Source organism: Prosthecobacter sp., assembly GCF_044227185.1.
Taxonomy (GTDB): Bacteria; Verrucomicrobiota; Verrucomicrobiia; order Verrucomicrobiales; family Verrucomicrobiaceae; genus Prosthecobacter.
The window spans coordinates 1-57,671 of record NZ_JBGAFO010000009.1 but is presented as its reverse complement, the minus strand read 5'-3'; the positions used below and the strand labels follow the sequence as shown (position 1 = coordinate 57,671).

The 57,671-nt window shown below is 62.1% G+C and carries 42 protein-coding genes (1 of these 42 running past the window's edge); 22 read left to right on the top strand and 20 right to left on the bottom strand.

The window, feature by feature from the left end; all coding sequences use genetic code 11:
- The 5 genes from ACILSQ_RS20570 to ACILSQ_RS20550 all read right to left on the bottom strand — a co-directional run.
- Positions 1 to 1,235 carry the 5' portion of a cytochrome c biogenesis protein ResB gene (locus tag ACILSQ_RS20570; RefSeq protein WP_395745535.1) on the bottom strand. 67 nt of this gene lie to the left of the window's left edge, so only the first 1,235 of its 1,302 coding nucleotides appear in the window; its start codon is at positions 1,233 to 1,235; its stop codon lies off the left edge, out of view.
- Between the two features lie 23 nt (positions 1,236 to 1,258).
- Positions 1,259 to 1,498, bottom strand: coding sequence for a hypothetical protein (locus tag ACILSQ_RS20565; RefSeq protein ID WP_395745534.1), 240 nt, complete (start codon positions 1,496 to 1,498; stop codon positions 1,259 to 1,261).
- A 14-nt stretch (positions 1,499 to 1,512) separates the two neighbouring features.
- Positions 1,513 to 2,127, bottom strand: coding sequence for a hypothetical protein (locus ACILSQ_RS20560; protein ID WP_395745533.1), 615 nt, complete (start codon positions 2,125 to 2,127; stop codon positions 1,513 to 1,515).
- Positions 2,128 to 2,285: 158 nt separating this feature from the next.
- Positions 2,286 to 4,352, bottom strand: a complete 2,067-nt coding sequence (locus tag ACILSQ_RS20555) for a leucine-rich repeat domain-containing protein (RefSeq protein WP_395745532.1) — start codon at positions 4,350 to 4,352, stop codon at positions 2,286 to 2,288.
- A 62-nt stretch (positions 4,353 to 4,414) separates the two neighbouring features.
- Positions 4,415 to 5,557, bottom strand: a complete 1,143-nt coding sequence (locus tag ACILSQ_RS20550; RefSeq protein ID WP_395745531.1) for a c-type cytochrome domain-containing protein — start codon at positions 5,555 to 5,557, stop codon at positions 4,415 to 4,417.
- Between the two features lie 161 nt (positions 5,558 to 5,718).
- Between ACILSQ_RS20550 and ACILSQ_RS20545 the strand changes: the two genes are divergently transcribed.
- The 8 genes from ACILSQ_RS20545 (at position 5,719) to ACILSQ_RS20510 (ending at position 15,820) form a co-directional block, all read left to right on the top strand.
- A complete protein-coding gene (locus ACILSQ_RS20545) occupies positions 5,719 to 7,128 on the top strand; it encodes a cryptochrome/photolyase family protein (RefSeq protein WP_395745530.1) in 1,410 nt (469 codons plus the stop codon).
- A gap of 151 nt (positions 7,129 to 7,279) precedes the next feature.
- The gene (locus tag ACILSQ_RS20540; RefSeq protein ID WP_395745529.1) at positions 7,280 to 8,470 is read left to right on the top strand and encodes a patatin-like phospholipase family protein; all 1,191 of its coding nucleotides are present in this window, start codon (positions 7,280 to 7,282) and stop codon (positions 8,468 to 8,470) included.
- Between the two features lie 116 nt (positions 8,471 to 8,586).
- Complete coding sequence (locus ACILSQ_RS20535; protein ID WP_395745528.1) at positions 8,587 to 9,036, top strand: hypothetical protein; 450 nt, start codon at positions 8,587 to 8,589, stop codon at positions 9,034 to 9,036.
- A 114-nt stretch (positions 9,037 to 9,150) separates the two neighbouring features.
- Entirely contained in the window at positions 9,151 to 10,404 is a 1,254-nt protein-coding gene (locus tag ACILSQ_RS20530; protein ID WP_395745527.1) for a TolC family protein, read from the top strand.
- A 20-nt stretch (positions 10,405 to 10,424) separates the two neighbouring features.
- Positions 10,425 to 11,618 (top strand): efflux RND transporter periplasmic adaptor subunit, encoded by a 1,194-nt coding sequence (locus ACILSQ_RS20525; RefSeq protein ID WP_395745526.1) that lies wholly within the window; start codon positions 10,425 to 10,427, stop codon positions 11,616 to 11,618.
- A 15-nt stretch (positions 11,619 to 11,633) separates the two neighbouring features.
- Positions 11,634 to 14,813 (top strand): efflux RND transporter permease subunit, encoded by a 3,180-nt coding sequence (locus ACILSQ_RS20520; RefSeq protein WP_395745525.1) that lies wholly within the window; start codon positions 11,634 to 11,636, stop codon positions 14,811 to 14,813.
- A 59-nt stretch (positions 14,814 to 14,872) separates the two neighbouring features.
- On the top strand, positions 14,873 to 15,346 hold the full coding sequence (locus tag ACILSQ_RS20515) for a hypothetical protein (protein ID WP_395745524.1): 474 nt from the start codon (positions 14,873 to 14,875) through the stop codon (positions 15,344 to 15,346).
- 120 nt (positions 15,347 to 15,466) lie between these two features.
- The gene (locus tag ACILSQ_RS20510; RefSeq protein WP_395745523.1) at positions 15,467 to 15,820 is read left to right on the top strand and encodes a hypothetical protein; all 354 of its coding nucleotides are present in this window, start codon (positions 15,467 to 15,469) and stop codon (positions 15,818 to 15,820) included.
- Positions 15,821 to 16,051: 231 nt separating this feature from the next.
- On the opposite strand, the gene ACILSQ_RS20505 is transcribed toward ACILSQ_RS20510, so the two are convergent.
- Positions 16,052 to 16,354 carry a hypothetical protein gene (locus tag ACILSQ_RS20505; protein ID WP_395745522.1) on the bottom strand — a complete coding sequence of 101 codons (303 nt, stop codon included), beginning with the start codon at positions 16,352 to 16,354 and terminating at the stop codon, positions 16,052 to 16,054.
- 150 nt (positions 16,355 to 16,504) lie between these two features.
- On the opposite strand from ACILSQ_RS20505, the gene ACILSQ_RS20500 reads away from it, so the two are divergent.
- Entirely contained in the window at positions 16,505 to 18,517 is a 2,013-nt protein-coding gene (locus ACILSQ_RS20500; RefSeq protein ID WP_395745521.1) for a heavy metal translocating P-type ATPase, read from the top strand.
- Between the two features lie 29 nt (positions 18,518 to 18,546).
- Here the strand turns inward: ACILSQ_RS20500 and ACILSQ_RS20495 are convergent, their stop codons facing one another.
- From ACILSQ_RS20495 to purQ, 3 genes are all read right to left on the bottom strand, one after another.
- Positions 18,547 to 19,872 (bottom strand): ABC transporter permease, encoded by a 1,326-nt coding sequence (locus ACILSQ_RS20495; protein WP_395745520.1) that lies wholly within the window; start codon positions 19,870 to 19,872, stop codon positions 18,547 to 18,549.
- A 66-nt stretch (positions 19,873 to 19,938) separates the two neighbouring features.
- Positions 19,939 to 23,244 (bottom strand): fused MFS/spermidine synthase, encoded by a 3,306-nt coding sequence (locus ACILSQ_RS20490; RefSeq protein ID WP_395745519.1) that lies wholly within the window; start codon positions 23,242 to 23,244, stop codon positions 19,939 to 19,941.
- A gap of 148 nt (positions 23,245 to 23,392) precedes the next feature.
- Complete coding sequence (purQ, locus tag ACILSQ_RS20485) at positions 23,393 to 24,103, bottom strand: phosphoribosylformylglycinamidine synthase I (protein ID WP_395745518.1); 711 nt, start codon at positions 24,101 to 24,103, stop codon at positions 23,393 to 23,395.
- A 184-nt stretch (positions 24,104 to 24,287) separates the two neighbouring features.
- On the opposite strand from purQ, the gene ACILSQ_RS20480 reads away from it, so the two are divergent.
- The 3 genes from ACILSQ_RS20480 to ACILSQ_RS20470 are packed head-to-tail and all read left to right on the top strand — an operon-like array spanning position 24,288 to position 26,471.
- Complete coding sequence (locus ACILSQ_RS20480; protein WP_395745517.1) at positions 24,288 to 24,800, top strand: hypothetical protein; 513 nt, start codon at positions 24,288 to 24,290, stop codon at positions 24,798 to 24,800.
- Between the two features lie 13 nt (positions 24,801 to 24,813).
- Entirely contained in the window at positions 24,814 to 25,914 is a 1,101-nt protein-coding gene (gene dprA, locus ACILSQ_RS20475) for a DNA-processing protein DprA (protein WP_395745516.1), read from the top strand.
- A gap of 2 nt (positions 25,915 to 25,916) precedes the next feature.
- The gene (locus tag ACILSQ_RS20470) at positions 25,917 to 26,471 is read left to right on the top strand and encodes a hypothetical protein (protein WP_395745515.1); all 555 of its coding nucleotides are present in this window, start codon (positions 25,917 to 25,919) and stop codon (positions 26,469 to 26,471) included.
- A gap of 329 nt (positions 26,472 to 26,800) precedes the next feature.
- On the opposite strand, the gene ACILSQ_RS20465 is transcribed toward ACILSQ_RS20470, so the two are convergent.
- Positions 26,801 to 27,691, bottom strand: a complete 891-nt coding sequence (locus ACILSQ_RS20465) for a class I SAM-dependent methyltransferase (protein ID WP_395745514.1) — start codon at positions 27,689 to 27,691, stop codon at positions 26,801 to 26,803.
- Between the two features lie 108 nt (positions 27,692 to 27,799).
- Between ACILSQ_RS20465 and ACILSQ_RS20460 the strand changes: the two genes are divergently transcribed.
- The 5 genes from ACILSQ_RS20460 (at position 27,800) to ACILSQ_RS20440 (ending at position 34,142) form a co-directional block, all read left to right on the top strand.
- Positions 27,800 to 30,253, top strand: coding sequence for a spermidine synthase (locus ACILSQ_RS20460; protein WP_395745513.1), 2,454 nt, complete (start codon positions 27,800 to 27,802; stop codon positions 30,251 to 30,253).
- A 43-nt stretch (positions 30,254 to 30,296) separates the two neighbouring features.
- Positions 30,297 to 30,794, top strand: a complete 498-nt coding sequence (locus ACILSQ_RS20455; RefSeq protein WP_395745512.1) for a hypothetical protein — start codon at positions 30,297 to 30,299, stop codon at positions 30,792 to 30,794.
- A gap of 106 nt (positions 30,795 to 30,900) precedes the next feature.
- Entirely contained in the window at positions 30,901 to 32,502 is a 1,602-nt protein-coding gene (locus tag ACILSQ_RS20450; protein ID WP_395745511.1) for a flippase activity-associated protein Agl23, read from the top strand.
- Entirely contained in the window at positions 32,499 to 33,365 is an 867-nt protein-coding gene (locus tag ACILSQ_RS20445; RefSeq protein ID WP_395745510.1) for an FAD:protein FMN transferase, read from the top strand. The genes ACILSQ_RS20450 and ACILSQ_RS20445 overlap by 4 nt, the downstream gene beginning before the upstream one ends.
- Positions 33,366 to 33,404: 39 nt before the next feature.
- On the top strand, positions 33,405 to 34,142 hold the full coding sequence (locus ACILSQ_RS20440; RefSeq protein WP_395745509.1) for a hypothetical protein: 738 nt from the start codon (positions 33,405 to 33,407) through the stop codon (positions 34,140 to 34,142).
- 24 nt (positions 34,143 to 34,166) lie between these two features.
- On the opposite strand, the gene ACILSQ_RS20435 is transcribed toward ACILSQ_RS20440, so the two are convergent.
- The 9 genes from ACILSQ_RS20435 to ACILSQ_RS20395 form a co-directional block, all read right to left on the bottom strand.
- The gene (locus tag ACILSQ_RS20435; protein ID WP_395745508.1) at positions 34,167 to 36,704 is read right to left on the bottom strand and encodes a peptidase MA family metallohydrolase; all 2,538 of its coding nucleotides are present in this window, start codon (positions 36,702 to 36,704) and stop codon (positions 34,167 to 34,169) included.
- Positions 36,705 to 36,728: 24 nt separating this feature from the next.
- Positions 36,729 to 40,973: a HEAT repeat domain-containing protein gene (locus ACILSQ_RS20430; protein WP_395745507.1), complete on the bottom strand. Its 4,245-nt coding sequence runs from the start codon at positions 40,971 to 40,973 to the stop codon at positions 36,729 to 36,731.
- The gene (locus ACILSQ_RS20425; RefSeq protein ID WP_395745506.1) at positions 40,957 to 41,550 is read right to left on the bottom strand and encodes a DUF4159 domain-containing protein; all 594 of its coding nucleotides are present in this window, start codon (positions 41,548 to 41,550) and stop codon (positions 40,957 to 40,959) included. Before ACILSQ_RS20425 ends, ACILSQ_RS20430 begins: the two co-directional genes overlap by 17 nt.
- A 110-nt stretch (positions 41,551 to 41,660) precedes the next feature.
- Positions 41,661 to 44,390: a hypothetical protein gene (locus ACILSQ_RS20420; RefSeq protein ID WP_395745505.1), complete on the bottom strand. Its 2,730-nt coding sequence runs from the start codon at positions 44,388 to 44,390 to the stop codon at positions 41,661 to 41,663.
- 17 nt (positions 44,391 to 44,407) lie between these two features.
- Positions 44,408 to 46,606: a hypothetical protein gene (locus tag ACILSQ_RS20415; protein ID WP_395745504.1), complete on the bottom strand. Its 2,199-nt coding sequence runs from the start codon at positions 46,604 to 46,606 to the stop codon at positions 44,408 to 44,410.
- The gene (locus ACILSQ_RS20410; RefSeq protein WP_395745503.1) at positions 46,603 to 48,606 is read right to left on the bottom strand and encodes a BatA domain-containing protein; all 2,004 of its coding nucleotides are present in this window, start codon (positions 48,604 to 48,606) and stop codon (positions 46,603 to 46,605) included. The genes ACILSQ_RS20415 and ACILSQ_RS20410 overlap by 4 nt, the downstream gene beginning before the upstream one ends.
- Positions 48,603 to 49,490: a DUF58 domain-containing protein gene (locus tag ACILSQ_RS20405; RefSeq protein WP_395745502.1), complete on the bottom strand. Its 888-nt coding sequence runs from the start codon at positions 49,488 to 49,490 to the stop codon at positions 48,603 to 48,605. The genes ACILSQ_RS20410 and ACILSQ_RS20405 overlap by 4 nt, the downstream gene beginning before the upstream one ends.
- Positions 49,491 to 49,500: 10 nt before the next feature.
- Positions 49,501 to 50,484 carry an AAA family ATPase gene (locus ACILSQ_RS20400; protein WP_395745501.1) on the bottom strand — a complete coding sequence of 328 codons (984 nt, stop codon included), beginning with the start codon at positions 50,482 to 50,484 and terminating at the stop codon, positions 49,501 to 49,503.
- A gap of 12 nt (positions 50,485 to 50,496) precedes the next feature.
- Positions 50,497 to 53,439: a hypothetical protein gene (locus ACILSQ_RS20395; protein ID WP_395745500.1), complete on the bottom strand. Its 2,943-nt coding sequence runs from the start codon at positions 53,437 to 53,439 to the stop codon at positions 50,497 to 50,499.
- Between the two features lie 14 nt (positions 53,440 to 53,453).
- On the opposite strand from ACILSQ_RS20395, the gene ACILSQ_RS20390 reads away from it, so the two are divergent.
- From ACILSQ_RS20390 to ACILSQ_RS20375, 4 genes are all read left to right on the top strand, one after another.
- Positions 53,454 to 53,627 (top strand): hypothetical protein, encoded by a 174-nt coding sequence (locus ACILSQ_RS20390; protein WP_395745499.1) that lies wholly within the window; start codon positions 53,454 to 53,456, stop codon positions 53,625 to 53,627.
- A gap of 436 nt (positions 53,628 to 54,063) precedes the next feature.
- Positions 54,064 to 54,744 carry a hypothetical protein gene (locus tag ACILSQ_RS20385; protein ID WP_395745498.1) on the top strand — a complete coding sequence of 227 codons (681 nt, stop codon included), beginning with the start codon at positions 54,064 to 54,066 and terminating at the stop codon, positions 54,742 to 54,744.
- Positions 54,745 to 54,936: 192 nt separating this feature from the next.
- A complete protein-coding gene (locus ACILSQ_RS20380; RefSeq protein ID WP_395745497.1) occupies positions 54,937 to 55,428 on the top strand; it encodes an SMI1/KNR4 family protein in 492 nt (163 codons plus the stop codon).
- Positions 55,429 to 55,507: 79 nt separating this feature from the next.
- Positions 55,508 to 56,134 (top strand): hypothetical protein, encoded by a 627-nt coding sequence (locus ACILSQ_RS20375; protein ID WP_395745496.1) that lies wholly within the window; start codon positions 55,508 to 55,510, stop codon positions 56,132 to 56,134.
- Here the strand turns inward: ACILSQ_RS20375 and ACILSQ_RS20370 are convergent.
- Positions 56,115 to 56,408 (bottom strand): hypothetical protein, encoded by a 294-nt coding sequence (locus ACILSQ_RS20370; RefSeq protein ID WP_395745495.1) that lies wholly within the window; start codon positions 56,406 to 56,408, stop codon positions 56,115 to 56,117. The two genes, ACILSQ_RS20375 and ACILSQ_RS20370, sit on opposite strands and share 20 nt — an antisense overlap.
- A 47-nt stretch (positions 56,409 to 56,455) precedes the next feature.
- Here ACILSQ_RS20370 and ACILSQ_RS20365 point away from each other — a divergent pair, with 47 nt between their 5' ends.
- Positions 56,456 to 57,466, top strand: coding sequence for a transposase (locus ACILSQ_RS20365; RefSeq protein ID WP_395745494.1), 1,011 nt, complete (start codon positions 56,456 to 56,458; stop codon positions 57,464 to 57,466).
- Positions 57,467 to 57,671 lie beyond the last annotated feature (205 nt).

Genomic DNA, 57,671 nt, shown 5'->3' with positions numbered 1-57,671 from the left:
CGCCAGGGCTCCGTCTTGATGAAGCGCGCCAGCATCATGAGGAAATGCAGCAGCAGCCCTTCCGCCACCACCACGCAGGAGATGAGCGGCCAGTGGTCGGCGGGATTTTCCACGATCTGGAAACCGCTGCTCTTCACGCCGGTGCCGTCCTCCATGCCGTCGCCAAAGGTGCTCTGAAACACGGCGTAGCCTCCGCCGCGCACGGGCTCGTTCATGGTAACCATGCGTTTTTCCTCGTGGCCGTTGGTGATTTTTGTGACCCAGCTCGTGAAGCGCCGGGCACGCTCCGTGCCGGGATGTTTCTCGGCCTCCGTCTTGTCCAGCCGCACGGCAAAGGGCAGGCGGTAGGTGCGGTGCTTCAGATTGATGAGGTATTTCTGCCCCTCCACCGTCACGGTCCACGGTGCCGCCGCAATCTCCCACAGAATGCCCTTCTGCTCGGAGCCATCCTTGGCCTTCACCGTGGCCAGGCAGGCGCTGAAGAGCTTTTCATCCTCGATCGCCTGGCCGGTTTTGGGATCGATCAGGGGCCGTTCCTGCACGAAATAACCGTCCACCGCATCGCCACGATCATCGGTGACGCGGCGTGGCTCGGCGTGGCGCTTCCACTGGCTGATGGTGAGCTCAAACGGGAGGCTCGCGTGCGTGAAGGTGCGCCTGGCGGCGGCCCCGCCCAGGTCTGTGAAAGAGGCCTCGTCGATCACCAGCGCCTCACGCTTTGCGTCCGCGCTCGCGGGCACTTTTTCGATTTCGATCACACGCTCGTGGAAGCTCTGGAACTCATCGCTCACCTGCCCTTCGGACAGGCTGAGAATGCCCTCCTTCGCAAAGTGATAGGTGACCGCGCCGGAGGCGATCATGAACAAAATGGCAAAGTGGGAGATGATGACACCGATGGTCTTGGGGGACTTGCGGACACGAACGATGCCGCCCAGCAGAAGATTGACAAACAGCACCGCCATCAGGGTATAACCACCGGGGAGGATGAAGAGAGGCAGCTCGAACTTCCCAATATCCTTCACGGCCAGCGCGCGCAGGCAGGCGGCCACGTCAATGCGGTCCACAAAGAAGGACTCAAAGTACCGTGCCTGACTGACCACCAGGCCGTGCTCCGCCTGCTCCAGCGTGCCCAGAAAAGTGATGAGCAGCAGCAGCGACAGCACCGTTGTGGCCAGGCCAAAGCTGCAGAGAAAGGCGAAGATTTTCGCGGGAAGAGATGGAGATGGTGAAGTCACGGATGGAAGAAAAAGGATAAGCGTCAGTCGAATCTGACGGTGCGGCTGGCATGCATGGAACGTCTTCCCGAGGTGTAGGAGCCCTTCTCCGCCAGACGGGCCGCCCGCCTGCAGCCCAGGTAAAAGAAGACGCCGCCGCTCAGAAGCAAAACGGCGGCGAGCATCTGCCAGCCCTGCCAGCCTTCGATGCCCGGCAGAAACTGCAGCAGCATGCCGGCGACCATGCACATGCCGCCTGTGCAGATACGAATTCCAGGACGCATGACGGGTGGCTGGCTCACGGTTGTTTCATCATGGCGGCGTTCGGCTTGATCGACTGGCAGAAAGCGTCGAACGCGGCGGCGTTTTGCTCCACCAGCGCCTTGGGGCCGGTGAGCTTCACGAAGATGGTGGCCTGGTCGGCGGAATGAATGAGGCCGAGCATGCGGTAGCCGGTTCTGGCCTCCGTGGCACCAAAGCCCTTGAAGTCGCCATCAAAGGCCACGAATGAGGCCTCGCGGTTGAAGAAGGGCTTCTTCGGCAGGCTGGCGATTTCCTCCGCCGTATAGGGCGGCTGGCCCATCTGCGTGCGCCAGCGGTTCACGTTCGCCTCCAGCCCCCCTCCAGATCCTGGCATCAGCGAGATGTAGCACTCCCCTTCCTGATTCGGTCCAAACCGGAGGTCCAGCAGGCGCATGCCCATCGGGTCGGGTGTCGTTGACTCCGTCCACCCTTCAGGAATGGTCCAGGTGAGCAGATCGCGAAAGCTGGGCCGCTGCGCGGGTTCCTCCCTTGCGTCATCATAAAACCGGGTGGCGCTGGAGATGTCCGCATGCGGCTTGGGTGCGTATTTGGAGATCTCCCGTGACTCGGTGATGGCTTCACGCTCCTGCGCAGGCTTGCAGGAGACCATGAGAAAACTGCACGCCAGAAGCGCGCAGGATGGTTGGAGAAATGTCATCGACAGGGAACGCATGAGGGGACGGAATGATTAGCAGCATCCTGGACGAATGCCACGACGATGCGCGGACGCACGAAGAAGAACGAGCAGGACGAAGGCAGGGACGCGGTTCACGCGCCCTTGTGGTCCGTATGGCAGGCTTTGCAGTTCACCGCAGCCTTGTAGGCGGCCACACCGGCAGGATCCTTTGCCTGCACCTTTTTGACAGCACCGATGAGGGCCTGACATTTCGTGACCCATGCGGCCTTGTCACCCTTCGGCGGGGTGGCGGCGCACATATCCTGGTAGGCTTTGAGCAGCGCGGCCAGATCCGCATCCGTGGCGGTGGCGCCCACTTTTTTGCACAGGGCGTCATCGCCTTTGTGGTACTGCTTCATGACGGTCTTGATCACGTCACTGCCCGCAGCGGGTGCAGCGGCTGGTTTTGCATCGGTCTTTTTCGGTTCTTCCTTCTTGGCGGGCGCAGGAGGGGCTGGCGGCGCAGGAGGGGCTGGCGGCGCAGGAGGCGGAGCGGTGAGCTTGGCGATTTCTTCTGCGCTGAGGCCCACGTTCACCTTGAGCCCGGGCACCTTGCCTTCGAGCGCCTTGGCTCCGGCCTGGGTCACTCCGGTTTCCCAAACAAAGAGCTTCTTCAGATCCTTGGCGCTGGCGAGCTTGGCAATGCCGGCATCCGTGACCTTGGTGCCGTAGAGGTTGAGGTACTCGAGATTGGGCAGTGCGCCGAGTTTGGCGACGCCCGCGTCAGTGACCTTGGTGTTCTCCAGATGCAGGCGCTCCAGATTGGTCATCTTGGCTAGCGTGTCAGCGGCGGCATCGGTGACCTGGCTGCGGGAGAGATCCACCCAGAGAATCTGCGTGGCGATGGGCGCCAGCAGCGCGAGTTCCTTGTCGCCAAATTTGTCGGCGGCATTGATCACGCCGAGACGGAGCTGCTCGGTGTCCTGCGCCAGCGGCATGAGGGAGGCATTCAGCGCCTGCATCTTGGCGGAGATTTCAGCCACCTGCTTCTTCTCGGCATCGGTGAGGGGCTTGGGCTTCGGCTTGGCCACCTTGGCGGGAGCATCGGCTTTCGGCAGGCCTTTGGCCAGCAGCACGGCCAGCGCGCTTTCGACATTGGCCGGAGCTTTGGCAGAGGCCACCGTGGCGGTCTCGGAGGCGCCGGTTTCGATCCACCAGGTGAGGATGGCAAGCTCCTCCTTGGTGAGCTGCGGCTCGTCGCTCGGCGGCATGTGGTCGTCGTCGTCCTTGGGCAGATTGGCACGGACGAGCAGCAGGCTGTCCTTCGTGTTTTTCGGAATGACCGTGGTGGCGCCGTCGCTGCCGCCTTTGAGCATGGAGGCGTAATCATGAAGCTGCAGCTTGCCCTTCTTCTTTTCCACGCCGTGGCAGGAGGTGCACTTGGCGCTCATGATCGAAGCCACGACGTCCCGGTAAATGACCGCCTTTGCGGCGATGGCTGGGTCCAGCTTTCCACCGGCGGCGGGGGCTGCCGCAGGAGCAGCGGCGGGGGCTGCCGGCTTGGCTGCCGCAGGGGCCGGTGTAGCGGCGGGTTTGGCGGGTGCAGCGGCTGGAGCGGTCGCCGGTGGGGCTGCAGCCACTACGGCGGTGGGCTTGGCATCGTCCTCGGCGGTCCAGCCGGTGTTGATGTGCGCATTCGGCAGCTTGGCCTTCAGCGCGGCCACGCCGGCCTTCGTCACGCCGCTCTGCCAGAGGTAGATGGCCTTGAGCTTGCCCAGGCCGGCCAGCTTGGCGAGGCCCGCGTCGGTCACCTTGGTGTTGTAGAGATTGATGTACTCGAGCTCGGTGAGGCCTTTGAGATGGTCCAGCCCCGCATCACCGATGGCCGTGCCTTCGAGATGAAGTTCCTTGAGGTTCTTCATGCCGGCAACAGCCTTCAGTCCACCGTCCGTCACCTTGCTGCGGGCGATGTCGAGCGAGGCGATCTTGTCGGCGATGGGCGCCAGCGGTTCGAGTCCGGCGTCCCCAAATTCCTTGGCCACATTCAGCGCGGTGAAACGGTAGGCCTTGGCATCGGCGGCCACGGGCATCAGCGAAGCGCCGCTGGCGTTCACTTTCTGCATCGCGGCGGCGACGGCGGGATCAGCGGCGGCTTTGTCATCGGCGGCATGCGCGGTGAGGGCGAGTGCCAGGGCGAAGAGGAGGGAGGTTGGTTTCATGAAGGGGCAGATTTTCAGCGGGAAAGGAGAATGGAACAAGGCAACAAAAGGCGCGAATTGGACTAGCCTTTCAGAATTCCATCAACCGTGGCCTGGAGTTCGGCAGGGAATTTTGCGTCCTTGACCTTCTGCGTGCCGCTGGCCCCCTGCTCCACCCACCACTTCAAGAGGGCAATCTCCTCCGGCGTGAGCTGGTCCTTCCCGTCCGGCGGCATGTGTTCGTCATCGCTGTCTGGCAGCATGATGCGCGAGATGCTGAGGCTGTCCTTTAGGTTGCCGGCCACGAAGTTGCTGCCGTTCTCGCCGCCCTTCATCGCCATCTCGTAGGTGTCCATGCGCAGGTCGCCCTTCGACTTCTCTTCACTGTGGCACTTGTTGCACTTGGCGGTCAGGATCGGCAGAATGACATCCTGGAAAACGAGTTTTTCTCCCCCGGCTGGCGCAGGTGCAGGCGCGGGCGGGGTCACAGGCGGCGGGGTGCCTCCTTTGTCCATCGGCGGCTCGGTCTTCACCTCGGGTTTCACCTCAGGCTTGACGTCGGCGGACGGGGGCGTCTTTTCGGGCTTGGGTTTTTCCACAAAGCCCAGCATCCACTTTTCCATGGCCACCATCGGGGCTTTGAGCCACTCAGGCGCGTGCTGGGTGAGGAATTTGTTTCCATGGCTCATGTTCCCCCCGAAGTGCGCCCCCAGCCCCATGATGCCAAAGCTGATGAAATAGACCGCACGGTAGGCGTTCAGCAGCTCCCAGCTCCCCCGGCCCATGGCGGCAAGACGAATCACCAGCGCGATCAAAACCCCGGCGGTGCCAAGCAGCGCCATGGTCTGATGCAACGTGAAATTGCCGCCCGCATACCCGCCCTCGCGTGAGAGCATGATGCCGGCAAACACCGCCAGCTCCGCGCCCGCAGCGCCGAGGAGCAGCATCAGCAGGGAGGCCTCCCCAAACTTCTGCTCGCCACGCCGCGTGGAGCAGATGAGCTCAAACAGGCACAGCAGGGCCAGGATGCCCACCGGCAGATGCAGAAGGATGGGATGAAAGCGGCCGATGAACAACACAAAGCTGGACACCTCGCCTGAAGGGTCTTCATACAGCGGCGGAAAGATCAGCAGGCCGATGATATAGATCACGATGAGCAGGACCGTGGCGATCCAGGCGGCGGTGAAGGATTTCGGTTCGTCGGTTTCAGGCGAATACGAAGACATGGGAGCGGGTTCAGGGGTTGGGGGGAAGATGATATGGCGCTTCTAGTAACGCCAGCCCAGCAAAATATTCATCATTAACCTGATGGCCGATGCTGCAAACATTGTCCCTCTCTTTTGTTCGATTCTGACCGTATCCTGCGCCTTATCCTATCCCCACCCGCATGCCCCGCACCGTCCTCCACTGGTTTCGCCGCGATCTCCGTCTCACCGACAACCCCGCGCTGCATCAGGCCAGCCAGGCTGCTGAACAGGTGGTGCCGGTGTATGTCCTGAGCGACTGGAAACAACACCACGGCTGGACGGGCCCGAACCGGCAGCAGTTTCTTTGCGGCTGCCTGGAATCGCTGGCGAAGAACCTCGAAGTCCTGGGCAGCCGGCTTATCCTGCGCTGCGGCAGCGCCGAGAAGGAGCTGGAAAAACTCGCCCGCGAGACCCAGACGGAGGCGATTTACTTCAATCGAGACTACGATCCCTACGGACGCGCCATGGAAGCCCGGGTTCAGGAAATGTGCCGCCGCCTGGGCATTGAGTGCCATTCGCACCAGGATCGCGTGCTGCACGAGCCAGACGCCGTGCTCACCGGCAGCGGGCAGCCCTACCGCGTGTTCACCCCCTACTCCAAAAACTGGATCAACCTGCCCAAGGCCGCTGCGCAGGGACGCATCACGAGCCTGGGGCCTCCTGCTGACGAGAAAATCCAGAGCCATGCGCTGCCCACGCTGGCGCACTGGAAACTGCCAGCCTGCACCGCGGAGATCCCCCCTTCCGGAGAGCGCGCCGCGCGCGCGCGCCTCACTCATTTCATCAACTCGGGCATCCTGAAGGCCTACGGCCAGGAGCGGGACATCCCCGCCGGGCAGACCACCTCCCACCTCAGCCAGGATCTGCGCTTTGGACTGCTGAGCATCCGTGAAATCTACCAGCGCTGCATGGAGGCCGGGCAGGGAGCCGCCAAAGGCTCCGTCCAGACCTATGTGAAGGAGCTTGCGTGGCGGGAGTTTTATCTGGCCATCCTCTGGCACTATCCTCAGGTCTTTGAGCAGGAGTTTGCCCCCGACTGGATCGGGCTCCCCTGGCCCGGCACCGAGGATGATTTCCAGCGCTGGGCCACCGGCACCACCGGATTCCCCATCGTGGACGCCGGCATGCGCCAGCTTTTAGGCACCGGCGTCATGCACAACCGCCTCCGCATGATCACGGCCATGTTTCTCACCAAAGATCTGCACTGCGACTGGCGCATGGGGGAGTCTTTTTTCATGCAGCACCTCGTGGACGGCGAAAACGCCAGCAACAACGGCGGCTGGCAGTGGTCCGCCGGCACCGGCGCAGACGCGGCCCCCTACTTCCGCATCCAGAACCCCTGGCTGCAAAGCCGCCGTTTTGACCCCGACGGCACCTACATCAAACAGTGGGTGCCCGAACTCAAAGCCGTCCCCGCCGCCCTGCTGCACGAACCCCCGAAGCCGGGCCTGCCTCTGGCGAAAGGTTATCCATTGCCGATGGTCGATCACCACACCGAACGCGACCGCTGCCTGGCCATCTTTGCGAAGCACAAGGGGGAGAGAAGATAACGGGTTTCCGTCGTCACCTAAGGCTTAAAATTTTTCACGCGATCCGAAGTTGCTCCGCCTCAACATCATACGCTTTAAATATTAGGATTTTTTGTTATTTATTAAACCATGATGATTGACTTCCAACGAGATTTAATTTTAAAATCGTTTCATGGCCACCACGACTCCACCTCCCTCTCCTCCTATTGCCGCCGGCACTGGTTCGGATCCTTTTGAAAAAGAGACTGGAATACGCGAAGAAATCGCACTGTGTTTGTCTGGCGGCGGGTATCGCGCGATGATTTTCCACCTGGGCGCCCTCATCCGGCTCAATGAAACAGGCACCCTCAAAAAACTAGGCCGTGTCTCCTCCGTGTCAGGAGGCTCCATCACCGCAGCGATGCTGGGCCTCAAATGGAACAAGCTTGCCTTCAATGCCAATGGCGTGGCAATCAATCTGGAGACGGAAGTCATCGCGCCGATTGTCGCTTTGGGCGGTGAAACCATTGATGCCGGATCGGTCATCGCTGGCATCCTCAATCCTTTTGATTCCATCAGCGATCACATCACCAAAGCCTACCGCAAGCATCTTTTCGGCGATGCGACCCTTCAGGATCTTCCTCTCGACAGCGAAGGGCCCCGATTCGTCATCAATGCCACAAACGTCATGACAGGCGCGCTGTGGCGTTTTTCCCGCCCTTTCATGGGTGACTGGAAGGTGGGCATCACACCGAAGCCCACCACTTCGCTGGCCCAGGCTGTCACCGCCTCCTCCGCCTTCCCTCCGATTCTCTCGCCCATGGAGCTGGACCTGAGCGGCTGCGAATTTCCACCTTTGCAAAAACCCGCGCCTCTGCAAAGAAAGCCATTCACACAGAAAGCCGTGCTCAGTGATGGCGGAGTCTATGACAACATGGGCCTGGAAACCGCATGGAAGCATTCGCGCACACTGCTGGTGAGCGATGCTGGCGCCGCCTTCAAGCCCGAAGAAAAGCCCCACTCAGACTGGACCCGTCACTCGATTCGCGTGCTCGACCTCATCGACAATCAGGTGCGCAGCTTGCGCAAAATCGCTCTCATCAATGCCTTGGATGAGAAAGATCCGGCAAGGAAAGAACATGATGGCGCCTACTGGAGCATCAACAGCGATCTGACCCGCTATCCCACCACCGGGGAGCTGCCTTGCGCGCCGGACCGCGCCCATGAACTGGCAGCGACGCCGACCCGCCTCGCAGAGCTGGACGCGGGCTACATGAACCGTCTCATCAACTGGGGCTACGCCATCAGCACCGCTGCATTGCTCAGCCATTATCCCACATCTGGTGCTCCTGCCGCAAAATTCCCCCGCCCGGGCGGGGTCTGATTTTATTCATCCATCCGTGCACCGATGGAATCCCGCGAGCCGGCTCCTCCATGTTGCAGCCCTGGCTCACATAAAAAATTTGAATAAGTCCGCGGCTCCGCCATCTTACCCCCGTCATGCCGTCCGTCCTCAAACGCACACTCTGCACGCTGGCGATTCTGCTGGTCGCGTGTGCGCAGGTCTTCGGCATGGGCAGAGGTTTCATCTGCGACTGCGGCGGCTTTGAAAAGATCACGCCTGCGGATCACTGCCACGGCCCCCATTCCACCGCGTGCCATGAGCACGAAACGGCGGAGCCCTGCTACGAATCCGGGGACGAGCACCACGATGGCGACACCCACGAGCATCAGGCGCTCATTGAGAGCCTGCTCGCCAGCATCTCCCCCGCCCTTTCGTATTCCGCTCCGGCTCCCATCATCATGGATCTCGCGCTGGAAGAATGGACGGCCCCCATCTTGCTGCCTGAAGCAGTCTCTGCTGCCGCAGCCCTTTCAGAGCATTCGCCGCCCGCCGCGCAGCGACCGTGGCCTCATGTACTGGCGCACGCATTGGTCTTGAGAATTTGAGAAACTCCGCAGCCTGCCATCCCAAGACGGATGGCTGACCGGCTGTGATGCAGTCCATCTCACCCTTTGGGCATGGAAACTCCGTGCCTGCGTTCTTAAAACCATTCCGCCTCCATGAAAGCATTTTTCCTTTTCGTTCTCCTGGGCTCGTTTGCCGGCGCCGCCTCGGCTCTCACCTTGTCCCTCCCGGAAGTCGCCCAGCGCGTGCGCTCGCATCATCCTTCGCTCAAAGCCGCCCGCCTGGCCATCGCGGAGGCGCAGGGCCGCCAGCTTGGCGCGGGCAGGCTCAGCAATCCCACCGTCAACTACGACTTCCAAAATCAGAGCCGCGTCAGCCCGCAGACCGGCATCGTCTCCTTTGACCAGTCCTTCCCGCTCACGCGGCGTCTGAGCCTGGAGAAAACACTGACCTCGCAGCTCGTAAAGGCCGCCGAACTGGAAGTCCGCGATGTGGAGCGCAAGCTCATCGCCGAAGCCCAGCAGCAGGTGGTGCGGCTGCTCACGCTCACCCGGCAAAAGGACCTGCGCCAGCAGCAGACCGAGCTGGCGCAAAAACTCGCCGACTTCGCCGAAGGCCGCGCCAGGGCCGGCGAAGTCTCGCCGCTGGATGCCAAGCAGGTGCGCCTCGACTCCCAGCGTCTGCGCGTGGAGTTCCGCCTGCTGGAGGCGCAGGGCGTCAGCCTCCTCGGCCAGCTCAAGCCCATGCTCGGACTGAGAGCCGAGGACCCGCTGACCATCTCCGGAGATCTGCCGCCCATGGTGCTTCCCACCGTCACCACCTGGACGCTGCGACCGGACTACCAGCTCGCGCAGACGAAGATCATGGCGGCGGAAACGGACAAAAATCTGGCGCGGGCCAACCGCCTCCAAGATGTGAAGATGGGCCTTTTTGCCTCCAATGAAATGCAGGACGTCCCCGGCACCGGACGCGTGCGCACGGGCTACTTCGGCTTCCGCTTTTCACTGCCCCTGCCCTTTTGGAACCGCAACCAGGGAGCCATCGCCGAAAAAACCGCCACGGCGGACCGCGCCCGCCTGGAGCGCGATGCCCTTGCCATCCAGATCAACAGCGAGTCCGGCACCGCCCGCAAAGAGATGGAGACCAACGCCGCCATCGTCCGTGAAACCCGCGAAAATCTCCTGCCTCTGGCCGCTGAGCAAATGGACGCGATGCAGAAAGCTTATGAGTCCGGCCAGGCCGACCTGCAGTCCGTGCTGCGCTCCCGTGATCAGCGTCTCCAGCTTGAATCCTCCACGCTGGATGCGCTGCGCGACTTCCACCTGGCCCGCATCCGCTATGAGGCCGCCGTGGGCAAGCACGCCCCCGCAGCCCCTGTCACACCCGAGGCCGGCAAGCCCCTGCCTTAATTCTTCCCAGCTTTGACGCCATGACACATTCTCTTTCCATAGTGCTGCTTTTCATCAGTGCTCTCACGGCCGCAGGCGAAGACAGCAAGCGCGCCGCCAACACCATCGTGCTGGATGAAACCGGCGTGAAGAATCTTCGCATCGAGACCGTCGAGATCGAGGAAGCCGATTTCGAGACCACGCTCTTCTCACTCGGCCGCATCCAGGCCATCCCGGGAAAAATTGCCGATCTCAGCAGCCGCATCGCCGGGCGCATCGTGGATCTGCGCGTGGCGCCCGGCGACACCGTGAAAGAGGGAGACGAGGTGGTGAAAGTGGAGAGCCGCCAGCCCGGCGATCCGCCGCCCACCATCGTCCTGAAAGCGCCCATCAGCGGACTCGTCACGCAGGTGAACCAGCATCCCGGCGCTCCCATTGAACCGAGCAACGCCGTGCTGGAAATCACCGATCTCACTGAAGTCTATGCCGTGGCCCGCGTGCCCGAGCATCAGGCCGGACAGATGAAGCCCGGCACCAAAGCGCACATCAAAGTGGCCGCCCTCCCCACGGAAAAGTTCGAGGGCGAGCTCCTGCGCTTTGGCACCAGCGCAGACCCCCAGAGCGGCACCATCGACGCCATCTTCCGCCTGCCAAACACGGGCGGCCAGCTCCGCGCCGAGATGCGCGCGGAGTTCAGCATTGTCATGAGCAAGCGCGACAACGTGGTGGCCGTGCCGCGCTCCGCCTTGCAGGGAGAAGGCGGCAACCGCTTTGTCTATGTGAAGGACTTCGACCTGAAAAACGCCTTCATCAAAACGCCCGTCACCGTGGGTGAAATTAATGACCGCTATGTCGAGATCACCAACGGCCTTCTTCCCGCGGATGAGGTCGTCACCCGCGGCGCCTACTCACTTTCCTTTGCTGGAGCCAGCACCGTCTCGCTCAAAGAAGCGCTGGATGCCGCGCACGGTCACGAGCACGCCGAAGACGGCAGCGAGCTCACACCGGAAAAGCGTGCCGAGATGGCTGCGAAAAAAAACGGCGGTGCTCATCATCATGATGAAGGTGACCACGACCATGATCACGAACACGCCGCCGCAGCCAGCCCCTTCTGGAAGTACACGAGCGGCATTCTCGCCCTCCTACTCATCGTCTCCCTCCTCACACGCCGGAGCCCTCGTGACGAGGAGCACGACCACCCCGAGGACAAACCCACCCCCAAGGAGGCCGCATAGTCCATGCTCAATCAAATGATTCATTGGGCGCTGCACAACCGCGCCTTCATCATCGGTGCCGCCATCATTCTCATGGTCATGGGCCTGCGCACCGCCACGCAGCTTCCCGTGGAGGTGCTGCCAGACCTCACCAAGCCCACCGTCATCATCCTCACCGAGTCCCCCGGCCTCGCGCCGGAGGAGGTGGAGATGCGCGTCACACAACCCATTGAAAGCGCTCTGCTCGGCGTGGCCGGACTCACCCGCCTGCGCTCAAACTCCGACGTCTCACTTTCCCTCGTCTATGCGGAGTTTGGCTGGGACACGGACATCTACCGCGCCCGCATGCTGGTGCAGGAGCGCCTGCAAGGCGCGCGTGGAAATCTGCCCGAAGGCGTGCAGCCCTTTATGACGCCCGTCGCCTCGCTCATGGGGGAGATTCTCCTCGTCGGCGTACGCAGCACCATCAAGGAGGGCGAGCCCGGCTACATCCCGCCACGCGAGGTGCGCTCCCTCGCCGACTGGACGATCAAGCGCCGCCTGCAAAGCGTTTCCGGCATCGCTGAAATCCTCAACATGGGTGGCGGCGTGAAACGCATCGAGGTTCAGCCTGATCCCTGGAAGATGCAGGCAAACAACATCACCTTCGCTGAGCTTGAAGAAGCCATCACCGAAGCCGCCAACACGACCACCGGCGGCTTCATCAACACCGGCCCCACCGAGATCATGGTGCGCAATCTCGCCATGAGCGTGGATCTCGGAGACATCGCCAAGACAATGATCAAAAAGGTGAATGACCGCCCCGTGGCTATTGGTGATGTGGCCGCCGTGTCCTGGGGCATCGAGCCCATGCGCGGAGACGCCACTGTCAGCCAGTCCCCGGAAAAATCGCCCACCTATGGCGTCATCATGTCCATCACCAAGGCTCCCGGCTTTGACACCCGCAAGCTCACCGAGCAGATCAAGGCCGCGCTGGATGAGCTGAAGCCGACCTTTCCTCCAGGCGTGGAAACCACCCTGCTCTTCCAGCAGAAGGATTTTATTGATAACGCCATCGGCAATCTTAAAAGCGCCATCGCTGAAGGCGCGGTGATGGTCACCATCGTGCTGTTTTTCTTTCTGCTGAATCTGCGCACCACCTTCATCACGCTGATGGCCATGCCGCTCTCATTCGGCATCACCATGCTCATCTTCCAGGTGCTGGGCATCAGCGTGAACAGCATGACTCTAGGCGGCCTGGCCGTCGCCATCGGCATGGTGGTGGATGACGCCATTGTAGATGTGGAAAACGTCTTCCGCCGCCTGCAGGAAAATGCAGCCACGACCGAGCCCCGGCCACGCCTGCTGGTCATCGCCGCAGCCTCCGGCGAAGTGCGAAATTCCATCCTCTACGCCACCGTGCTCATCATTCTGGTGTTCCTGCCGCTGCTCGGCCTCACCGGCGTGGAGGGAAAGCTCTTCGCACCCATCGCCATCGCCACCATCATCTCCATGGTCGCGTCGTTCATCGTCTCCCTCACGGCCATCCCCGTGCTCTGCTCCATCTTCCTCCGGCCGAAGGATGGGCATGAGCACAAGGACGGCCCGCTGACACGTGCGATGAAGGGCCTCCTGCGGCGCACGCTGCTGCGCTTTGCCCTGCACCAGCCCGCGCTCGTGCTCACCATCGCCCTCGTCCTGCTGGTGGCTGCGTTCTCGCTCTACCCGCAGATGAACAAGGACTTCCTGCCCAAGTTCCAGGAGGAGACCGCGCTGGTGGCCGCCACCGCCGCGCCCGGCACTTCGCTGGAGGAAATGAACAAGATCTCAGATGTCATTGAGCAGCAGATCCTCAGCGTGCCGGAGGTGCGCAAGGTGGGCCGCCGCCTCGGCCGCGCTGAGCGTGGCGACCACGTCGTCCCCGTCAGCACTGCCGAGTTTGATGTCGATTTCCGCAATCCGGAAGCCGAAAAAAAATCCGGTCACGGAGGTGCCGCTGCGGGCGAGCGCAGCCGCAAGGAAGTCCTTGCCGACATCACGAAGAAGATCAAAAGCGTGCCGGGCGTCTTCGCCGTCGTCGGCGGCCCCTTGGCGGACCGCATCGGCCACATGATGAGCGGCGTTTCCGCCCCCGTCGCCATCAAGATCTTCGGCCCCGATCTCGAGCAGCTTCGCTCCATCGGCATCGAGATTCAGAAAATAGCCAGGACCATCCCTGGTTTTGAAGACTGCAAGCTCGACCAGACCGCCACCATTCCGCAGCTCCGCATCGAGGCAGACCGCGACCGCTCCAAAGCCTACGGCATCGCCCCCGGCCGCCTCAATCTCATGCTCTCCTCCCTCATCGGCGGCCAGGAGCTGGCCGAGCTCCGCGAAGGCCAGCGCAAGGTCAGCCTCGTCATGCGCCTCCCCATCGAATGGCGCGACTCGCCAGACAAGATCGCCTCCCTCCCCATCGAAACCGAGGAAGGCCAGCACATCCCGCTCGATCTCGTGGCCGACGTCCGCGAAGCCAAAGGCCCCAACGTCATCTTCCGCGAGGCCAGCCAGCGCCGCTTTGCCCTCGCCATCAAGCCCACCGTGCAGGACGTGACAAACCTCGTGGAGCGCCTGCGCAAGGACGTGAATGAAAAGGTCAAAATGCCTGAAGGCTACTTCATCACCTTTGAGGGCGAGTTTCAGGCTCAGGAGGAGGCCACGCAACGCATCGCGCTTTACTCCGCCGTGGTTTTCCTCGCTGTGTTTCTCATGCTCTACGGCTATTTCCGCAGTGCCTCGCTGGCGTTGCAGGTCCTGGTGAACATCCCCCTTGCCCTCATGGGTGGCCTCGCCTTCACCTATTTCAAGCTCAACAACATCAGCATCGCCACCCTCGTTGGCTTCATCGCCGTGGGTGGTGTGGCCGCGCGCAATGGCATCATGATGATCAGCCACTACCTGCACCTCATGCGGCATGAGGGGGAGAAATTCACCCGCAGCATGATCGAGCGCGGCACCCTGGAGCGCCTCGTGCCGGTACTGATGACCGCGCTGAGTGCCGGCATCGGCCTCATTCCGCTTGTCCTCGCCGCCGACCAGCCGGGCAAAGAAATCCTCCACCCCGTGGCCGTCGTCATCGTCGGCGGCCTCGTTTCCTCCACCTTCCTCGATATGGCCATCACCCCCGCCATGTTCTGGCTCCTTGGCCGCAAAGCCGCCCTCCAGGCCATCGCTGAGGATGCGCCAGCTTCCCACTAAGCCATTTCCGTTAGAAACACGCACCAGCAGAACATCAGAACAAACACAAACGCATCACCATGAAAACCAAACTCATCACCACCCTTCTCACCCTCGCCCTCGCCTGCACGATCAATGCCGCAGACGACAAGCACGACCACGAAAAAATCAAAGCCGGCCCCACCGGAGGCCGCCTCATCACCGAAGTCGAGCCGTATGCCGAGTTCTTTGTGAACAAGGAAAACAAGGTCGAGATCCGCTTCATCAATGACGACAACAAAGTCGTCGCTCCCGGAAGCCAGGTCGTCAGTGTCACTCTCGGCGACCGCTCGGCACCCACCAAGCTCTCCTTCACCAAAGAAGGCGACAAGCTCATCAGCGACAAAGCCATCCCCGCCGGCAACGACCACCCCACCGTGGTGCAAATCCGCGCCAAGGAAGGCGCCAAGGCGGTCAACGAAAAATTCAACCTCAACCTGGAGCAGTGCCCCACCTGCAAGAACAAGGAGTACGCCTGCACCTGCGCGCATGGGGATGAAGAGAAAAAGAAATAACCTTCGTCCATCAGCCGCCTCAGCGCCGCTCACCATGGCGGCGCTGCGGCCGGCGACCACGTTCATGAAACACTCCGGTTCTTCTCAAATCTTGGCGGCCCGGGCGCCTCATGCCCATCTGTGAAAACGAAAACGAGACGCCGCCGCCTCTTCAGTCTTGCCGTCACTCTGGCCCTCGGCTTCGTGGCCACCGCCAGGGCAAAACAGCCGAGGGGCACCACGATGACCGGCATCGTGAAGGCCGTCGATCACAAGACACGCTGGATCACTTTTGCTCAGGACCGCGGCCCCCTGCGTCAGTTCGTTTATTCGTCACGGACGCAGTTTTGGCACCACGGGGCGGAAGAACTGCCCGCCCGTTTGCTGCCGGGGATGCGGATTCAAATCCAGTTGCACCATCCCCTCATCGGACCGGATTTCGTGCGTCACATCATGCTGCTCACGCAGCCAGCGACGCCAGCATCTCCGCACTGAACTTCATGAGCGCTCCGACGGATCGCAGACCACTTTCCCAAACCTGACCTGCCCCCGGCGTGCGCTGCCATGGCTCGGGCGTTCGCGCCTCCTTCGAGGGAAAGCTCGTCGGTGAAGCTTACAGCTCGGCCGACATTCAAAAACGAATGAATGAATGAACCTCGGCCAAAATAAAATCCCGCCGGGCCTTCAGCACCGGCGGGAAATTCCTTCTCCTCGTGGAGAGCGCTCTCAATGCCTGCCATGACCACCCCAGTTCATTTGAAAGCCGGGAGAGCCGAAGTGACGGCCGTGGCTGTGATGAGCCGGACGGCAGCTATGGGACACGGTGCGCCAGCCATACACGGGATGGCCATGGCGGTCATGCCCCACGATCACCTGCTGGCGATACACCGAGGTGCCGCACGCGCTGCAGCGGTGCGAGAAGCTGGGGGCAAAGCCGCCGTGGTCGTGGTGATCGCGAGCTTCGGAGGCGGTGGGAGCCATCACGGCAAAGCCGGTCGTGATGGCCAGGAGAGTGATGATTTTTTTCATGATGGAGGGATGTCTTTGTTGGGGTTTTCGCCGCCATTTTTGCGGCATGCTCATGAGACGCGGCCTCCTCGCTGCTATTCACGCACACTGAAAAATTTTGGGTCCGGGCGCCGAGTTCCGGCCTGCATCTGAAAACAACAAGACGATCCCATGAGCACTTACGACGACGATCATAAAGGTCACCATCACGATCCTAAAGATCACGCCAGGGCGCCCGCCTCCGCCGCTCCCGGTGCAGAAGAATCCTGCGGCAGGTCCGCTTGCGAGCACGGTCATGACAACAGCCCCCTGCCACGCAACGCCCTCGTCGCCGCCTCCGGCCTTCTCCTTGGCCTCGGCATGGTTTTCAGCAGTCCTCTCATCAAAAACATCTGCTTCGCGCTCTCCACTCTCGCGGGCGCGCTCCTCGTCGTTCCCGCCGCGTGGCAGTCCCTCAGAAAAGGCCGGCTGGACATGAACCTGCTCATGACCGTGGCCGTCACCGGCGCCTGGATCATCGGCGAAGGGAATGAAGCCGCGGCCGTGGTGTTTCTCTTTGCGCTTTCAGAGCTGCTGGAATCCTGGAGCGTGGGGCGCGCACGGCGTGCCATCGCCTCCCTGCTCAAGCTCACGCCCGAAACAGCGCTGATGCGTGGCGAGGGAGGCACCACCACCGAAACGCCCGTTGCCCAAGTCATTGTCGGAGCTCACATCAGCGTCCGTAGCGGCGAGCGCATCCCGCTTGACGGCCGGGTGCTCGAAGGCAGCTCCAGCGTGAACCAGGCTCCCATCACCGGGGAATCCGTGCCGGTGGAAAAGACCAAGAACGATCCCGTCTATGCGGGCACTATCAATGGTGAAGGCTCCCTCATCGTTGAAGTCACCAAGGCGGCATCAGACTCCAAGCTCGCGCGCATCATCAAGCTCGTCGAAGAAGCGGAGGAGCAGAAGGCCCCCACGCAGCGCTTTGTGGACACCTTTGCCCGCATCTACACACCCGCCGTGTTTGTGGCCGCCATCCTCGTCACTCTTCTGCCTCCTCTGCTGTTCGGCACGCCGTGGGCGCATTGGGCCTATCGGGCGCTCGTCCTGCTCGTCATCGCCTGCCCCTGCGCCCTCGTCATCGCCACGCCGGTCTCCATTGTCTCCGGCCTCACGGCGCTGGCGCGGCGCGGCGTGCTGATCAAAGGCGGCGCCGCTCTGGAGGAAGTCGGCAGGCTCCGCGTCCTCGCCGTGGACAAGACCGGCACCATCACCCAGGGGCGTCCGCGGGTCACGGGCATCATCCCGCTGGGCGATGCATCCGAAGACGAAATCCTGCGTAAAGCCGCCGCCATCGACTCCCATAGCACCCACCCGCTCGCCGCTGCGGTCACTGCGTTTGCCAAAGAGCGCGGCATCCGCTTCGCCACTGCGGATGATTATCGCTCGCTCCACGGCCGCGGTGCCAGCGCCGTCATCGAGGGGCATCCTCATTTCATCGGCAATCACAAGCTCACTCACAGCCTGGGCGTCTGCTCACCAGAGATCGAGTCAAAACTCACCGAGATCGAGGCCAAGGGCGAGTCCCTCGCCATCCTCGGCCACACACCCCACGAAGGCTGCGCCGGCGCCGCTCTCGGCATCATCAGCATCGGCGACACCCTCCGGCCAGAAGCCGGCCATGCCCTCAAGCTCCTGCATGAGGCCGGCCTGGAAAAAGTCGTCATGCTCAGCGGTGACAACCAGCGCACCGTCGATGCCATCGCCAGGACCGCAGGCATCGACGAAGCCTACGGCGACCTCATGCCCGAGGAGAAAATCGAGCACGTGCGCCGCCTCCTCGATCAGTACCGTCACGTCGGCATGATCGGCGACGGCGTCAATGACGCGCCCGCTCTCGCGCTCGCCAGCGTCGGCATCGCCATGGGCGCCATTGGCAGCGACACCGCCATCGAGACCGCCGACATGGCCCTCATGCAGGACGATCTCACCCGCGTTGCCGAAGCCATCGTCCTCGGCCGCCGCACCCTCGCCATCATCCGCTTCAACATCGCCTTCGCCCTCGTCATCAAGGCCGTCTTTCTCATCCTCGCCTTCACCGGCCACGCCAGCCTCTGGCTCGCCATCCTCGCCGACACCGGGGCCACGCTGCTCGTCATTTTGAACGCTTTGCGGTTGCTTCGGAGTGGATCAAAAACATGACTGCTCTGCAGCGCGGCTTCCCATGCTTTTTACGTATGCCGCAGCGCCTCCACCGGATTCATCTGCGCCGCACGTCGCGCGGGATAAATCCCAAACGCGATGCCGGTGATCACGGAGATGGAGAAGGCCAGGATCGGTGACCACATCTTGATCACGGTCGTCACTCCGGCAAACTTTGTCACCGCCATGGGGATGCTCAGGCCAAGCACCACGCCGAGAACGCCGCCGACACCGGCGAGGAGCACGGTCTCGATGAGGAACTGCACCACGATGTCGTTCTGCCGCGCGCCGAGGGCACGGCGGATGCCGATCTCCCGCGTGCGCTCCGTCACGCTGGCCAGCATGATGTTCATGATGCCGATGCCGCCCACGAGCAGCGAGATGGCGGCAATGCTGCCCAGCACGATGCTGAAAATCTGCTTGGTGCGCTCCGCCTGCTTCAGCAGCTCGACGGGAACGATGATGCGCCAGTCCTCCTTCTTGTGATTGCTGGTCATGATGTGGCGGATGGCCTCGGCGCGGCTTTCCACCATGTTCACGTCATCCACACGGACCACGGCCTCGTGAAACTGCACCTTTTCCGCCTCAAAGCCCCCCGTGCGGAAGCGGAAGAACACCTCGCCGTACTGGTCCATCAGCGTGGTGAACGGGATCATGATCTGCGCCTGCGCATCTGCCGAGGGGTTTCCCCCTGCGGCGTCGGTTCCGACGCTCTGCCCCTCATCCTCGATGATGCCGATGACCTTGTAATAAAAGCCCTTCACCCGAACCGACTTGCCCACCGGCGTGGAGAGCTGAAATAGCCGCGCGGCCACGGTCTGGTTGATGACACAGACCGGAAGAAAATCCTTCATCTCCATGTCATTGAAAAAGCGGCCCTGTAGAATGCGACGGTTGCGCATTTCAGGATAGATGGGCAGCACGCCCATGACGTGGCCGTCCACGCTGCGGTCCAGATTCCAGATGTTTTCCGAAATGTAGCGACTGGGCACCACCACGCGGATGCCCGGCACCGTCTGGCGGATCTGGTCGATGTCACGCAGGGTGATCCCATACTCGCTGATCATGCTGCGGGATTCACCACTGGAACCCTGCCCGTCCGGCGGCTTGGCGCTGTGCAAAATGATGTTCTGGCTGCCCAGCTTGCGGATCTGCTCCTGCGCCTCATAGCTGGCTCCTTCACCAATGGCCAGCATGGCGACCACGGAGGCCACGCCAAAGACCACGCCGAGCGCGGTCAGAAAGGAGCGCAGCTTGTGCAGCCAGATGGTTTTGATGCCCAGGGACAGGGTGCGCCACAGGTGCTGGGGCGAGGCGATGAGACGGAGTACAGGGTGCGAGGCGAGGAACGACATTCAGGGGGTCTGAATCATACGCCCGTCAGCGCATGAAATTGCCACGATCTCGCAGCCCCCGGGGAATCACTCTCCGGCCTGGGCCTGCGAGCCCACCACCATCTCCTGCGCCGGCGCTGTGGCGGGCACGGAAGGTTTCACCTGGACCACAAACGGGGGCGCCTCGCCACCGATGGAGCCGCCTTGATCCAGAAAGCGGTTCATTTCCGCCATGGCCGCATCGAGACGTGGATCATTGGCCTGCAGGAAGGCGCTGACGCGCAGGGCCAGCGCCTGGCCCTGCCAGGGATAGGGCAGCCCCAGGCTCTCCACCGCCGCGAGCTGCTGCGGAAGCTTCAGGTGCATGGCCATTTCACAGCGCATGCCCAGCAGGATGTTGCGGGCGATGTGCACCGGATACTCACGTCCCAGCTTGTCAAAAACCACCAGGAAACGCGGATCCTGCACCGCCTCCTTGGACCGGGCCAGCTTGCCCAGCATCTGCACTGCTTCGCTGACCAGTGAGGTGTTGCACCAGGGGGCGGCCATCAGGCTGTCCAGCCCATGCTCGATGTGAAGCAGTGCGGCTGCCGGATTCTGCTGCGTCTGACTGGCGATGGCGCGCAGAAAATGCGCATCGGCCGGAAACCGTGCAGCGATGGCATCAATGGCGGCAAAGGCGTCCGGTGCTCCAGTGCGCGCCTTGGCAAAGGCCTGGAGCACTCGAGCCGCCAGCACAGGCTCGGCGGGCACGGGAGCGGCGAGATAGGCGGCGTAGTCTTGCTTCCAGTAGGGCCGCAGCGTGTCCACCCGTGCACGAAACTCGGCCGGCGCATCCGCTGGCAGCACCTCGGCCGAGGCTGAGTCCCACAGCCGGCCCGGCATGTGCACACGCTCGGCGTAGTAGCGCTGCATGTCGAGGGGGGCATCAATCTTCGGCAGATGGCAGCCCGCGCGGGTGGCGGCGCGCACGAGATCATAGGAGCAGTTGGTCTGTTTCGCCACGCTGCGCGCAAAGCTGAACTCCAGGCGGTTCATGTCGTCGGTGTTCACTGTCTTGCAGGAGGCGGCCAGCGCCGTGCAGTAGTCGCTGTTGGCCAGGCAGCCGGTCAGAAATCCTTCGGCGCTGTCAGTCTTCCAGAAGCGCTGCACCGCCTCGGCCATGGGCTCCAGTTTGACGCGTCGGCGCAGCGATTCGAGCTGCCAGGGCGTCTCATCATTCGAGCAGATCAGCAGCATGTCCACGCTCTGCGTGCCCCACACCTCGACTTTCGGAAACACCTGGCGCAGCGTGCTGATCACGGTGGTGATGGTGCCGGGCTCCACTTCATACCCCTGCAGCCACTGGCAGAAAATGCCGTTCTTCGTCAGGCGCTGGCTGGCATTGCGGTAAAACTCCCGCGTGTAGAGATTCGCCACCCCGGCACGGCAGGGATTCGAGGGCTCGGAGACGATGAGATCGTAGTTCTCGCCCTTCGTGAGCAGGAATTCGCGCGCGTCTCCCGTGATGTTGTTGACGCGCGGATGCTGCATCGCGTTCCGGCTCACGGGATCGAAAAACTTCGCCACCTTGCGGATCTCCTCTTCCAGCTCGAGCACATCCACACGCTGCATGCCTGGCACATCCGCCAGCCAGCCCGCCGTGGTGCCGGTGCCCAGACCGACGACACAGGCGTTCTGCGGATTAGGATGCAAAATCGCTCCCGTGATGCCCAGCATCACCTGCGTGCCAGCGTCGCTCACCGCGGAGCCGTCGCTCTTGCCATTGGTCAAAAACGCATACTGCATGCCGCCCACGACCGCGACGCTTGTCTCACGGCCATCATAGGCCTGCACCAGCGAACGCTGCGCGCCACGCTGCCAGCTTTCCAGCCCGAGCGCCGTGCGATAGTCCTGCGACACCCGGCCGTAGCCGATGGGCGTGTGCATCCACACCGCCGTCGGCCCCGTGGTGCCCAGCGCGAAAAACCCGCACACCACCAGCGCCGCGAGAGCGATGCGGCCGTTCCCGTTGAAGCGCACAGCCAGGGACTCCGCAGCCCCTTCCCCCTGCCCGCGAAGCTGCAGCCACAGCGAGGCGGCGGACATCGCCGCCACCAGCAGTGCCGCGAGCAGCCAGCAGCCCTTCAGCCCCAGCAGCGGCACCAGCAGGAATCCGCCGAGCAACGATCCGGTGATCGAGCCAAAGGTGTTCCAAAGATAAGCACGCCCGAGCTGCCGGCCCACGCCCGCATTGCCACGGCCCAGCAGGGACACGAGCAGCGGAAACTGAATGCCGCTGAGCAGCGAAGGCAGAAAAGCCAGCGCACCCATCACCACTCCCCAGCCCATGGCCATCTCCCCCAGGCCCACGCCACGCAGGCTGTCATTGAAAATAAGCGCCAGATGCGCGATGCGGTCTCCCAGCGCATAGGGCAGCAGAATGGCCAGCGCCTGCAGCGCCGAGACGAGCGTGAAGCCCGCGGCGCTGGGCTCCGCCTTTTTCAAGATGAGCGCATACAGCAGCCCACCGATGCCCATGCCCGAGAGCACCACGCACAGCACCAGACCAAAACCATAGACCGAGCCGCCCAGCAGCGGCGTGGAAACGCGATACCACACCAGCTCCGCCACAAAGAAGGTGAAGCCGCTCATGAAGGCCGCCGCCAGCACAAAGGCCGCCGGAGCCTTGGCCCCCGCCTTTTCCTCCGCTGCTTCTTCCGCCGCCGCGGCCGGCTGGCGCGTCTCCTTTTCCTGCACCAGCGAGATCGCTCCCGCCGCCAGAGCGATGCCCAGATTTGCCAGCACCGCGATGGTGAGCGCGCCTTTGTTTCCCAGCATCGGCAGCAGCCAGAACGTGCTCAAAACAGCCCCCGTCACCGCCCCGGCGATGTTGATGCCATAAAAGAACGCGGTGGTCGAGCGGCGCGGATCATCATCGCGCTGCGCAAATTTCATCGCCGCAGGCAAAGTGCCTCCCATCAGGAAACAGGGCACGCCCAGCACCAGAACAGTCATCAGCAGTTGCAGGCAGGTCGCCAGCCCCAGGCCCATGCCCGCCGTCCCCCCTGTCTTCAAATAGAGCGAACGCGCCAGCCCGAGCAGCATCGGAGAAGCCACGGCCGCGATGGCAATGCCGACCTCCAGCCGGGCATAAAACCGAAATGGGCGTCCTACGCGCTCCACCCACGAGCCAAACAGCTTGCCCCCAAAACCAAGCCCCCCCATGAACACCGCCATCACCGCTGCTGCCGCCGGGGCCGCCCCGCCAAAAACCAGCCGGAACTCCCGCAGCCACACAGTCTGGTACACCAGCGAGCAGAAACCCGAGAGCATGAGAATGCCGGCCAAGGCCACCTGAGTCATGCGAGCACTGGAATGAAAGGTGGAGGTCGGGACGGTGGCTGCTTTCATGATCTAAGTAATTAACAAGTATTTTATATAAATACCATATTATTACAAACGAATTCGTTCGAGTGAGAACGAATTAACTATAAATACTGGGCTAAATCAGCCCAGCATACCCCCACCCCATAGGTCCTTCCTCTCGGAATCCCCTGCCTCAGTTCAAGGCCTCACGGGCCGACTGGAACAGGTAGTGCCCCCAGCCAAACTGGCTGTCGCCGTTCCAATCCGGATCATAATGCTGGCTCTTGAAAATGAAGCGCTCCGGGTGCGGCATCAGGCCAAAGACACGGCCCGTGTCATCCTGCAGTCCTGCGATGGCATTGGTGGAGCCGTTCACATTCGTGGCATACAGCAGCGCGGCGTGCCCGGACTTCACATAGCCGGCGGCGGCATCCCCCTCCGTCACCAGACGACCTTCCGCATGGGCCACGGGCAGTTCGAAATTCTCCGGCAGCTTGCTGAGGTAGGGGCTGGCCTTGCCCTTCGTCTTCTTCAGGCCCACCCAGCGGCAGATGAAGCGGCCGCTGGTGTTGTGAATCAGGCTGCCCTTGGGCAGGAGGTCGAGCTGGGTCAGGATTTGGAAGCCATTGCAGATGCCCAGGGCGTAACCGCCCTTGTCCACGAAGGTTTTGAGCTGGTCGCCCAGCTTGGATTTGGTGATGAGCTGAGCGATGCGGCCGGACATCACGTAGTCCCCATAGCTGAAGCCGCCAGAAAACACGATCATCTGCGCCTTGTCCAGCGCTGCGGGCTCCAGCAGAGCCACCGGCAGCACCTCCGCGGTGAAGCCCGCCGCCTCCAGAGCGCGGGCGGTTTCGGCGTCGCAATTGGTTCCAGGAAACTTGAGAAGAAGGGCGTGGGGCATGGGTTATGGCTCCCTGCATCTAGGCGATGCCGCCGCGGGATGCAACCACACATCCTGGCTCATGTTTCGGGAGCGATGGTTTGACTCCGGTCTTGGGTCCACCCTGGCTGCCCACACAGAGGAATGAATCCAAAACTTTTGCCCGGTTGCGCACCCCATGGCATGCGATTAACCTTGCCAAGCCATGTTCAAAGAACTCCTCGCCCCCCAGAACACCTTCATTTACGGCATCCTGCTCTGCGGCATTTTCCTCGTCCAGTCCCTGTGGGGCCACTGGAAGACCAAGCGCGAACTCAAGCGCTACAAGGGCATGCTCAGCGACAAGCTGGACCTCGACTCCAAGCAAAGCCAGGACCTCAGCAAAGAGCGCGCCTCCCTGAAGCAGGAAAACGAAAACCTGCGCATGCAGATCGCCCGCCTGAACGAGCGCCCGGACAACAAAATGCAGCGCGAGCTGGAAATCCTGGCCCGTGCGGAGAAGCAGATGATCATCAGCGCCCCCGGTTTTGCCCCCGCCTGGGAGATGGCCAAATCTGCCGCCCTCGGCCAGCTCGAAAATGAGGAGAAGGGCCAGTCCTTCCCGCAGAAAATCTTCCGCAAACTCATCGGCTCCGGCTCCTCGCAGACCAATGTCGCCCTGCCGGAATCCGCCGCTGCTGCCGCAAAAAACGGCGAAGCCACCGCTTCCGTCGCCTGAGCTATAGAGTGCAATGACCCGCACCGAAGCCTGGCTTGTGCTGAATCTGCTCCCGCAGGTCGGGCCCGTGCGTGTGCGCAAGCTCCTGCAGCACTTCGGCAGCCCGGAGCGCATCCTCAGCGCAAAGAGCAGCGACATTCTCCACGTCGAAGGCTTCGGCCTCGCACAGGCGGAAAGCATCGCCGGATGGGAATCGCAGGTCGATCTGGCTGGCGAACTCAAAAAGATCCAGGAACGTGACCTCACCCTGCTCACGCAGGAGGACGAACTCTACCCACCGCTCCTGCGGGAAATCTACAATCCCCCGCTCGTCCTCACCGTCTGGGGAGAGCTCACCAAGCGCGACCATAATGCCCTCGGCGTGGTAGGCAGCCGCCATGCCACCAACTACGGCCTCAGCACCACCAAGAAGCTCAGCTTTCAGATCGCCTACGCTGGCTACACTGTGGTCAGCGGTCTCGCCCGTGGCATCGACACGGCCGCTCATGAAGCCGCGCTCGCGGCGAAAGGTCGCACCGTGGCCGTCATCGGCTCCGGCATGGGCAAACTTTACCCGCCGGAAAACATGGCGCTGGCAGAGCGCATCGCGCAAAACGGGGCGGTGATCAGCGAGTATCCGGTGGACCGCATCGCGGACAAACAAACCTTTCCCTACCGCAACCGCATCGTCGCCGGATGGGGCTGCGGCTTGATCGTGGTGGAGGCCCCGCTGCGCAGCGGCTCCCTCATCACCGCGCAGCAGGCCACCGAGCAGGGGCGCACCGTCTATGCCGTGCCCGGCCCCATCGACAAACCCACCTCCGCCGGCTGCAACCGCCTCATCCAGCAGGGTGCCAAGCTCATCATGGACGGCGCCGATGTACTCGACGACTTGATGACGCTCTTCCCCACCGCCCCCAAGCCCCCGCAGGTCGAAGAGTCGCGCCCCGCCGCCACGCTCACCCTGGAGGAGGAAATCCTCTACAAGGCCATCAGCACGGACGAAGCCCACATCAACGACATCACCACCACCTCCGGCCTCACGCCCGCCACGGTGTCCTCCACCCTCATGCGTCTGGAGATGAAGCGGCTGATCCGCGCGCTGCCAGGGCGGAGGTATGTGAGGCTGGTGTGACTATGAAATCCGCGCCCGCCACGATGAATTATTTCGGATGCCGCGATGACTTCGCTATTGAGGTCGGCAGTGAGCTGGACTTCGGAGGTCAATGCCGGCTCGGCTTTTACGCCTTCGGCATTCATCTCAACCGGGCTGACACCTGGGGTAACTTGGGAATTGCTTTTTATGGCTGGCCTACGGGGCTTTTTTCGACCGATCACTGGAGTGCGACAGACATCTACTGGGAGATGCCATTCTCCAGCAGTGCTGAACAACTGCTGGAGAGAGTGCTGGCAGATCATGAGATGCATCACAGGCACCTGACGTTTCAACTGGGGCCGGTGACAGACTCCTTTTCCATGCTGGTCTTCGGACGCCCCACGGATTTCGTGCTGCTGCTGATCCGAAACGACCATTTTCAGGACGATGATGACGACCTGCCGCAATGGAACCACATGGTGCATGACGGCACGGAATCCATTCACTGGCTTTCTTTGACGATGCCGCGGGGGGAATTCAAGGACATCTGCACCCGGGCGCATGCCTGTGTGGGCACCTTGATGCCTGCGGCCTGACGCATCACGATCCGTTGAAAACTGGTATGCATATCGACCGGAGAAGGCTCTCAGATGAGAGGATGTGTGAGCCCTCATTCTGACAGGACAGGGATCATCCTGATCCCTCACGCTCACGTCGTGCCCTAAGCGCAGCGTCCCGGAGTGCTCCAGCCCTCTGGAGTTTGCGCGAACCCTGGGCATGCAAACACGCCGGAGGTCCGGCGCATTCCAAAACGCTCCGCGCCCGCGTGAGCTCTACCGCTGGCGATCATCATTCAAACATCCATCCCGACATACCCGTTTTTAATGGATCGTGGTATTATCTGAGCGTCTTGCAGGCAAAGACTTCACCGCTTCTCCCACAGCAGCGCCAGAAACAGCGGGAACTCCTTCCGCGCCCGGTTCTCCGCACGTGCCCTCGGCCCGGGCTGGCTCTCTTTGTGAGAGTACCATTCCTCGATACCAGCCAATACCATTCCCGCGGAGAAGCCGGTGGCGGTGAGGGTTTGCAGGCTGCGGTGGAAGGAGGTGGTGCTTTCACTGTCAGCCTTGCCGGGATGCATCACAATCGGGATGCTGAGCGTGCTGCTGTAGGCATCGGTGCGGCGATACTGAATCTTGCGCTCTTCATCATGCCCCCAGGCGGACTGGCGGGGAATGCGGAAGGCGGGATGATTGACGACCCAGAGCATGCGGCCGCCGGGCCTGAGCACCTTGGCGGCGGCGGCGGCAACGACATCGAGATGCTCCATGTTTTGCACGCAGAGAATAGCAGAGGCGAGGTCAAACTCTCCCAAGTCCTCGATCTGCGCGGCATCACGGGCGAGGTAGCGCACCGGGGGCTTCACGGGGTAGGTGCGCGCTTTTTGAATCAAGGTGGGGGCGGCATCCACGCCAGTGACCTGGCAGCCGGCCTGCGCCAGCGCGCGGGAGAAAACGCCCTGGCCGCAGCCGAGATCCAGCACGCGCTCGCCACGCTTTGGCGCCAGCAGTTTGAGCGCGCCGGGAATGACAACGGCCTGGTAGAGCTCTGAGCCCCGCTCGCCAATGATGCGGTCGTACCAGTCGGCGGATTTTTCCCAGGAGGTGCCGTGTTCGCGGCTGGCCTGCGGGCGATTTCCCTGCGGGCGGCTGCCAAATTCGCGGCGGCCCTGGGGGCGCTCCTCCTGCCCACGAGCACCCGGCTCCGTGCTGGGCGAGGGGCGGGGGCGGAAGGGACGGCGTGGGGGCTGCGGCATGCGGCATGATGTCGCAGCAGATGGGGAATGCCAGCAGGTCCCGCACAATGTCCTTACTTTTATCTTCCCTCAAATGGGCTCCTATGCCAGCCTCACCCACTTTCTGCCATGTCCGCCACCCCTTCCCGTGCCGTTCCCGGTCTCATCCTCGCGGCACTGAGCCTGCTGAGCGCCTTTCTGCTGTTTCAGGTGCAGCCGATCATCAGCAAGTTCATCCTGCCATGGTTCGGCGGCAGCCCCGGCGTGTGGACCACCTGCATGCTGTTTTTCCAGGTGGTGCTGTTTGCCGGGTATGCCTATGCGCACGCCCTGACGCTTCTCCCACGCCGCTGGCAGGGCATCATCCATGGCCTGCTGCTGGGCGCAGCCATCGCCATGCTGCCCATCGCCCCGAGTGAGATGTGGAAGCCGACGGGGTCTGAGGATCCGGCGCTGCGCATTCTGCTGCTGCTCTTTGTCAGCGTGGGCATGCCCTACTTCGTGCTCTCCAGCACCAGCCCCTTGGTGCAGGTCTGGTTTACCCGTACCACCGGCGGCGCCAGTCCCTGGCGCCTCTATGCGTTGTCCAACATCGGTTCCCTCGCGGCGCTGCTGAGCTACCCTCTCTTCTTCGAGGTCCACTGGGATGTGCTGGAGCAGACCACCCTGTGGGCGGTGGGCTTTGGCGCGTTTGTGGTGCTCTCCCTCGCTGGCGTGTGGCTGGACCGCCACCACGCCCTGGAGGAGGAGGCCAGGCCCGTCGAGGCCCAGAAACCCGAGCCGGCCAGTGATCATCCCGGCTGGCTGCGCCGCATCGCCTGGGTGCTGCTGCCAGCCCTGGCAAGCTGCGTGCTGCTCGCGGCCACGAACCACGTCTGCCAGGACGTGGCCGTGATACCCTTCCTCTGGGTGGTGCCGCTGAGCCTTTACCTGCTCACCTTCATCATCTGCTTTGAGCATGAGCGCTGGTATGCGCGCATCTGCGTCCTCTGGGCGCTGCTGGCGCTGCCGCTGCTGTTCATCACCTGCACGCAGAACCTCATGCAGAAGCAGGATTTCTGGTCGAAGTTCGAAACGTGGGCACACAATGAAGCAGAGCCGTTGCTGAACAAGATGACCAAGTTCACCGGCCACACTTTCAACCTGGCCACCATCAAGCTCGCGCCCAACTTCATCTGGGAGCTTGGCTGGGCCTTTGGCGCCATGTTCGTCGCCTGCATGCTCTGCCATGGCGAGCTCACCCGGCTCAAGCCGGCCCCGCGGCGGCTCACCGAGTTCTATCTGCTCATGTCCTTTGGCGGAGCGCTGGGCGGACTGTTTGTGAGCCTGGGTGCGCCTCACCTTTTCACCACCTTCGCCGAATGGCCGATCAGCCTTATTCTGGTGGCGGCGCTGGCCTGCTATGTTCTGCTGCGCTCGGTGCTGAAGGTGAAGCGTGTTTGGGAGTGGCTTCTCGTGGTCCTCATCACCGCCTCCCTGGGCTGGCTGGCCTGGAAGCTCCATGCGGCAGGCATCCTCACCTGGGAGGCCTTTAAGCGGCGAATGGAGAATAAAAACGCGCCGCCGGAAGCAGCCATTTATGGCGCCCTCGGCACCACCGCTCTCTGCCTGGTGGTCATTCTCTTCCGCATCATCCGCCGTGGCTTCATGCGCCCCGCGCTGGTTTCCATCACCATGCTCGGACTGGTGTTCACCTTCGTTCTGCTTTTGATGGCGGATTTCGGTTTCAGGCATGAAGAGAAGCTTGAACGGGTGCGCAACTTCTACGGCATGCTCTCCGTGACCGAGGACTACGACGACAGCGGCATGAAGTCCCTGGAACTGACCAACGGCGGCATCATCCATGGCATGCAGAATCTCACCCCGGGCCTGCGTGAAGAGCCCACCAGCTACTATGGCCACGCCACGGGCATCGGCCGGGCGCTGGACAGCCTCGACGGCCGCCCCGGCGCACGCATCGGTGTGGTCGGCATGGGTGCGGGCACCGTCTCCTGCTACGCAAAAAGCGGCCAGACCATCCGCTTTTACGACATCAATCCTGACGTGGTGCGCATTGCAAAGAAGCACTTCTACTATCTCAGCGACGCAGAAAGGCGTGGCGCCAAGGTGGAGATCGTCATTTCCGATGCCCGCCTGGCGCTGGAACGCGAGCCGTCCCAGCAGTTTGACGTGCTCCTGCTCGACGCCTTCAGCGGCGACTCGGTCCCGGTGCACCTCCTTACCCGTGAAGCCTTTGCCATCTACGACCGCCACATGAAGCCGGACGGCATCATCGCCGTCCACATCACCAACAGCTATCTCATCCTGGCGCCGGTGATCGAAAAGATCGCCGCTGAGGCTGGTTTCAAAACCACCCGCATTGCCACCGATGCAGACGGTGACGATGATTCCACCGACTACATCCTCGTCACCCGCAATGAGGCCTTTCTCAAGGCCAACCCACCGGACCTCCTCGGAAACGAGACGGAGCTGAAGCATGACGTGCGCCTCTGGACCGACCGTTATCACAACCTCCTGCGCATCCTGAACATCCCGCAGAACATCAAGGAGGAGGAAGAATCCAAGGCGGGGGCCCAACAGTAGATTTGCGAACGGCCGCGAACGCGCCAAACTTGGCGCCGCCGCCATGCTTTCCCCCGACCCAGTCCCCACGCCGCAGCAGCTCTTCCGCTGGCTGGACAGCGGCCGCATCTCGCGGGAGGAATTCCGCACCGCAATGGCCGTGCACACCGGCGAACTGATCCAGGAGATGGAGCAGGCGCACGCCAATCCGCTGGTGGCCAAGTTCAATGAGCTCATGAACCGCCGCGAAGCCTGGAAATGGTCCCGCCGTCATGGCGAAATGGTCATGCGTGAAATCCTCTGCGCGCTGATGGATGAGGAGCGCTTCACCCCGGCGCGCTGGCTGTGGAACGCCGCGCATCCTCACGTGCCCCTGCACTGCTTCTTCCGCACCCGCGGCACCCCGCTGCTGCGCTTCCTGGAATTGACTGTGCATTCGCAACAGGTCACTGTGCTCATCGAGCATGGTGGCACTGAAACCCTGTCCCCCACCCGCGAGCGCTTTCATCTGCGCCGCAACCGCCAGCAAAGCCTGCAGGTAGAGCGCCGCGAACTCCTCTAATCATTCCTATCATCTCTCTCTCGCACGCCCCTCCCTCGTCCTCGATCCCAGCGCCCCCGCCGTATTCGTCATTCGTCATTCGTCATTCGTCATTCGTCATTCCTAGATGCCCCCACCCCCGAAAAAATCTCTCAGTCTGCTCGGTCTGGCCATTTTTACCCTCGTCTCTCTCATCCTGGGCGCCTACTACCGCTTTCCTTCGCTGGGGGAGCGCCCCATGCACACGGATGAGGCCATCCTGGCCATGAAGTCCGCCGAGTTTCAGACCACCGGCCATTTCCAGTACGATCCCAAGGACTTTCACGGCCCCGGCCTGCACTATCTCACACGCATCTGGTCCAAACTCGCGGGCTGGGGCGGTCCAGCCACCTGGACGGAAGCGCAGCTTCGCACCGTGCCGGTGGTCTGTGGTCTGCTGCTGCTCCTTTCCACCCTGCTGCTGCGGGATGCCCTCGGGCGTCTCAGTACCGGCTTGGCCATGCTGCTGATTTCCATCTCGCCGATGATGGTCTATTACTCGCGCTACTTCATCATGGAGGTGCCGCTGGTGCTGCTCATCACGCTGTGCATCGCCGCGCTGTGGCAGTATTCACAGGGCGGCGGGCGCTGGTGGCTGGTGCTGGCAGGCTTTTGCCTGGGCATGCAGCATGCCACCAAGGAAACCTTTGCTATCAATGTCGTCGCCGCGCTGGCTGGCTATGCCGTCACCAAGGTCATCGTAGGCGGCTTTGCGCCGCGGCGCAGCGGCTATGACACGGGTGCAGGCGCCAAGGGCCGCGCCACCCATCCCGCGCTGTGGGTCATCCTCACCGCCCTCGTGACCAGCGTCGCCATTTACTCGGGTGGTTTCAAAGACTGGCAGGCAGTGAAGGACAGCGCCCTCACCTACCTGCACTACTTTGAGCGCTCCGGCGGCAGCGGCCATGAAAAGCCCTGGTACTACTACATCACCCTCATCTTCTGGCGAAAAGACGGCCTCGTATGGAGCGAGGCCATGATCGGCGGCCTCGGCATCATCGGCATGCTGCATGCCTTTTTGGGCAACCACATGAAGCAGCCCTCACGGCAGGCCTTCCTGGTCTTCCTTTCAGTTTACACCCTGGTCCTCTTCTCCATCTACTCCTTCCTCGCCTACAAGACGCCATGGTCCATCCTCAGCGCCCAGCATGCGCTGACACTGCTGGCCGGAGTGGGGGCGGCGGCAATTTTCAGTTCGTTGAAGGGAAGCTTTCTGCGCCTTGCCTTCTACATCGCCTTCGGCCTCGGCCTGTACTATCTCATCTCGCGGACCAATCTGGCCATTCACCTGTATGCCGCCGATTCGCGCAATCCCTACGTTTACTCGCACACTTCCACCAATCTGATGCGGCTCCTGCCCCAGGTGCGCGAACTGCAGAAGACCGCGCCAGATGACGCCTTCAACGTCCTCGTGATCAATCGTGATTCCGGCTGGCCCCTGCCCTGGTACTGGCGCGACATCAAAAGCGTGCATTACACCAACACCGTGCCCGACACCATTGACGCACGGATCATCATTGCGGAACCGGAGATGCAGACCGCCCTGGAGTCCAAGTTTGCCGGCAAAAACTACACCACTCACGATCTCTTCGGTCTCCGGCCTGGAGTCATGCTCAAGATGTGGATCGAACAATCCCTCTGGGACCGGCACTCCCTGCGCACGGAGCAAAAAAAGGCCGCCTCACCATGAGCGAGGCCGTCCCACAGCACCATCGCTTCACCCGCCACGCGATGGCCACCACCTTCGACGTGATCATCAATCATGCCGATGCCGATGAGACCTACGCGGCGCAGGCCGCGCATGCCGCGTTTCAGGAAATCGCCCGCCTGGAGGATGAACTGAGCCGCTTCCGCTCGGCCAGCGACATCCACCTCCTCGGGCAGCTCAAGGCGGGCGAATCCATCCGCGTGGGCATGGCGGCCTGGGACTGCCTCTCTCTGGCCAAGGCCATGCATCAGGAAACCAGCGGCGCCTTTGACATCACCATCGGGCCGCTGATGAATCTGTTCGTCACCGCCGATGGCGAGCCCCGCCAGGTGAGCAAAGAAGTGCTGGAGCAGGCGCGCCAGATCATCGGCAGCCAGCGCTTTGACCTCGATGAGGAAAACATGACCGTCACCGTGCACGCCACCGGCATGATCTTTGACCTCGGCGCCATGGGCAAGGGCTACGCGCTGGATCAGGCCGCCGATGTGCTGCAGGACTGGAAGGTGAACAACTTCGTGCTCAATGCCGGAGACAGCACCATCCTCGGCATCGGTGCACCGAGCGGCAAGGACGCGTGGTCCATCACGCTGGGCGGCGGCGAAAAAAGAACCGCGCTGCTCAACCGCGCCGTGAGCGGCTCCGGCTTTGCAGTGAAGGGCGCGCACATTATGAACCCGCGCATCTTCCAGCCCGTCCCCATCAAGAACCGCCGCACCTACGCCCTTGCGCCCACCGCGGCCCTTTCGGATGCCTTGTCCACCGCCTTCATGGTGATGGAAAAGGATGAAATCGATTCTCTTTGTCAGAAATATGCCGGAGTGGAGGCGCTGGAGATGGACACCTGATCCGCCGAACCCTCATGCCCAACTGACCGTGCTCTTACCATGAAACCGCTCCTTGTCATTTTCTTCGTCTTCCTCATCACTCCATTCAGTTTTTCGCAGGCGTCACACGAAGACTGGCTCACCTACTATTACAAATCCCCTTCACCGGACGCCTTCGTAAAACAAGTGAAGGCGATGGCGGAAAAAGGCCTGCTGAAGAAGGAAGAGGCGCAGCCGCCCATCATTGGCTTCCTGAGCCGCGTCATGGCCGCAAATCCCAAACGCATCGCCGGATGGATTGAAGAGCTTGGCAGCAAGGAGGACGAGGTGCGCACCGTCCTGCTCGCAGCCGCGTGGTATTCCGACACCGATGAAGCACGGGAGGTGTTCAAGAACCAGAAGCTCGACGTCTATCTGAAGAAGCGGGCTCCAAACATTTTGGAGATCGCGCCCGACAATGCCGGCGTGCTGGACATGCTGTGGGGCTATTTCATGGCCACTGGGGAGGCCGCCCCCATCCGCCGCATTGTATCAGCCCTGAGCCTCTCCAAATACACCGGTGCTCTCGAACGCTACAAGGCCGATCCCAGCCCCGCGAACCAGCGGGAGGCCCACCTGGAAGTCACCTTCGAGGCCGCCATGTGGTCCCTGGAAAACAACTGCAAAGGACACCCTCTGGTCCTGCAGCATTGCGAAGAAATCTTCGCCGACAAAACCCTCCCACCGGACCAGCACCACTGGCTTGGGGTCGTTCTTTCAAAAGTAAAACCCGAAAAATACGGCCAGCCCCCCAGGTGAAACCTTGAACCATCAAGCGTTTCTTCACTTCCACTCCCGCAGCAGTTCCAGCCCTTCGCGATTGCGCGGTGCCAGCGCCAGGGAGTCCAGCAAGTGACGTTTGGCCTTGGTGGCATCAGACGTTTTCAACAGCTCGGCCAGCTTGAAATGCGTCTGCGCCCCGCCACCGGGATCCAGCACCAAAACTCGCTCATACGCCGCAATCGCCCCAGGATTCTCTTTGAGCGCCACGCAGGCATCCGCCAGCGCCTTCTGCGGCGTCACCAGAAACGGATTCAACGCCATCGAACGCAGCGCGTTCGCCTTCACCTCCGGCCAGCGCTTCGCCGGCACATCCAGCTCAATCAGCCGCAGAAACGCGCTCTGCGCGCTGGAGGATTTCGCCGCGATTTTCCGCAGCACTGCCGCCTCATCATCCGTGCGCTTCATCTGCCGCAGCGCCTGTGCTTTCAAGGCGTAGCCACTGTCACCCTCGTAGTTTTCCGGCAGCAGCTCAATCAGCTTATCAGCCAACGGCAGCACTTCCGCCCACTTCTTGGTTTCCATCAGAGCATCCGCCTCTTTCTGCAAAGCCCACAGGTTGTTCGGATGCTTCTTCAAAAACTCGGTGAATGAGCCCGCATCAAAGGGATTCAGCTCCTCCGGCTTTGGCTCCTCCCAGTCCGCCTTCGCCCCAAATCCCTTCGCTTTCGCTGTGATGTAACTCGCAAACTGCTTCTCCACCTCCTCAATGCCGCCCACGTTCGCACCGATCGCATCGTTGATCCGCTTCCCCTCGGCCAGATCGTGCAGGATGCCCTGGAACTTCTCCTTGCCGAACTTCTCCAGCAAAAATTCCACCGCCTGGCTCGACTCATAATACGCAAACATCAGATGATCCTGCGTCTTCGGCCCCATGAAGGCGCCGCTCAGCCGTGACATGGGCGTCAGCGTTTCCTCATCCAGCACCATCTCCCGAAACTTCTCGCCCATCCACATCCCCCAGGCCGGATCACGCTGCCTCTCCTCATGCACGCTGATGCCCTCGCTCAGCCAGCGCGGCATGCGGTTCTTCGTCACCGTCAGTGTGATTACATGGCAGAACTCATGCCAAAGCGTGCTCTCCCAGTTGTTGCGGCCGTGCGCCAGGCTGCCTGGGCTGTTCATCGTCACCACCGTGCCAAAGCATACACCCAGCATCCCCTGCCCTCCCAGCGCGCCAAAGGTGCGGATGGCAAAGTCCTGCTGCGCGCCAAAAAACTCCACCAGCACCGGCCGCTTCAAATCCAGCCCGTATTTCGCCCCCAGCACCGTCTTCGCATCCCGCAGCAGGTCGAGCGCCCGCGCCCCATAGACCGGCCAGTCACGCTTCGGCATTTTCAAAATGAAGTCGTCAAAGCTCTGCGTCACATACTTCCCCATCTCCTTCTCCAGCTTCTCCAGATTGTGCGCCTGAATGTTGTAGCCGTCCTCCTTGCGGATCACCTCCGCGAGCTTCCACGCCTCCTCCTCTTCACCCAGCCGCAGCAGATCATGGCAGAGCTGCATCTTCGCCGGCAGATATTTCGGATCAAACTCCAGCGCCTGCCGCTGCAGTCCCGCGCTCTCCGCAAACCGATACGCCCGCGACAGACAGCGGCCAATCGTGTGATCCACCTCCGGATTCCGCGCCCAGCGCTCGAGCGCGTGCCCTCGTGCATCCTCCATCTTTCCAGCATCCGCCTGGAACAAATAAGCCACCACAGCCCGCAGCGACCACGCCACGGGATTCTGCGCGTCCTGATCAAGCACCAGTTGAATCGCCGCCTCCGCCTCGATGAATTTTTCGCCGCCGATGAGCTGCTCCGCGCGCAGCAGATGCGCCGCGGCAAGATGCGGATTTAATTCGAGGGCCTTCTGCAGATTCTCCATCGCCTTCTCCCGGTCGCTGGACTGAAACGCCCTCGCCAGTCCCAGCCGCAGCTCCGCCGTTTCACCATGCGCTTTCAGGCCCGCACGAAACACATCCGCCGCATGCTGCGCATCATCCTTGTCCAGCGCCAGGTTTCCTTCGGCCAGATAGGCGGCCTCCAGCTTCGCATCTTTGCCCTGAGCGATTTTAAAATATTGCGCGATCACCTTCTGCGCGTCCGCCTTGAGCACCAGCGCCGCCCGTCCCAGCACCACCACCTCCATCGCAGTTCGGTCCTTGGAGGGTTTCGCCTTCGCAGCCTCATTGATGCCCTTCAGCGACTCCGCCGCTACGTCCGCCCTGCCCAGCATCTGCGCAAGATCATGGCGCAGCATCAGCATTTCAAAGTTCCCCGGATACAGCGCCAGCGCCTTGCCGCACTCGTCCATCGCCTGCTGCACGTGCCCCATCTCCCGCAGCGCCTTAAATCTCAAAATACGCCAGTCAGGCGACTTCAGCCCCTTCTCCGCCGCCGCCTCACCAATGCGCGCCACCAGCTCATAGTCGCCCCGTGCCAGCAGCTCCCCCACCGGCCCCAGATTCTTCTCCTCGAAGATTTTTTCGAGGTCGATCTGCTGCGCCTGCAAAGAGACGGCAAACAACAACACGGCTGAGGCAATCGTTCGGATCATGATGACAAAGGTGCGGCGCAAATCTCACGCCACCAGCAAAACGATCCACAGCGCCAGAAATAGCAAAGCCGTCGCAAATCGTACCGTCACCGTGTGCTTCTTCTGAAACTCGATCAGCGCCTCGCTCGTCATGCCGAGCCACGCCAGCACAAAGATCACCATCAGCGGCAGCACAAACGCCACATTGTAGAGCAGCAGATAGCCCACCGCTCCCAGGCTGCCCTGCTTCATCATATAGATGATGGTGGGCAGATAAACCTGGCCTGTGCAGGCCAGCTCCAGCAGGCTGATGACGATACCGCTGACAAAGGCGGCGATGACGAAGCGCGAGCTCTTCGTCTGTGTGCGGATCACCCCGCGGATCCGCGTCTTCAGAAACTCAGGAAGCTGCAGCGTGGCATCCCCCAGCCGCCCGCGCCACGCGCGCAGCCCATCACGGAAACTCAGCCAGGCCAGCAGCAGCGCCACAAACGCCAGCAGGCGGTTCAGCCACGTCCGCACCCAGGCAAAGGCCTCCAGGCTGGCCACCACCTGGCTCAATCCCAGCCCCACCGCGAAATAAGCCAGAAACACCGCCGCGATGAAAGCCGCGCCCACCATCAGTATCTCGCGCGGGCTCCGCCGTGCGATGCGCAGATAGCTCAGGAAGAAAATGATCGTGGCAAAGGCGCAGGGATTGATGCCATCCAGCAGCCCCGCCAGCGCCACCCAGCCGATGCTGAAACGATCAAACCGTTGCGCGATCTCCGCACCCGCCTCGGCGCGCTCCGCATCGGCCACCCGATACCAGGAGTCATCCGGAGCCTGCTCGGCCGTCTTTTCAATCAGGCGCTGCAGCGCATTGAAGGTCACCGCAGTTTTGACCAGCGCGCCCGCCTGCGTAAAGACTGCGGGCGTCACCTGATGCAGCTCCGGAGACACCTTGAACCGGGTGCACAGCGCCTCGTTGCGCTCCGCCCCGTCGCTGCGCTCCACGTTGAATTCCTCCAGCGCCAGCGGCTGGTCCGCATGCAGGCTGCGCAGCATGTCACGGATGCGCTCGCAGTCCTTGCAGCCCGGCTTGTAGAAAAACAGCACCTTCACCGGCCCGGCTTTCGCACCCGCACCCGCACCCGAAGTCGCAGCGGCATTGGCAGGCGCGGATTTCACCGCCACCGCGGGCGTCGCGCCACCTGCATGTGCGGGCGTGGCGGTCGGCGCGGAACTGCCGGCCTTCACCAGACTGGCAAAGCTTGGCAGCACCCAGTCCAGCTTGTTTTTAGCGTCAGGAGCCAGGTGCTCCTCCATGCTCGTCCACTGCTCCTCATTGAACCATTTTTTGTCCACCTGATCCAGCAGGAAACCGTATTGAGGGGAAAGAGCGCGAAAGGAACTCTCCAAAAAAGGCTCCAGCAAATGCCGCCGGTCATCGCCTTCCGTGATGCCGGACAAAGCCTCGCGCAGCATCATCGGCTCCACCATCTGCCCGTGTCCCATCAGTGTCAGCATGGCCTGCACCTTCACCTGAGCATCGCTGTCCCGGGTCAGTTTCACCAGCAGCGGCGTGATGCCTTCGGGAATGGAGTAGATCCTGGACCGCTGGCGGTAGGGAATCGTTTCCTGTTCGAAATCACGCTCGCCAAACCACACGCGCCAGTAATCATTGCCGTTCGTTTTCAGATAGGCCGCCGCCAGCACTTCACGCACGCGTGGGGAGCTGTCTGCCGCCACCTGCGCCGCCCTGGTTTCAAACTCCTCACGGTCCAGATGCAGCAGGGCGCGCCAGGCGGCGCGGCGCTGCCAGATGTTCGGTGTCACCAGCCCCCCCTCCACCAGCGGCTTGCTTTCCGGCTTGATGATCGTTCCCAGCAGCACCAGCGCCAGCGTTTTCGCCTCCTCCTTCGCCTTCGGCTGGGAAAGCATTTCCGTGCTCCATGTCTGCATCACCATTCGTGCGGAGACATTCTCAGTCGCATTGGAAAGGCTGTAGTTGTACACATCCATAGCCTCCAGATGTCCCTCCGGCCGCGCCACCTCCTCCAGCAGCAGTTTTACCTCCGCCCCGGTGTTTTTTCTCAAGGCCGCACCCACCGCATCCACGCGCACCTCGGGAGACTCATCCTGCAGGAGCCGGCGCAGCAGCGTGGAGAAGATCTTCTGCGAGGCCAGACGCGACTGCTCCTGCAGAAAGCCCGCCAGATGCACCCGCTGGTGCGGCTCCAGTTCTGGCAGCAGCCGCAGGATTTCCTGCGCCGCCTGCCGCTGGCCGCCAAAGGCCAGCTGTGTGGCCGCCTGAAACTTCAGCTCAGCGCTCTCCTTCTGCAGCATGCACTCCAGCAGCAGATCATGAAACTCCTTTTCCATCGGCCGCCACTCGCGTGTGCCCGGCGTGCCTGACGCCTGGTTCACCGCCACCGGTGCGGCCTTCGTCCCTGACACTTCGAGCGTGACGCCAAATGCCTTGTACACCGCCTCCTGCGCCGCATTGCGCGGCACCGGCTCCCGCAGGATCTGCGCAAACACATCCTGCCCCCTGATCTCCCCCGCGCCCACGGCCTCCTCCACCTCAGGCTCGTCCACCAGCGATTCACGAAAATCAAACGGACCCGGCTTCATGCTCTCCAGCATGGCGATCCTGCCGTTCACATCCGCCTGTCGCAGGGCTTCCAGCACCCGTTTCTTGTCCTCGTCCTGCAGCATCAGTCCCGCCAGAAATTGAATGGCCATGCTGCGCACGTCCGGATCGCGATGCGTGGAAAGTGTGCGCACGATCTCCAGCGCCTGCAGCGCCGCATCACGTTCGCTGTCTCCTCCGCGCGAGCCCGATCTCGGCTCCGCGACCTTATACCATTCAATGTGGTGCCCATCATGCCCCGCCTGCTTGCCAAAGGCGCGCAGCACACCCAGCAGGGCCTCTCCGGACTTCTCCGGCAGCACCTTCACCAGTTCCGCCGGCAGCGGCCGCCCCATGCGCACGATGGCGCTCGTGGCGGAGCCGAGCAGCGTGTCATCCGCCAGCGCCATCTTCATGATCAGCGGCACCGCATTTTCCAGCCCCATGTCTGCCGCCGCCTTCATGGCCGCATAGCGTACAAACTCATCCTTGTCGTTGAAGGCGTCCGTCACCGCAGTTCCGGCTTTGGAGACGCGCAGCTTTCCCACATACTCCAGCGCCGCCACACGCACACGCCAGCGCGGATCAGAAATGCACGTCATCACGCCTTCCTTGCCCGCGCTGGAATGGCCGTCTGAAAGCGCGTTGAGCGCCGCCACCAGCAGGTCCTCGTTTTTCGAAGTCATGAAGCTCGCGATCAAATCCGCGCCGCGGCTGGACTTCGTGCTCACGCGCCGCAGCACGGCATGGATCACATTTTGATCCGTCTCCACCTTCAGCCGCTCCTGCACCAGATCATAGACGGTTTCGCCGCCTGCCAGGATCAGCGCATCCATCGCCGCCTCCCGGATCAGGGCGTCTTCATGGGCCAGGAACTCCGCGAGAACCGGCACCGCCTTGCTCCGGCAACGCGGCAGCGGCTGCATTGCCGCCAGCTTTTGGTCCCGCGTGCCAAACACCAGGTCGCGTGAGATCCGCAGCGCCTCCTTCGGCAGAGACTCGGCGATCACGATCCGGTACTGCGCCTGCTTCACCTTCGCCCGCACACCTTCCGTGATCTGGGGCGTGTCATGCAGATACTGCTCCAGAAACGCCACCGCCTTCATCCCGGACTGCGCCATGGACTCAAACGCACGCTCCTGCTTGCCCACATCAGCACCCACGATGTCCACCAGATAGGCGCGCATCCGTGCTTCATCAAAAACCGCCTCCACCTTCGGTTCCTCCGCCGGTTTCTTCCCGGTGGCCCAGGCCTGCCACTGCCGCAGTGCCTCCTGGCTTTTCGCACTTGCAGGCTCCCACGGATCAAAGGCGGAGTCCTGGTTCGTCCGCTCCTCCAGAATCTCCAGCGCCCCCATGCGCACGGCAAACTGCGGATGGCTGAGGAGTCCCACCGTGATCTCCGCCGGAAAGGGCTTGGCCGCCGCCGCATACCCCTTCAGCCCCACATGCAGGCCGCAGGCTTCGCACACCACCGCCCACTGCTCCGGCGTTGGCTTCACCTCATCCTCGCGCAGCGCATCCAGCGTGGCCGCCGCCGCACGCAGCTTGGGATTCAGCTCACTGGGGTCGATCCGCACGCGCTCCGGCCCCGCATCCAGCACAGGGCCGTTCTGAGCCTGCGCCAGCAGGCCCGAAAGCAGCAGCCAGATGCCGATTTTAATGCAGCAGCGCATACGCGACGATGTTCACATTCACTTCCAGCGAGTTGCCGATCTCATTCCCCCCGCAGCAGCAGCAGCCGCTGGTGTTGGCCGTGTTGTTCAGCCCCTGGTTCGAGTATACCACCACCAGCCGCCCGTTGTGCTCCACCCCTTCCAGCTTGGCCTCCCCGCTGGACTTGGACAGCTTCATCTTGTCCAGTTCATACACCGTGCGAAAGACGGCGTGTGTGCTCGCGATGCCCTTCATCGGCGTGTCGGCCATCACTTTCTTCATCTCGCGGCGGAAGGCGTTGTCCCAGTCTTTGTTGGAGCACCCCGCGCTGGCCAGCAAAAAGCCTCCGTTGCTGAGGTATTTCTTCAGGTTGTCCCGCTCCCGCTGGCTCAGCGTGAAGTCTCCCTCCCCCGTCATCACCACAAACGGAAAGGCAAACAGGTCGTCCGTTCCCATCTTTACAAACTTGAAGCGCCGCTCCGTGGCGATGCTCGTCTTCTGCTGCACCGTGCTCAGAAACTCATCGCTGAAGCACCGCGAAGTCTTCGTCCCCGCATAGATCAGCATCCCGCATTGAATCGCCCCCTCTTTGGCCATGAGCCCCCCCTGGGTGAAAAGGAAAAGAATGACGAATGCCCGCCAACACCTCGCTCTTCCCATGCCTCTGTCATTCGTCATTCCGCATTCGTCATTCGTCATTTTTGTGTTCATGGCTTTGCCCCCCTGGCGTTTGAAGTCTCCATCACCGCGTCTTCTCCGTAAAATTTGCGCACCGCCTCGCGATACCGCTCCGGTACATCGCGCAGCGATATCTGCCTCTTCGCGGCAGTGCGCGTGGCCTCGGTGGAAATCGTGTTGGCGCGCTCAGGCGTCACCATCGTTTTGCCCTGCCCGCTTCTGCCTCGCGAATCATGTTTCCCGGTGATGGAGCTGTCGCCGCCGAACGCCATGCGGTCAGGTCCATACACCGGCGCATGCAGCATCGGGTCTCCCTCCGTGCTGAAGCCATCACCAGCATCCCCATCGCCGCCGGAAGGCCCCTCCCCGGGTTTGTCACCCGGTTTCGTGCCGCGCCGTTTGCATATGCCCGCCAGCATCTGCGCCAGCGTTTCGGACATGCCCTCCTTCGTCATGAAATGAATCCCCCCGCCCTTGCAGCTTTTGCAAAGCTTGTTGTCACTGTTCATCAGCGTGTCCATCCCCACCAGCGCGAGCTGGGAGTTTACAAACGTGTTCGGCGTGTTGTCCTTCTTCGCCTGCTGCATCGCCGTCTCCATGCTGCGCTGGATGCCCGCGGCATCCGCCGCATTGGCAAAATCCAGCGCCTCCTTTTTCAGCTCCGCCTGGTCGGCGGGCAGCGCCTCCGCGGCGGCGCGCAGCTCCGGCAGCCATTCCTTCCAGCGGTCCAGCACCGCCTGCTGCTGGCGGGAGAGGCTGTCCAGCTTCGCCGCATTGCGCATGTCCCCAAGCATGATCTGGTGCGCCAGTTCCTCCAGTTGCTTGGTCAGCTGCCGCTGCTGCGCGTGCATGGCCTTGAATTCCGCCGCCATCTCCAGCACGCGGCCGATCTCCGCCAGTTGCTTCCCCTTCTCCTTGATCTGCTGCGTACGTTTTGCCGCCTCCCCCAGCTCCTGCTTCATCTTCTCCATGTCATCCTTCGATCCGCCGGCCAGCCGCTGCTGCATGCTCTTCATCATCTCGGCGATCTTCTGCGCCTCCGCCGCCACCTGCTTTTCCGCATCAAAGGCCTGGAAATCCTTCGCCATCGCTTCGGCCAGCTCCTGCGCCTGCTGCATGGCCTTCTGCACCGCGGCACGGTCTTCTTTGCTCAGAGCCTCACGCACCTGCTCCACGGCCTCGTTCAAGGCGCTGAACCGTGCCTGAAACTCCTTCATCGTTGTGCGTGCGCGCATCAGCTCCGCATAGTCTTCGGTGCTGATGATCTGAATGCGGCCCACGCTGGAGCTGGCGATGCCCATCAGCGAAGGGTTGTGATCATGCGCCTCCGCATGCAGCTCCAGCGTCTGCCCAGGCTCCACACCGAGCTTCTTCATCTCCAGCTTCTCATCCAGCGCATACACCTGCTCCTCCGCGTCCTCGGTCAGCCGCCGGCCGCGGTCACGAAAACCGGTGAGCTTCCTCACCAGGTCGATTCGCGCCAGCCCCAGGTCATCCTCCACCTCCACCTTCAGCGGCACTTCGCTTTCAGGCGTGGCCAGCGTCACACCTGCCGGAGATTCCAGTGACACCACCGGCGGATTGTCCGGCAGCATCTTCTGCTCCAGTTCCACCGGCGCCGCCGAGCTCGCTCCCGTGATGTCCTTCAGGTCCAGCCGCACGAGGCAGGGAGACTTCACCTTCCAGCGCAGCGTCACCTCCCGGCCGCCGTTCGCGCGGGCCACCACCGTTTCCGGTTTGTCGCGGCTCAGGCTTCGCGGCGGCGTCAGCAGCACCTCGCCTCCGCTCAGCGGCCGGTTGCTCGTCACCCGCGCCTCGATCTCCGAACCCGCCAGCGCCACCAGCTCCGCGGTGCCCAGCGCAAACTCACGCGCCGGACGTTTTGAGTACGCGGGCGGAATCACCTTCAGCATCACGCTCTCCACCCGCGGCTGGCGCATCACGTCCACGGTCAGCCACGGGCTGCGTGCCCCGCCGGCGGCAAAGGCGATCTGCACCGGCTGCGTCACCCGTTGCAGGCGCTGGCCGAAACGACCGCCGCCCATTGCAAACGCACCCGCAGTGCTCACCGGTGCCGTGGCATCCTCTCGGGTCAGCAGCACCACCCCCTCCGGCACCGTGCCACCTGTGATTCGCACCTCCAGCTCAGCATCCGAGCCATACACCACCTTGGGCCGCGCGGGCGTCACCTCAAACCGCAGGGGCGAATAAGGTGGCACATCCGCATAGGGATGCAGCAGGCGCGCCGCAATGGTTTTCACCGCTGTGGCGTTCATCCCGTACAATCCCGCAAACAGCAGCAGCACGCACACCGCAAACCAGACCGCGCGCCGCATGCCGCGCCACGGCAGCGTGGCCGGAAATTTCAGCGCCCCGAGTTCACCCGCGCCCTGCCACAGCGCCTTCTCCACCAGGAACTGCCGCAAAGGTGTCGCTTCCGCCTCCTGTGCGGACACTTCCAGCGCTGTCGTCACCGGATGGCGTTCACCGAGCGTCGCGTCCGCATGGGCGGCGGCCTTCGCGCGGCTCAGCCGCAGCAGCGGCAGCAGAAAATTCAGCGCCAGCAGCACCAGCACGCAGCACCACGCCGCAAACACCACCGGCCGCGCCGCATCACTCAGCGGCGCCACAAAATCAAACGCCCCCGCCAGCATCAGCACCAGCCAGCCCAGGGCCAGCGTCATCAACACAGCCACCACCAGCAGGCCCAGCCGCCAGCGGGCGGCGAAGCGGGAAAGTGCAGAGTCAAAGGTGTTCATGAGAAGTTAAAAACGAGTTACAGCAGACCCAGACGACGGCGTGACCACCACTCCAGCGCAAGCAGCAGGACGAGCGGAATGAGCAGCCAGTACTGCGGCCACCACGGATGCCACATGGCCTGCGCCCGTTCCTCCACCTGATCCGGAGGCGGTGTGAGCAGAAGCTTCGCAAGCTCCCCGGCCTGCGTCGCCTTCCACGCTTTGCCGCCCGTGGCTTCAGCCAGTTGATTGAGAAATTCTGGATCAGCCGCCAGCGCTTCCTGCTCGCTGGGCGGCGCCAGCACATTCAGCACCGCCTCCGGCCCCGGTTTTTCACCATTGAACGCCTGCACGCGATACGTCCCCGGCGTTTCCGGCTGCAGCATTGCTGTCCAGGAGCGCCGCCCCTCGGCATCGCCCTCCGCCTCGCTGGCGGCAATGTCCGGCAGTGCCTTGCCTTCAAAATAAACCCGCAGCTTCGGCTGCGGAACGTCCTTTCCCCCACGCCAGCCGATGCTCGCCCGCACGCCGCGCCCCAGCTTTACATTTGACTCTCCCAGCCGCAGCGAAAGCTCCTGCCCCGGAAGAAACTCCGCATAGCTCGCGGTCCATTGCAGCAGTTGCGTCCAGAACTCTTCATACATGTTCCCCAGCTTGCGCGCCTGCGGATCAAAGTCCCACTTCCACAGGCCGTCCGCATTCAGCGCCACCACCACGCCACGGCCAAAGTGCCGGGCCGCCAGCAGAGGCACGCGTTCCTCGCGTCCCACCGCAGGTTTCACGCCCATCGCCATCACTTGGGTGAAGGGCTTCAGCTTGGCGATCGTCACCACATCGCTCAGCGGCGGAAGCTGCCGCCACAGCGGATCCTGCGCTTCGGGCAGCGCCTGACCAAACAGGCCTGCCGCTTCGCCAACACTGCCGGGCTCAAAGCGGAAATCCCCTGTCATCGCGGTCCCCCACTCCACCGGCTCCAGCGCTTCCAGCTCCGCCAGCCGGTCGGCATAGGATTTCCCACGCGCCAGCAGCAGCGCACCGCCGCGGTCTCTCACAAAGCTCTTCAGGGCCTCCACACGCTTCGCATCCAGAAATCCTTCCGCGCCTTTGCCGAGCACCACCAGATCGATCTTCGCAAAATCTTCCGCGCTTTCCGGAAAGGTCGATTCTCCGCTTACCACCGGCTCCGAGTTCCCGGCATCCACGCGGAAATAGCGCTCATCATTGAGGCGGTAGATCGCCCGCACATCCATGAAACCTTGCTCGCGCAAAAGCTGCGCCAGGAATTTGCTGTCCCAATAGGGCGCGCCTTCCGCGATGAACACCCGCGTGCGGCTCGTCAGCTCCTGCACGCGCACGCGGTCCTCGTTGTTGCGCGTGATGTCCTCCCCTTGCTGGGCAGCCACCACCATGCGGTAGTCGCCTCCCGCCAGCTTCGGCATTTCCAGCGTGATGCTCTTCCGCGCGCCACTGTCCATCTCCACATCCCGCTCGGCCTGCACCTTGCCGCTGGCATCCACGAGCTGCACGCGCGGCCTGATGAGACCCAGCCCGCGATTTTCAAGAGTCAACCCCACAGCCACCGGTTTCCCCGGCAGCGCCATCACCAGCCGCCGCGAGGCATGCAGGATCAGGTCACGTCCACCCCAGTCACCGCCCAGCGGCACCACATGCAGCGGTATCCGCGCGGCTCGCGCACGCAGGATCAGCTCCGCGGCCGGATCCTCGCGCGTTTGATGCCCGTCGCTGATGATCGTCAGACTGGCGAGCTTGCGCCCAAGCCCCGAGGCCCCGCTGAACAACGCATTGCCGCTGTGCACGATGGCGCTCGCCTGGCCGTCCGGTTTGAGACCGGCCTTAAGCGCATCGCTCTCCAACGCATCACTGAAGCTCAGCGCCTTGATCTGGTCCCCGCCCGCTTTCACCAGCGCCTGCGCCATGGCAAGCCCCTCAGACCAGCGCGTGGCATCCCCTGCATCGCGCACCGCCATCGAGGCGCTGCGGTCCAGCAGCACGGCATGCAGCTTCTCCTCCTTGTGCTCCGGCTGCTTCCATTCGCCCGGATTCAGCAGCAGCAGCGCCAGTGCTGCAAAAGCAAGTCCCCGCAGCAGCGTGCAGACGCTCCGCATGCCCCTGCCCAGCGTGATGCCGGAGCGCCACCCCAGCCACATACCCAGCACCGGCAGCACCACGAGGGCGATCCAGGGCCAGGGTTCAGGAATGGCAGGGGCGAAGGTCATGCGGGGGTAGGTTGACGGATGGCGCTGCGGGCCACCAGACTTTCAAGAACCAGCGCGCCCAAGGCGACCGCCACGCACCACGGCCACAGCGGCAGTCCATCGCGCTGCGCCGCCAGCGCCGCAGCCGCGCTCAGCGTGAGCGATTTGCCGATGCCGAGCGAGGCGGGATCGAGCGTTCGTAGATCGCTCTCCGCATCGGCTGGGAAATTCACACTCGCACGCTCCACCGGCTGACCATCGAGCAGCCATCGGTAGTTGCCAGGAGGCAGCACCTCCCGCTCACGAAACACGGCGGGAGACTGCGTGGCATCATGCACAAACGCGTGCTCCGCGCCCGCATCATCCTGCAGCCGCACCTGATCCGCGGCCACCGGCTGCCGTGGCTGCCAGAACACCCTTTGCGGCGGTACAAACTGCCGCAGTGCCGCCTGCCCGCCGGCCTCGCCATGGTGCAGCAAAAGCTCTCCCAGCAGCACCAGAAAAGAGGGCTGCTGCACGCGGTCGCTCAAGCTTTCATCGAGCTCGATGTTCCACAGCACCAGCCATCCTTTGCCCGCCCGCTGTGCCGCCAGCGCGGGCACGCCATCCGTGTAGCGCAGCAGCGTTTGTTCGGAGCCGAGTTTGAGATTCAGCCGTTTCCACACGCTGCCCCCTGCCGGATCGCCAAACTCACCACTGCGGAAGACCTGCCATAGCGGATGCTCCTCCTGCACCGTCTGCATCGTCCAGGGTTTGTCCTTGTCACGATTGCGCTGCTCCGTGCTCAGCGCGGCCTCCTTCGCCCCCGCATTCCAGAAGGCCATCCACGGGCTGCCGCTCCAGTCCTCGCCGGGCTGACAGATCACCGTGGCTCCATGCTCCGCGGCCGCACGCAGCTCCGCCGCACGCTCAGGGGCCGCATGCACCGCCAGCCGCACGTCCGGATCAGGCGCCGCGCTCTTCAAATCCAGCCAGCCGAAGGATCCCAGCGCACGCTGCCACATCGCCAGGTCCGCGCCCTCAATGGCGGCCCGCCAGTTCTCGCGAATCTCCACTGTGGCAAAACGCCGGTCATCGGCTGGAAACGCATCCTCAGGCAATGACGCCGTGATCCCCTGCAGCCCGGCCGCCCCGCACGGCACACGGAACTCCGCCACCCCCTCCCCCCATGCGGGCAGCGTCACCGCGCGCGTCTGCCGCACTTCCGCAAAGGCGAGCTGCACCGTCGTCTTTGATTCCGCACCGCTGAAGTTGCGCACCCGGCACAGCACCCGCGCCTCCGTCCCGCTCACCGGGCGCTCCGGCTGCACCACCAGGCTCGTCAGCGCCGCATTGCTGGCCTCCGTCGTCGCCACCGGTATCGTGAACAGCCTGACGTTCGGCGGAATGTTCAGCGTCGCCTGCTTCCACGCCGTGCTTTGAAAATCGCTGATCACATACAGCTCCTTCGCCCCCTCGCCCCGTCCGAGCTGGTCGATCGCGCTGCTCATCGCCTCGTTCACCTCCCCCGCCTCCTGCGTCACCTGCGCCCGCCTCAGCGCCTCCCGCAGCGCCTCCACATTCACCGCCGGATCCGGAAACTCCGCCTCAGGCTCCGCATCCATCCAGATGACATTCGCCAGGGTCTGCGATCCAGCGCCTTGAAGCACCGCCTCCGTCTGGGCGATGGCACGGACGAAGCGCGACTGGCCCTGCTCCACGAAACCCATCGATGCAGAACGATCCACCACGAGCACGATGGTCTTGCGCGCATTCGCTGCTGTGAGCTGCGCCCCGCTGAAAAGCAGCGGCTGCAAAAACGCGGCCACGAGCGCCGCAACGATGAGCGTGCGCAGGAGAAGAAGCAGCCAGTCTTTGGGCTTCCTCAGCCGGGTCGTCTTGCGCTCCACCTGCCGCAGCCACTGCAGCGATGGAAAGGGAAACTCCCGCGGCTTCGCCTTCGCAAACAAATGCGCCAGCAGCGGCACGGCGATCAAAGCCGTGCACGCCAGCAGCGCAGGGTTGAGCAGCGAGAAGGTCATCCGTGGAGTTGGGTCAGGCGGTCCAGCAGCGCGAAGTAGCTCTCATCCGTGCGGGCCAGCATCCAGTCCACACGACGGTTGACCGCGAGAGTCCGCAGTGTCTGAATGCGCTGACGCACCGCCTCGCGGTAGCTCTCCCGCACCTGCTGGCTGTGGATGGTCAGTTTCTCACCGGTTTCGAGATCCGTGAAACGCGCGAGCCCCACTTCGCCGATGTCGAGCTCCATCGGTGTGAGCACTTGAAACAGGTGAATGCGAAAACCGCGATGGATGTAGGGATTCAAGGCTTTAAACACCGCGGCGGGGTCTTCGTAGAAATCACTCAGAATCACCAGCGTGCCGCGTCGGTTCAGCACCGGCAGCGAACGCTCCAGCGCCGCTGCGAGGGAAGTCTGCCTGCCCGGCTTGTTGTTCTCCAGCGCACTGAGGCACTGGTGCAGATGCGTACGCGTGCTGCCCAGCGGGAACGATGCGCGAATGCGGTCGTCAAAAAGATGCAGGCTGACCTTGTCCGTCTGCCGCACCACGAGCCATGCAAGGCAGGCGGCAAAGAACGAGGCGTGATCCAGCTTGGTAACGCCGTCTGCCAGCGGAAATCCCATGCTGGCGCTGCTGTCCACGAACAGGTGCATCTCCATGTTCGTCTCCTGCTCGAAGGTTTTCAAAAACACGCGGTCCGTGCGGGCAAAGACACGCCAGTCCACCAGCTTCGGATCATCGCCCGGCGTGTAGCCGCGGTATTCGTGGAACTCGATGGAGGAGCCGCGCTGCCGCGAACGGTGGCGGCCGCTGAGCCAGCCCTCGACCATCAGACGCGCGGAGAGCTCGTAGTTCTTGAGCTTCCGTACGTCCTCGGGCTTGAGGTGTTTGAAGGTGCTGGCCACGGGCTTCGGGTTAAAGTTTTCCCAGCAGATGCGTGATGATCTGTTCGACGGTGATGTTATCACCGGTGGCGTTGTAGTTGGGCAGGATGCGGTGGCGCAGGACAGGAGCCGCGACGGCTTTGACTTCCTCAATGGATGCGGCGGCCTGACCGCGCAGCAGGGCGAGCGCACGGGCGGCGCGAACAAGAGACTGGGAGGCACGCGGGCCGGCGCCCCAGGCGACGTAGTTTTTGATGAAGTCGTCGGCGAGCTCGCCGCCGGGCCGAGAACGATGGGTGAGCTGCAGGATCGCCTGCGTGACGTGGTCTGGCACAGGCACTTCGACGACGGCTTCCTGGAGTGCGGTGAGACTGGCGGCGTCCAGCACCGCCTCGGCGGCGGCCACGGTCTTGCCCGTGGTGCGTGCCAGCACTTCGGCCTCTTCCGCCAGCGTGGGATAGTCGAGCCTGATCTCGAAGAAGAAGCGATCAAGCTGCGCCTCGGGCAATGGGTAGGTGCCTTCATGCTCGATGGGGTTCTGCGTGGCAAAGACCAGGAAGGGCTCTTCGAGCGCGCGCGTTTTACCCGCCACTGTGACCTGCTTTTCCTGCATGGCTTCGAGCAGGGCGGCCTGGGTTTTGGGCGGGGTGCGGTTGATTTCGTCGGCGAGGATGAGGTTGGCGAAGATGGGGCCGGGGACGAAGTTGAAGGTGCGGCCGCCACCGGCTGCCTCCTGAAGCACTTCGCTGCCCAGGATGTCCGTGGGCATGAGGTCCGGGGTGAACTGGATGCGCTGGAATTTGAGGCCGAGGATCTTCCCGAGGGTGGAAACGAGGAGTGTTTTGGCCAGGCCCGGCACACCAACGAGAAGGCAGTGGCCGCGGCAGAGCAAGGCGGTGAGCATCTGCTCCACGACGGCATCCTGGCCGACGATGACGCGGGCGGTTTCTTCGCGAATACGGGCGACTTGCTTGAGGACGTGCTCCCAGGAGGGTTGTGGAACGGGTGGTGGCATAGGGTGAGGTGGTTAGTCGTTCTTTCTCTCTTTCTTCACGAGCAAGGCGGTGGGAGCGCTGAGGAAGGTCATGGAGGTGGGGAGTGCTCTGTCCTGGCCTGTGGCGGTGGCAAGCGCCTCCCAGGCCTGTTTTTCTGATTCGCGCATCTCTTCCATTCCTTCGACGCCTTCGGTGGCATCGTTCTTGGGGGAGTTGGGGGCGTCGAGCCAGAGCCATTCAGTGCTGGTGCGCGACTGCTGAAAGCTGGCGGCGGAGAGGCGTTTGCCGAGCTTGGGGAAGCTCTCTCCGAGCTCCTCTGGCACTTCCTCCAACTGCTCGGCCATCTGCTTGATCTGCCAGTTGCCGGTGAACTTGGGCACTTCGCTGACCTGGAGCTGGAAGCCAAAAAGGGGCGACTGGCGCTGAAGCTGCACCATGAGCCGGCCGCCGCTGAAGGTGGAGATTTGTGTGGCGAGAGCGAGCAGGGTTTCCTTGCTCCAGGGCTTGCCACGCCAGGCCTGCCAGGGGGCGGCATCGGAAATGCCTTTGGTTTTGACGGTCTGGATGAGCCTGGCATGCTCCTGGAAACTGGCGGGTATGGAAGCGCCGCTGCGCAGGAGGGTCTGGTTGAGGGCCAGAAGCTGGTCCGCCGGGAGGGTTTCGAGGTCGCGGCCGATTTCCGCCGCTGTTTTTTTGCCCCAGTCGGCGAGGAGTTTCTGGCGCTCCTCGGACTTGATGGCGCGGGCATCCGGCAGGGGCTCCACCTTCTGGCCTGCGAGGAGGGCGGCGGCGCGCTGGCGGAGCATTTCCGCGCCGCGATCTCCCAGAAAGGCGGTTTCCTGCAGGACCTCCGGCTCCACCGTGCCAGTGGCCAGATGTTCGAGGGCGGACACGGTCTGGATGAGCAGGCCCATCGGCTCGTCTTCATCGCCGTCGCTGGCGGGGGCGGCGAGGAGTTTCTGCCAGTGAGGACGGGTGCGCGCGAGCAGGGCCTGGCGCTCTTCGGGCTTGAGTGTTTTGCCGGCGTCGTCCCCTTCCCCACGCAGGGCGTAATTGAGCATGTTGAGACCCATGGCGGGCGATTTGAAGGTGGGCAGCGCGGTCAGAATGAGATCGAGGCGCTCAGCGGGGGAGAGTTTGCGCATGAGCTTGGGGAAAACTTCAAAGGCCTCCCGCACCTCCATCTGATCTGTGTCGTCACCGTTTTGATCATAGGCTGCCATGACGGCAAGGAGTTCCTGGATGGTGGGTGTTTTTTTCTCGCCTTTGGCCGCGGTTTCGAGGCGTTTGAGACTGGCTTCCATCTGCTTGCGCTGCCTGCCGTTGTCATCGTTGCCGTAGCGGCCGAGATCGGCCTCGAGTTTGCGCCGGACTTTGGCGACGAAGGCGGGGCCTTTCTCCGGGCCGAGCTTTTCGACGAAGGGGATCATGGGGCTCATGTCATAGATTTGAGCCTGGTCGAGCATGCGGTTCTCCAGCCGGGCGAGCTTCTTGGGATCACTCGCGGTCATGGCCAGGGCAATGATGTCCCCGCGGCTGTCTCCGGCCTCGAAATAGGCGAGGGCGAGGTCCGCGGGGGTGGCGTCTTTGACGCTGGCATACCAGCTCAGGACATCCGGAGCTTTTTCCGCGAGATTGTCTTCATCTGAGCCGACGAGATCGCTGGGAAGGACGCGCTGCAGCAGATGCCAGGCGAGCTGGGCGCGGGTCTGGGGCTTGGGCAAGGCCTTGTAGGCCTGCTGGAGCTTGGTGACTGCATCCGGCTCCGCGCCTCCGAAGCTGTGGCTGTATCCGCCGTAATGCCTGCCCTGGTTGAGATTGACGAGGGTCATGGTGTCGTCTGCGAGCAATGCCGCCAGCAGCGGGATGGCGGCGAGGCCGTGGCTGCGGGGAAAGCCAGCGGCGCGGCCTGGGTGTGCCGGGTTCCCGGCAAAGGGGTCCGAATCTCCGCCAGAGTCTTCATCTTCGTCATCATCGCCGTTGTTCTTTGCCGGCGAAGGCAGGGTCCAGCGGGAGTAGTCGAGCTGCTTGCCGGCTTCGAGGTCTTGGAGCCAGGCGAGCAGGACTTTCTGATCTGCCTCCGCCAGAGGGCGGGTGGTTTGGAGCGGGGGCACCGGGGGGAGTTTGGCGCGGGCCGCGACTTTATGATGGAGCACCCGCACGGCATCGCGCTGCCGCCAGCCCATGGGGAATTGGGTGAGCAAGGCATTGAGCGCCTCCGCGAGGCGGTTCCAGTCGTGCTGCTTGCCAAAGTCCTCCATCGCCTGGGAAAAGCCCTGGTCCGCGCGGCGATTGAAGCAGCCATCGAGCAGGAGCTTGCGGCGCGTGTCATCGGCCCCGGTGAGGGCCGCCCGTGCGAGCGTGAGGGCGTCCGCCTCATGGCCGGTGTGCTGCAGGATGGCGGCCCAGAGAAGAGCGGTCTGCTGATGCATGAGTAGCTGGTCTGGATTGCCATTGCCCTCCAACTGAAGGAGATCATCGATGGAGGCGGAGGGAGTGCTGGCGGTCTTTCCGCCGGAACGTCCGGCCTCCTTTTTCAGCCACTCCGCGGCGGCCTGGACGTCTTTGGAGACATCGGCATTTTTCCAGGTGGCGCGGAACTCCGGCGCGCTGCGTCTCTGGGCTGGAGCCCGCTCCTCCGAGGCATCCTCGGCCCTGACGGGGTAAATGGTGCCGGTGGACAGGAACACCAAGCGTGCCTCCACGCCTGGTTTTTCATTGAAAAGGAAGGTGTTGCCTTCGGTGCGGAAGACGTCCTCCCCCCTCTCAGTGAAAATGCCGAACCTGCCGTCCTGGCTTTCGACGAGCACCCAGCGCGCGTCCTTGGGTATGTCCGCAGCGAGGAGTGTGGCGAGCTGGGTGAGACCGGCGCGGAGGCCGGCATCGGAAAGCTCAGCAGCAGTCCCTGCCATGGGCAGGGCGCACAAGAGACTGGCAAGAATCTCAAGGTGGAGCAGCGCTTTCCTGATTCGCATGATTTTCGCGGATCATGATCAGTTCAGAAAATTTTGTCGATCAAAAGCTCTGTGAAATGATTGTAAAGGCTGATCGTGCAGGGCGTGAGGCGGCAGACGGGACGCTGGCGGCCTGGTTGAGCCTGCCCATGCCCGCACTTTCAGTTATTGGTTCTTTGCGATTTTTCATGGATGGGTCAGTGCTGTAAGATGGGGTCGATGAACTCATCGCTGAGCGTGTATGATCATTGCAGTCTGCCAAGCCCGCCGCGAGCGCTGCCCCATCCGATGCTGCGGCAGGCGCCGCCAAGCCTCTTGGAGGGCGGAACTGACCAAGACCACCGAAAACTTGAGGAAAGGAACGAGCTCGTCTGCATTTGTCAGCGGCAATCCACCGCCCACGCCGGCTATCGCGTCGCCGTCCATTCCGCCGGACGTTTGGTCAGGAGCTCAATGCATGGTTGCAACCGCTTGCCTTGCATGGCTGGCGGCCTTTTTCACTCACGAGCCGGCCCATAGTGAAGGAAGGCCGCCTGGACAGGTTTGCTTCTTTTTATCGAAGCGGATTTTATTTGAATCCCCCCTTGGGTGGCCGGATGTCTCCGCGATTTGTGGACAGCAAATATGGCGATGCGACCTAACGAAATGATTGATTTTTTTGCGCAACAATGCGCCTTGTTTTCCAAGGGCGTTGATGGAGCGGTGAAATCTAAAAATTATTATCTTGCGACCCTTAATATCGGCCAAGCTTTTAACGCTTCTGTCATGCAAGGGCTTATTGGATGGCGCTGTGGGCTGATGTCACCCGTGGAATCATTCAAGAAGGCCGTTCGTCAGCTTTCTGAGGGAGTGAGAACGATCGAGAGTTTTAGTGAAAATAATTGCTCAAAGGATCTCCCCATCGAAAAAGCGGTGGTCATCAGTTTTTTGGTCGATTTGCCGCTGCCAACATTAAGAATTAATGATCTAAGATCGGATCGCCTTTTGGATGCAGTGCTGGGCAATGGTCTCTGTAGAGATTGGGACGAATCAGCTTGGAACACCGGGTTGGCTCAGTTGAAACAGAACAAGCGCGCCACTTTAGCTGTTAAGACTTACACGGCCTATAATCATTTGCGAAAAAATGAAGGAGAGGATTTGAACGAGTTGATAGAACATGCAGAAAGCTTCTTTCAGAACCGCGCTAAAGATGCTTTTTTTAGTGGCGGTGACGAAACTGACGGAGGCGGCCCTGACAATGACATTACAATCGACTATCGCCTGGCTGCCATCATGAAAAAAATCGGCTATAACGGAGGAAGTGCTCACCGATGGCAATGGAGTTAAATGAACAAATAAAAAATGGCTCTTCGTGACTTTTCATGCGTGGCAGAGTGCGGCAAGGGTGTCGATGAAGCGAGCGCCAAGCCTCAATGATCGTTGCAGCCTGCTGCCGGGGCTAGACAGGCGTGGAGTGGTTTTATCCATCCTTTGCCCCCACCTCCTGACCCCATTTCCCCCAGTCGTTCAATCCAATATATGAGCCATATCATTGAATATATAATAAAACATACGCCTTGTAAGCGCAGCTCAATTGATAGCTTCTCCTTAAAAACATGCGTCATTCCACCTGCGGACTATGTCGATTTTTGTTTGACGAATAATGGAGGTCAATTAGCGCCACCTTACTGCGATTATACCGTTGCAAGCCGCTATCCATCGGATCAATTTTCGGACAATGGCGCAATTGGTGTTCAATGGTTGTGTGGCATGGGGCTTCATGACGCATCCACAGCGAGTTTTCAAGCTGTGGAAGGAAACGAAGAGACACTGAAGTTTTGTGGCATTAACAGTTCAGATTTTTGGGTGATAGGAATTGGCGAAGGTAATGACGGCTACCTCATGAAGGTTTCCGGAAATGACTACGGTAAGATATATTACTGCTATTTTGATAGCGGGGAGTATTTCCCTATTGCCGAAAGCTTTTCTAATTTCTTGAAAAGGATCGAAACAAATGAATTAGAAAAGTGAAAAATGAACCCGCGCGCCAGCCAATAGCGCGGGAAATTAAACCACTAGCCACCCCATCCACCTCAATGAGCCATCCGTCATGAAGACACCTTTTCCTCATCTCCTGCTCCTCCTTTGCCTAGGGCTCTCCACCGTCTTGCACATTCACGCTGACGATCATTGGGGTAAGGACCATGACTCAAGGCTGAACAATCCGCGGCCCAAGGGGGTGCCGCCGCCCACTGATGCGCTACTGCGCCAGATTCAGAGCGATTTTGTTCAGCTTCCACTGCCACTTGAGGTCAAGTTTGAGAAGCGGTGGGATGGCGATGGAAGTTATTGGCACCGCGCCCTGTTGCACGGAGATGCCAAATTATTTCAATACCAGTATCAGCCCGAAGACATTGTTTTAGCCCTGTGGTCTTACATCGACGATGAACAACACGGCAATGAAGCAGGCGTCATCATTGCGGCGGTCACTGAGTCTACGGCGGACGGCTGGGTTCACTATCGCGCGGATAAAAACACTCCGGCTTGGGCGAAGGACCGCAAAAACAGATTGATAGGTGTCCGAGGGGACGCCAGGGGCATGTTGCAAAGCCGGGGCGGTCCTTGGGTTCGGTCATTCAGCGATCGAAAGCCCAAAGTCACTGCGGAAGAACTGCTGCCCTACAGCATAAAAAAAAAGAAGCGCCTGGGCAGTTGGTTCAGCCGGCTGTTCCGGTGATGTCGAAGGATACCGCTACCGTGCCTCCTGAGGCCAAGAGCACATCGGCACCAACGACCAGCAGTTTTGACAAAAAAGAGTCACGCTGGTTCTTGTGGTCCGTCATCGTTGGTGCAGCCGCAATAATACTTTGGCAACTGCTCAAAAAACGCAAAGAATGAGCCCATTCGCCCGAAACAGGGTCGTTTTGGACCGGCAACATGGGAAACGAGGAAACCGGGGCAGTGTGCAAATTCTTGACAAAATTTCCGCCTCCTGATATGCGGGTGGCCATGGCACGCAGCATTCGCATCCAGTCTGCAGGGGGCGTATTATCACGTCATGGCCAGGGGCAACCGCAGGGAGCCCATCTTTCACGATGACGATGACCGCCGCTTCTTTCTCCACACCCTTGCCCAGGCCTGCGAGGTGACCGGCTGGCGCGTGCATGCCTGGGTGCTCATGGGCAACCACTATCACCTCTTTCTCCAGACCCCCGAGTCGAATCTGGTCGCAGGCATGTCCTGGCTGCAGAACACCCTCACGCGCCGCTACAACGTGCGGCACCGCAAGTGGGGCCGCCTGTTTGGGGACCGTTACAAAGCCGTCGTGGTGGAGGGGGACGACCGCTACCACTACCAGACGCTGATGGACTACATCCACCTCAATCCGGTGCGGGCGCGGATGATCCAGCCCAAGGCGAGGCAGAGCGTGCTGGACTACCCCTGGAGCAGCCTCGCCGGCGGCTATGCACTCACTCCCGCCAGGCGTGCCCCGTGGCTCGCCGCCGACTGCGGCCTCAAAGCCTTTGGCCTCGCAGACACCACCACCGGCCGGCGTCAGATGATCGAACGCCTGGACCGCCGTGCGACGAGCGAAGAGATGAAAAACTGCGGCGTCCCTCCCCAGGCCGCCGAGGTGGATGCACGGGCCAGCCACCTGCGGCGCGGGTGGTATTGGGGCAGTCAAGCCTTTGGTGAGGCCATGCGCAGGCTGGCCGGGGCGGCCATCAAGAAGGGCGCCCCGAAATCTCGCATCTACCAGTCGGATACCCACGTCAAAGCCCACGGGCAGCAGCAGGCTGAGGCGTGGCTGGAGCAAGGGCTCAGGGCTGCCGGAATCAACAGCGCCGAGCTGGCAGACCTGAAAGGATCGCACCCCGGCAAGCTGCTGCTGGCAGACCTGCTGTGGCGGCGCACCATCGTCTCACAAACCTGGCTGGCAGAGCACCTGGCGATGAAATCCGCCGCCAACGTCAGCCAGCATCTGCGCCGCTTCGATCGAAATAAAGCTTTGCGACAAGCCCCCCGCCTCCTCCGCGACTTCCTGAATCAACCTCGGTTAGACACATGAAATCCTCTCAGAATTTTGTCAGAAATTTGCACACTGACCCCATTTCCTGAAAGCTGTCGCACAGCGGTTTGAACTGGAACATGGGTTACACTCTGACCGGGAACATAGGTTACACTGCGTGCTCCGCATTTTGAGGTTGTTCCCATCCAGACAGCGAGCGCAGCGAGATGGGTGGATGGGAACAACCTCAAAATGCGGTCGCCCC

Excerpts from the sequence above, each read along its gene's own strand:
- ACILSQ_RS20415 (WP_395745504.1), bottom strand. The coding sequence starts at position 46,606 with ATGACCTTCGCCCCTGCCATTCCTGAACCCTGGCCCTGGATCGCCCTC.
- ACILSQ_RS20430 (WP_395745507.1), bottom strand. The coding sequence starts at position 40,973 with ATGCGCTGCTGCATTAAAATCGGCATCTGGCTGCTGCTTTCGGGCCTG.
- ACILSQ_RS20450 (WP_395745511.1), top strand. The coding sequence starts at position 30,901 with ATGCCCCCACCCCCGAAAAAATCTCTCAGTCTGCTCGGTCTGGCCATT.
- ACILSQ_RS20465 (WP_395745514.1), bottom strand. The coding sequence starts at position 27,691 with ATGCCGCAGCCCCCACGCCGTCCCTTCCGCCCCCGCCCCTCGCCCAGC.
- ACILSQ_RS20540 (WP_395745529.1), top strand. The coding sequence starts at position 7,280 with ATGGCCACCACGACTCCACCTCCCTCTCCTCCTATTGCCGCCGGCACT.
- ACILSQ_RS20545 (WP_395745530.1), top strand. The coding sequence starts at position 5,719 with ATGCCCCGCACCGTCCTCCACTGGTTTCGCCGCGATCTCCGTCTCACC.
- ACILSQ_RS20425 (WP_395745506.1), bottom strand. The coding sequence starts at position 41,550 with ATGGCCAAAGAGGGGGCGATTCAATGCGGGATGCTGATCTATGCGGGG.
- ACILSQ_RS20400 (WP_395745501.1), bottom strand. The coding sequence starts at position 50,484 with ATGCCACCACCCGTTCCACAACCCTCCTGGGAGCACGTCCTCAAGCAA.
- ACILSQ_RS20505 (WP_395745522.1), bottom strand. The coding sequence starts at position 16,354 with ATGAAAAAAATCATCACTCTCCTGGCCATCACGACCGGCTTTGCCGTG.
- ACILSQ_RS20550 (WP_395745531.1), bottom strand. The coding sequence starts at position 5,557 with ATGTCTTCGTATTCGCCTGAAACCGACGAACCGAAATCCTTCACCGCC.
- ACILSQ_RS20455 (WP_395745512.1), top strand. The coding sequence starts at position 30,297 with ATGCTTTCCCCCGACCCAGTCCCCACGCCGCAGCAGCTCTTCCGCTGG.
- ACILSQ_RS20515 (WP_395745524.1), top strand. The coding sequence starts at position 14,873 with ATGAAAACCAAACTCATCACCACCCTTCTCACCCTCGCCCTCGCCTGC.
- ACILSQ_RS20445 (WP_395745510.1), top strand. The coding sequence starts at position 32,499 with ATGAGCGAGGCCGTCCCACAGCACCATCGCTTCACCCGCCACGCGATG.
- ACILSQ_RS20490 (WP_395745519.1), bottom strand. The coding sequence starts at position 23,244 with ATGAAAGCAGCCACCGTCCCGACCTCCACCTTTCATTCCAGTGCTCGC.
- ACILSQ_RS20380 (WP_395745497.1), top strand. The coding sequence starts at position 54,937 with ATGAGCCATATCATTGAATATATAATAAAACATACGCCTTGTAAGCGC.
- ACILSQ_RS20365 (WP_395745494.1), top strand. The coding sequence starts at position 56,456 with ATGGCCAGGGGCAACCGCAGGGAGCCCATCTTTCACGATGACGATGAC.
- ACILSQ_RS20375 (WP_395745496.1), top strand. The coding sequence starts at position 55,508 with ATGAAGACACCTTTTCCTCATCTCCTGCTCCTCCTTTGCCTAGGGCTC.
- ACILSQ_RS20370 (WP_395745495.1), bottom strand. The coding sequence starts at position 56,408 with ATGGCCACCCGCATATCAGGAGGCGGAAATTTTGTCAAGAATTTGCAC.
- ACILSQ_RS20395 (WP_395745500.1), bottom strand. The coding sequence starts at position 53,439 with ATGCGAATCAGGAAAGCGCTGCTCCACCTTGAGATTCTTGCCAGTCTC.
- purQ (WP_395745518.1), bottom strand. The coding sequence starts at position 24,103 with ATGCCCCACGCCCTTCTTCTCAAGTTTCCTGGAACCAATTGCGACGCC.
- ACILSQ_RS20535 (WP_395745528.1), top strand. The coding sequence starts at position 8,587 with ATGCCGTCCGTCCTCAAACGCACACTCTGCACGCTGGCGATTCTGCTG.
- ACILSQ_RS20410 (WP_395745503.1), bottom strand. The coding sequence starts at position 48,606 with ATGACCTTCTCGCTGCTCAACCCTGCGCTGCTGGCGTGCACGGCTTTG.
- dprA (WP_395745516.1), top strand. The coding sequence starts at position 24,814 with ATGACCCGCACCGAAGCCTGGCTTGTGCTGAATCTGCTCCCGCAGGTC.
- ACILSQ_RS20385 (WP_395745498.1), top strand. The coding sequence starts at position 54,064 with ATGATTGATTTTTTTGCGCAACAATGCGCCTTGTTTTCCAAGGGCGTT.
- ACILSQ_RS20565 (WP_395745534.1), bottom strand. The coding sequence starts at position 1,498 with ATGCGTCCTGGAATTCGTATCTGCACAGGCGGCATGTGCATGGTCGCC.
- ACILSQ_RS20390 (WP_395745499.1), top strand. The coding sequence starts at position 53,454 with ATGATCAGTTCAGAAAATTTTGTCGATCAAAAGCTCTGTGAAATGATT.
- ACILSQ_RS20525 (WP_395745526.1), top strand. The coding sequence starts at position 10,425 with ATGACACATTCTCTTTCCATAGTGCTGCTTTTCATCAGTGCTCTCACG.
- ACILSQ_RS20460 (WP_395745513.1), top strand. The coding sequence starts at position 27,800 with ATGTCCGCCACCCCTTCCCGTGCCGTTCCCGGTCTCATCCTCGCGGCA.
- ACILSQ_RS20420 (WP_395745505.1), bottom strand. The coding sequence starts at position 44,390 with ATGAACACCTTTGACTCTGCACTTTCCCGCTTCGCCGCCCGCTGGCGG.
- ACILSQ_RS20435 (WP_395745508.1), bottom strand. The coding sequence starts at position 36,704 with ATGATCCGAACGATTGCCTCAGCCGTGTTGTTGTTTGCCGTCTCTTTG.
- ACILSQ_RS20480 (WP_395745517.1), top strand. The coding sequence starts at position 24,288 with ATGTTCAAAGAACTCCTCGCCCCCCAGAACACCTTCATTTACGGCATC.
- ACILSQ_RS20530 (WP_395745527.1), top strand. The coding sequence starts at position 9,151 with ATGAAAGCATTTTTCCTTTTCGTTCTCCTGGGCTCGTTTGCCGGCGCC.
- ACILSQ_RS20555 (WP_395745532.1), bottom strand. The coding sequence starts at position 4,352 with ATGAAACCAACCTCCCTCCTCTTCGCCCTGGCACTCGCCCTCACCGCG.
- ACILSQ_RS20560 (WP_395745533.1), bottom strand. The coding sequence starts at position 2,127 with ATGGTCTCCTGCAAGCCTGCGCAGGAGCGTGAAGCCATCACCGAGTCA.
- ACILSQ_RS20440 (WP_395745509.1), top strand. The coding sequence starts at position 33,405 with ATGAAACCGCTCCTTGTCATTTTCTTCGTCTTCCTCATCACTCCATTC.
- ACILSQ_RS20495 (WP_395745520.1), bottom strand. The coding sequence starts at position 19,872 with ATGTCGTTCCTCGCCTCGCACCCTGTACTCCGTCTCATCGCCTCGCCC.
- ACILSQ_RS20500 (WP_395745521.1), top strand. The coding sequence starts at position 16,505 with ATGAGCACTTACGACGACGATCATAAAGGTCACCATCACGATCCTAAA.
- ACILSQ_RS20470 (WP_395745515.1), top strand. The coding sequence starts at position 25,917 with ATGAAATCCGCGCCCGCCACGATGAATTATTTCGGATGCCGCGATGAC.
- ACILSQ_RS20520 (WP_395745525.1), top strand. The coding sequence starts at position 11,634 with ATGATTCATTGGGCGCTGCACAACCGCGCCTTCATCATCGGTGCCGCC.